The 54434-nt window shown below is 72.0% G+C and carries 46 protein-coding genes (1 of these 46 only partly in view); 12 read left to right on the top strand and 34 right to left on the bottom strand.

What is annotated here, in order from left to right; translation table 11 throughout:
* The 3 genes from ABZS69_RS52855 to ABZS69_RS52845 all read right to left on the bottom strand — a co-directional run.
* Positions 1–453: nitroreductase family protein (locus ABZS69_RS52855; RefSeq protein WP_355388478.1), on the bottom strand; the 453-nt coding region annotated here is incomplete at its 3' end.
* Positions 454–1050: 597 nt separating this feature from the next.
* Entirely contained in the window at positions 1051–1536 is a 486-nt protein-coding gene (locus ABZS69_RS52850; protein WP_355388476.1) for a MarR family winged helix-turn-helix transcriptional regulator, read from the bottom strand.
* A 128-nt stretch (positions 1537–1664) separates the two neighbouring features.
* Positions 1665–2168 (bottom strand): GNAT family N-acetyltransferase, encoded by a 504-nt coding sequence (locus ABZS69_RS52845; RefSeq protein ID WP_355388474.1) that lies wholly within the window; start codon positions 2166–2168, stop codon positions 1665–1667.
* A 274-nt stretch (positions 2169–2442) separates the two neighbouring features.
* Here ABZS69_RS52845 and ABZS69_RS52840 point away from each other — a divergent pair, with 274 nt between their 5' ends.
* Positions 2443–3201 (top strand): NAD(P)H-binding protein, encoded by a 759-nt coding sequence (locus tag ABZS69_RS52840; protein WP_355388471.1) that lies wholly within the window; start codon positions 2443–2445, stop codon positions 3199–3201.
* Positions 3202–3375: 174 nt separating this feature from the next.
* On the top strand, positions 3376–4278 hold the full coding sequence (locus tag ABZS69_RS52835) for a TauD/TfdA family dioxygenase (protein ID WP_355388468.1): 903 nt from the start codon (positions 3376–3378) through the stop codon (positions 4276–4278).
* A gap of 213 nt (positions 4279–4491) precedes the next feature.
* Here ABZS69_RS52835 and ABZS69_RS52830 read toward each other — a convergent pair whose 3' ends face one another.
* The 15 genes from ABZS69_RS52830 to ABZS69_RS52760 form a co-directional block, all read right to left on the bottom strand.
* Positions 4492–5043, bottom strand: a complete 552-nt coding sequence (locus ABZS69_RS52830; RefSeq protein ID WP_355388465.1) for a flavin reductase family protein — start codon at positions 5041–5043, stop codon at positions 4492–4494.
* A 116-nt stretch (positions 5044–5159) separates the two neighbouring features.
* Positions 5160–5684, bottom strand: a complete 525-nt coding sequence (locus ABZS69_RS52825; protein WP_355388462.1) for an NAD(P)H-dependent oxidoreductase — start codon at positions 5682–5684, stop codon at positions 5160–5162.
* The gene (locus tag ABZS69_RS52820; RefSeq protein ID WP_355388459.1) at positions 5681–7015 is read right to left on the bottom strand and encodes an LLM class flavin-dependent oxidoreductase; all 1335 of its coding nucleotides are present in this window, start codon (positions 7013–7015) and stop codon (positions 5681–5683) included. Before ABZS69_RS52820 ends, ABZS69_RS52825 begins: the two co-directional genes overlap by 4 nt.
* Complete coding sequence (locus ABZS69_RS52815) at positions 7012–7908, bottom strand: ABC transporter permease (protein ID WP_355388456.1); 897 nt, start codon at positions 7906–7908, stop codon at positions 7012–7014. The genes ABZS69_RS52820 and ABZS69_RS52815 overlap by 4 nt, the downstream gene beginning before the upstream one ends.
* Positions 7901–8707 (bottom strand): ABC transporter ATP-binding protein, encoded by an 807-nt coding sequence (locus ABZS69_RS52810; RefSeq protein WP_355388453.1) that lies wholly within the window; start codon positions 8705–8707, stop codon positions 7901–7903. The genes ABZS69_RS52815 and ABZS69_RS52810 overlap by 8 nt, the downstream gene beginning before the upstream one ends.
* Positions 8704–9714 (bottom strand): ABC transporter substrate-binding protein, encoded by a 1011-nt coding sequence (locus ABZS69_RS52805; RefSeq protein WP_355388450.1) that lies wholly within the window; start codon positions 9712–9714, stop codon positions 8704–8706. Before ABZS69_RS52805 ends, ABZS69_RS52810 begins: the two co-directional genes overlap by 4 nt.
* A 173-nt stretch (positions 9715–9887) precedes the next feature.
* Positions 9888–11009, bottom strand: a complete 1122-nt coding sequence (locus ABZS69_RS52800; protein WP_355388447.1) for an LLM class flavin-dependent oxidoreductase — start codon at positions 11007–11009, stop codon at positions 9888–9890.
* Positions 11006–12031 carry an LLM class flavin-dependent oxidoreductase gene (locus ABZS69_RS52795; RefSeq protein WP_355388480.1) on the bottom strand — a complete coding sequence of 342 codons (1026 nt, stop codon included), beginning with the start codon at positions 12029–12031 and terminating at the stop codon, positions 11006–11008. Before ABZS69_RS52795 ends, ABZS69_RS52800 begins: the two co-directional genes overlap by 4 nt.
* A gap of 5 nt (positions 12032–12036) precedes the next feature.
* Complete coding sequence (locus ABZS69_RS52790) at positions 12037–13251, bottom strand: LLM class flavin-dependent oxidoreductase (protein ID WP_355388444.1); 1215 nt, start codon at positions 13249–13251, stop codon at positions 12037–12039.
* Entirely contained in the window at positions 13248–14570 is a 1323-nt protein-coding gene (locus ABZS69_RS52785) for an NtaA/DmoA family FMN-dependent monooxygenase (protein ID WP_355388441.1), read from the bottom strand. The genes ABZS69_RS52790 and ABZS69_RS52785 overlap by 4 nt, the downstream gene beginning before the upstream one ends.
* A 92-nt stretch (positions 14571–14662) precedes the next feature.
* On the bottom strand, positions 14663–15991 hold the full coding sequence (locus tag ABZS69_RS52780) for a lanthionine synthetase LanC family protein (RefSeq protein WP_355388438.1): 1329 nt from the start codon (positions 15989–15991) through the stop codon (positions 14663–14665).
* Positions 15992–16023: 32 nt separating this feature from the next.
* Complete coding sequence (locus ABZS69_RS52775) at positions 16024–17631, bottom strand: ABC transporter ATP-binding protein (protein WP_355388435.1); 1608 nt, start codon at positions 17629–17631, stop codon at positions 16024–16026.
* The gene (locus tag ABZS69_RS52770) at positions 17628–18428 is read right to left on the bottom strand and encodes an ABC transporter permease (protein WP_355388432.1); all 801 of its coding nucleotides are present in this window, start codon (positions 18426–18428) and stop codon (positions 17628–17630) included. The genes ABZS69_RS52775 and ABZS69_RS52770 overlap by 4 nt, the downstream gene beginning before the upstream one ends.
* Positions 18425–19357, bottom strand: a complete 933-nt coding sequence (locus ABZS69_RS52765) for an ABC transporter permease (RefSeq protein WP_355388430.1) — start codon at positions 19355–19357, stop codon at positions 18425–18427. Before ABZS69_RS52765 ends, ABZS69_RS52770 begins: the two co-directional genes overlap by 4 nt.
* A complete protein-coding gene (locus tag ABZS69_RS52760) occupies positions 19354–20964 on the bottom strand; it encodes an ABC transporter substrate-binding protein (protein WP_355388427.1) in 1611 nt (536 codons plus the stop codon). Before ABZS69_RS52760 ends, ABZS69_RS52765 begins: the two co-directional genes overlap by 4 nt.
* A 98-nt stretch (positions 20965–21062) precedes the next feature.
* On the opposite strand from ABZS69_RS52760, the gene ABZS69_RS52755 reads away from it, so the two are divergent.
* Entirely contained in the window at positions 21063–21395 is a 333-nt protein-coding gene (locus tag ABZS69_RS52755; protein WP_355388424.1) for a putative quinol monooxygenase, read from the top strand.
* On the opposite strand, the gene ABZS69_RS52750 is transcribed toward ABZS69_RS52755, so the two are convergent.
* Positions 21392–24220: a beta-galactosidase gene (locus ABZS69_RS52750; RefSeq protein ID WP_355388421.1), complete on the bottom strand. Its 2829-nt coding sequence runs from the start codon at positions 24218–24220 to the stop codon at positions 21392–21394. The genes ABZS69_RS52755 and ABZS69_RS52750 overlap by 4 nt on opposite strands.
* 206 nt (positions 24221–24426) lie before the next feature.
* On the opposite strand from ABZS69_RS52750, the gene ABZS69_RS52745 reads away from it, so the two are divergent.
* Positions 24427–26412 (top strand): glycosyl hydrolase family 28-related protein, encoded by a 1986-nt coding sequence (locus tag ABZS69_RS52745; protein ID WP_355388418.1) that lies wholly within the window; start codon positions 24427–24429, stop codon positions 26410–26412.
* Positions 26413–26452: 40 nt separating this feature from the next.
* Here ABZS69_RS52745 and ABZS69_RS52740 read toward each other — a convergent pair whose 3' ends face one another.
* The 3 genes from ABZS69_RS52740 to ABZS69_RS52730 all read right to left on the bottom strand — a co-directional run bounded on the left by ABZS69_RS52740 (position 26453) and on the right by ABZS69_RS52730 (position 29367).
* Positions 26453–27328, bottom strand: a complete 876-nt coding sequence (locus ABZS69_RS52740; RefSeq protein WP_355388415.1) for a fumarylacetoacetate hydrolase family protein — start codon at positions 27326–27328, stop codon at positions 26453–26455.
* A 72-nt stretch (positions 27329–27400) separates the two neighbouring features.
* Positions 27401–28900: a multicopper oxidase domain-containing protein gene (locus ABZS69_RS52735; protein WP_355388412.1), complete on the bottom strand. Its 1500-nt coding sequence runs from the start codon at positions 28898–28900 to the stop codon at positions 27401–27403.
* A complete protein-coding gene (locus tag ABZS69_RS52730; protein WP_355388409.1) occupies positions 28897–29367 on the bottom strand; it encodes a hypothetical protein in 471 nt (156 codons plus the stop codon). Before ABZS69_RS52730 ends, ABZS69_RS52735 begins: the two co-directional genes overlap by 4 nt.
* Before the next feature lie 198 nt (positions 29368–29565).
* On the opposite strand from ABZS69_RS52730, the gene ABZS69_RS52725 reads away from it, so the two are divergent.
* The gene (locus ABZS69_RS52725) at positions 29566–30684 is read left to right on the top strand and encodes a sensor histidine kinase (protein ID WP_355388406.1); all 1119 of its coding nucleotides are present in this window, start codon (positions 29566–29568) and stop codon (positions 30682–30684) included.
* Positions 30681–31346 carry a response regulator transcription factor gene (locus tag ABZS69_RS52720; protein WP_355388403.1) on the top strand — a complete coding sequence of 222 codons (666 nt, stop codon included), beginning with the start codon at positions 30681–30683 and terminating at the stop codon, positions 31344–31346. Before ABZS69_RS52725 ends, ABZS69_RS52720 begins: the two co-directional genes overlap by 4 nt.
* A 232-nt stretch (positions 31347–31578) precedes the next feature.
* On the opposite strand, the gene ABZS69_RS52715 is transcribed toward ABZS69_RS52720, so the two are convergent.
* Entirely contained in the window at positions 31579–32769 is a 1191-nt protein-coding gene (locus ABZS69_RS52715; RefSeq protein WP_355388400.1) for an Ig-like domain-containing protein, read from the bottom strand.
* A gap of 390 nt (positions 32770–33159) precedes the next feature.
* Here ABZS69_RS52715 and ABZS69_RS52710 point away from each other — a divergent pair, with 390 nt between their 5' ends.
* The gene (locus ABZS69_RS52710; RefSeq protein WP_355388397.1) at positions 33160–33780 is read left to right on the top strand and encodes a hypothetical protein; all 621 of its coding nucleotides are present in this window, start codon (positions 33160–33162) and stop codon (positions 33778–33780) included.
* Positions 33781–33848: 68 nt separating this feature from the next.
* Positions 33849–35363 (top strand): ubiquinol-cytochrome c reductase cytochrome b subunit, encoded by a 1515-nt coding sequence (locus ABZS69_RS52705; RefSeq protein WP_355388394.1) that lies wholly within the window; start codon positions 33849–33851, stop codon positions 35361–35363.
* A gap of 242 nt (positions 35364–35605) precedes the next feature.
* On the opposite strand, the gene ABZS69_RS52700 is transcribed toward ABZS69_RS52705, so the two are convergent.
* Positions 35606–37222 (bottom strand): IS200/IS605 family accessory protein TnpB-related protein, encoded by a 1617-nt coding sequence (locus ABZS69_RS52700; RefSeq protein ID WP_355388391.1) that lies wholly within the window; start codon positions 37220–37222, stop codon positions 35606–35608.
* Between the two features lie 416 nt (positions 37223–37638).
* On the opposite strand from ABZS69_RS52700, the gene ABZS69_RS52695 reads away from it, so the two are divergent.
* Complete coding sequence (locus ABZS69_RS52695) at positions 37639–38583, top strand: polysaccharide deacetylase family protein (RefSeq protein WP_355388388.1); 945 nt, start codon at positions 37639–37641, stop codon at positions 38581–38583.
* 173 nt (positions 38584–38756) lie between these two features.
* Here the strand turns inward: ABZS69_RS52695 and ABZS69_RS52690 are convergent, their stop codons facing one another.
* The 9 genes from ABZS69_RS52690 to ABZS69_RS52650 all read right to left on the bottom strand — a co-directional run bounded on the left by ABZS69_RS52690 (position 38757) and on the right by ABZS69_RS52650 (position 51685).
* Positions 38757–40697 (bottom strand): serine/threonine-protein kinase, encoded by a 1941-nt coding sequence (locus ABZS69_RS52690; RefSeq protein ID WP_355388385.1) that lies wholly within the window; start codon positions 40695–40697, stop codon positions 38757–38759.
* 193 nt (positions 40698–40890) lie between these two features.
* Positions 40891–43656, bottom strand: a complete 2766-nt coding sequence (locus ABZS69_RS52685; protein ID WP_355388382.1) for a DUF5682 family protein — start codon at positions 43654–43656, stop codon at positions 40891–40893.
* Complete coding sequence (locus ABZS69_RS52680; protein ID WP_355388379.1) at positions 43653–44768, bottom strand: AAA family ATPase; 1116 nt, start codon at positions 44766–44768, stop codon at positions 43653–43655. Before ABZS69_RS52680 ends, ABZS69_RS52685 begins: the two co-directional genes overlap by 4 nt.
* Before the next feature lie 12 nt (positions 44769–44780).
* The gene (locus ABZS69_RS52675; RefSeq protein ID WP_355388376.1) at positions 44781–46082 is read right to left on the bottom strand and encodes a VWA domain-containing protein; all 1302 of its coding nucleotides are present in this window, start codon (positions 46080–46082) and stop codon (positions 44781–44783) included.
* Complete coding sequence (locus tag ABZS69_RS52670) at positions 46079–47461, bottom strand: hypothetical protein (RefSeq protein WP_355388373.1); 1383 nt, start codon at positions 47459–47461, stop codon at positions 46079–46081. Before ABZS69_RS52670 ends, ABZS69_RS52675 begins: the two co-directional genes overlap by 4 nt.
* Positions 47461–47952, bottom strand: coding sequence for a hypothetical protein (locus ABZS69_RS52665; RefSeq protein WP_355388370.1), 492 nt, complete (start codon positions 47950–47952; stop codon positions 47461–47463). The genes ABZS69_RS52670 and ABZS69_RS52665 overlap by 1 nt, the downstream gene beginning before the upstream one ends.
* Before the next feature lie 136 nt (positions 47953–48088).
* A complete protein-coding gene (locus ABZS69_RS52660) occupies positions 48089–49624 on the bottom strand; it encodes a sugar ABC transporter ATP-binding protein (RefSeq protein WP_355388367.1) in 1536 nt (511 codons plus the stop codon).
* 15 nt (positions 49625–49639) lie between these two features.
* Positions 49640–50704, bottom strand: a complete 1065-nt coding sequence (locus ABZS69_RS52655) for a substrate-binding domain-containing protein (protein WP_355388364.1) — start codon at positions 50702–50704, stop codon at positions 49640–49642.
* A 24-nt stretch (positions 50705–50728) separates the two neighbouring features.
* Positions 50729–51685, bottom strand: a complete 957-nt coding sequence (locus ABZS69_RS52650) for an ABC transporter permease (RefSeq protein WP_355388361.1) — start codon at positions 51683–51685, stop codon at positions 50729–50731.
* Positions 51686–51748: 63 nt separating this feature from the next.
* On the opposite strand from ABZS69_RS52650, the gene ABZS69_RS52645 reads away from it, so the two are divergent.
* The gene (locus ABZS69_RS52645) at positions 51749–52387 is read left to right on the top strand and encodes a GntR family transcriptional regulator (protein ID WP_355388358.1); all 639 of its coding nucleotides are present in this window, start codon (positions 51749–51751) and stop codon (positions 52385–52387) included.
* A gap of 40 nt (positions 52388–52427) precedes the next feature.
* On the opposite strand, the gene ABZS69_RS52640 is transcribed toward ABZS69_RS52645, so the two are convergent.
* Positions 52428–53225, bottom strand: a complete 798-nt coding sequence (locus ABZS69_RS52640) for a DUF1932 domain-containing protein (RefSeq protein ID WP_355388355.1) — start codon at positions 53223–53225, stop codon at positions 52428–52430.
* Between the two features lie 113 nt (positions 53226–53338).
* On the opposite strand from ABZS69_RS52640, the gene ABZS69_RS52635 reads away from it, so the two are divergent.
* Both ABZS69_RS52635 and ABZS69_RS52630 read left to right on the top strand, forming a co-directional pair.
* Entirely contained in the window at positions 53339–54076 is a 738-nt protein-coding gene (locus ABZS69_RS52635; protein WP_355388352.1) for a PIG-L deacetylase family protein, read from the top strand.
* A protein-coding gene (locus ABZS69_RS52630; RefSeq protein ID WP_355388349.1) for a 4-carboxy-4-hydroxy-2-oxoadipate aldolase/oxaloacetate decarboxylase crosses the window boundary here: on the top strand, positions 54073–54434 show its 5' portion. 340 nt of this gene lie beyond the right edge of the window; only the first 362 of its 702 coding nucleotides appear in the window; it begins with the start codon at positions 54073–54075; its stop codon lies beyond the right edge, outside the window. The genes ABZS69_RS52635 and ABZS69_RS52630 overlap by 4 nt, the downstream gene beginning before the upstream one ends.

Genomic DNA, 54434 nt, shown 5'->3' with positions numbered 1-54434 from the left:
ATACATGCCGACATCGGCCCATTGGGGGCGGCCCAGGTCGCGGTCGATGTAGCAGAACAGCGCGGCGGGCGCGCCGAAGCACTGCCAGTTGTCGGAAGCGGCCCGCTGGCGCGCCTCCCAGTCATCGCGCGTGATGCCGAGTGCGCTGTAGCGCTCCTTGCCGAAGGCGGATCGGCGCTCGTGGTACGGAGACTGCAGCGCGGACGGGTACATCTCGTACTCCCGCTCGTCCCAAGCGCCGCATGCGGCCACCCGCTCGCCGGCGCGCTTCTTGAGCTCGACCAACGGCTCGCCGGTCAGCACGTAGGCGTGCCAGGGCTGCAGGTTCGATCCGGACGGCGCCCAGGCCGCGGCGGACAGCACACGCTCCAGCACCTCCCTCGGGACGGGCCGGTCGGTGAACCCGCGGACCGCCCGTCGGCTCGTCACCGCCTCATATACATCCAAGATCACCGACCTCCATCTGCTCCGCGCATCGAATCGTGTTACTTTCAATGAGTATCATACGCGACAGTATCATTCAATACCATTCGGTGCGCAGACGAACCCCGTGCATCGAGAGGAAAGGTGACTCGTGCAAGGACCGAGCACGAACGTCGCCGTCGTCCACTACCCCCGCCACGGGAACAAATCTTCACCTCGGCCGACGACGTACGCGCCGACGCCTCCAGGGTCGAGGTCCGCTGAGGCGCGTCCGGGTGGCCGCGCCCATACAAGCGATCACCCGCGACACACCTGGGTAGAGCACATCTCGACCGCCAGGCACATTCCCATGGGTCTACGGCGACTTCACGTCGACCGCCGCACGCCACGGCGGACGAGATCGACGGCGGCAACCTCGTCCCATGCGACAACACGGGCCACATGGCCAACAGCCCGGCAAACCATACTGCACCGGCGAGGACGACTCGATCCCCATCGGCAACGAAGCCCTGACCGCCGCCCGAAGGCTGAGCGGCGTGTAGCGATGATGATCGCAGCTCTCAAGGCCGGGCCCCGCCGCGAAAGCCGTAAGACGAAGCGCTCCCACACGGCAGGCGATCGGCGCGCTTACAACTCACGGCCTGCGGGATAGGCGAACCGGGTCAGCAGATCCCTCAGTTGCTCGGGCTCGCCTGGCCCCAATTCGGCAACCAGACGCTCAGCCAGCGGTTCCGCCGCCACATGGGCCGCGTCGAAAACCTCGACGCCCTGAGGCGTGATCTCCACCGCCCGCACGCGCCGGTCCCCCGGAACGGCCTTGCGTACGGCGAGCCCCTTACGCTCCAGGTCGTCCACGACCCGCATGATTCCCGCCTTGTCCGACCCCGTCGCGGCCCCCAGGTCCCGCTGCACCGTGGGCCCGCGGTTGACCAGCACGATCAGCACGGCAAAGTGCCGCAACTCGATGCCGAGCGGCCGAAGTGCCTCTGCCATCACCGTGGCCGCGCGCCAGTGTGCCTGGCGCAGCAGCAAGCCGAGAGCGAAAGGCGAGGCATCCCCGGGACGGTCGGTCGCACGCGAGGCGGTGCTCTCGTGAGGAACATCGGCGGTCATGAGAGCATATTACCCAATATATTTTCGTTTGATACGGTATCATGTGAAATAAAATCTGGCGTTGACGTACCCGCCAGATACTTCCGCCGAACGACCACACCCATCCCCCGGCGCTTCAAAAAGGGGCTTCACCTTCCTGGCATGCTCGCCGCCGGCGGCCGCACCATGAAGACGTCGACCGGGTCCTGGGTCTCCACGGTGAACCCGTGGCGTTCGTACAGTCGTCGCGCCGCGCTTCCCTGCAGGACGTTCAGCCGGACGGTCGCGCTTTCGGCATCCGTCTGCCCCAGCAGATCGCGCAGTACGGCCGAGCCGAGGCCGTGGCCCTGGAGTTCCTGGGCGAGGTAGAAGTGCTCCAGGCACCACCCGTCCTCAGCCGGGCGTAACGTCACGCAGCCCGCGAAGCCGCCGCCCGCCTCGATGATCGACGTGTGGTCCCGGGAGAAGGAGTCCCGGAAGCGCTGGCGGACCCGGTGCTCGTCGTAGCGGCCCAGCCGCAGCAGGTCCACGCGCAGGACCGTCGCGCGCAGCTCCGCGATCGGCTCGACGTCTTCCGGCTCCGCGCGACGCAGCGTCCACGTCGGCACAGGGTGGCCTGGTCCGATCCCGTGCTGCGCCCCGTCTGTACTCATGCGCGGGAGTATCCCAGAGGCCCGTCCGTGGGCCGGCGACCGGGGGTCGGAGGTCGGGGGTCGGGGGTTGGGGGTTGGGGGTCGGGGCGAGCCAGAGCTGGGCGAACCGGGGCTGGGGGTGCCGAGGTGGGGGCGCCGGGCTGGGGATGCCGAGACGGGGGCACCGGGATGGAAGTGCCGGGGTGGGGAGTGCTGCCCGTAAGGGAGGAGAAATGAGTGGCAGGCGACGGGCCGGGGGCGGTTGACTGAGCCGGTCTTCGTCGGAGGGAGTTCCATGATTGTGATTACCGGGGCGTCCGGGGCGCTCGGCCGGCTGATCGTCGACCGGTTGTCCGCTCGGCCCGATGTGGTGGCCGTGGTGCGCGATCCCGCGCGGGCCCCGCAGGGCGTTCGGGTACGGCGGGGCGACTACGACGAGCCGGCCGGCCTGCGCGAGGCGTTCGAGGGGGCCACGCGGCTCCTGCTCATCTCGTCGCCGGAGCTCGACCCGGCACGCAGGATCAAGCAGCACCTGGCCGCGGTCGAGGCGGCGGCCGACGTCGGGGTCGGCGCCATCGCCTACACGAGCCTGCTGGGAGCGGGCACTGTCGCCACCGGTGCCACCGAGGCCCATCACGCCACGGAACGGGCCATCCTCGACAGCGGCCTGCCGTACACGCTGCTGCGCCACCCCTTCTACGGCGACGCCTTCGTGCCGCAGGTCTCCGGCGGCGAGCTCACCAGCAGCACCGGCGGGCGCGGGCTGAACACCGCCTTCCGGTCCGACCTGGCCGACGCGGCCGTTCAGGTGCTGACCGGGGACGGGCATCTGGGGCGGGCGTACGACTTCACCGGCCCCTTGTGGACCTACCCGGAGGCGGCCGAGGCGTTGGGTGTGTCCTACCGGGAGGTGCCCGATGCCGGGCCGGGGCCGATGAGCTGGCTCAATGCGCAGGTACGGGCGGGCGCGCTGGAGTTCCAGAGCGCGGACCTGGCGAACGTACTGGGCAGGCCCGCCGAGTCGATGATCGATCGGCTGGTGGCCCAGCGATAAAACACTAATTACCTACCAATTGGATTGACTTTATGGCGTGGGGCGATCTACGTTTGGGAGCGTGACGATCACGGCTCTGACCATCCGGGGCCACGTGGACTTCTGCCGCGTGGCCAGCGCGCTCTGTCCTTCCTTCCGATCGACGGCAAACCCTCTTACGGAAGGAAAAATCCCATGTCATCCCTGTCCATCGTCCCCGTCGCCGGCCGGATAGGCGCCGAGATCTCCGGTGTGCGGCTCGGCGGCGAGCTGCCCGCCGACGTCGTCGCGGAGATCCGCCTGGCGCTGCTCCGCCACAAGGTGGTCTTCTTCCGCGGACAAGACCAGCTGGACGAGCGGAGCCAGGTGGCCTTCGCCCGGCTGCTCGGCGAACCGACCGCCGCACACCCGACCGTCCCCTCTCTCGACGGGAACGACCACGTCCTCGACCTCGACTACAGCAGCGGCCAGAAGGTGGATCGCTGGCACACGGACGTGACGTTCGTGGACCGGCCGCCGCTGGCGTCGGTGCTGCGGGCCGTCACCGTTCCGGAGGCCGGCGGCGACACGCTGTGGACCAACACCGTGGCCGCGTACGAGCACCTGCCCGCCGAGCTGCGGGATCTGCTCGACCGGCTGCGGGCCGTACACACCAACCAGCACGACTACGCCCGCATCGCCGCCTCCGACGATCCTGAGCGGGCGCGGAGGCAGGCCGACGTGTTCGCCTCCACGGTGTTCGAGACCGAGCATCCCGTGGTGCGGGTGCACCCGGAGACCGGCGAGCGCGCGATCCTGCTCGGGGACTTCGCCAAGCGGCTGGTGGGGCTGTCGGCGCACACGTCCGCCTCGCTCATCCGGCTGGTCCAGGAGCACGTCACCGAGGTGGAGAACACAGTGCGCTGGCGCTGGGCACCCGGCGACGTCGCAATCTGGGACAACCGGGCGACGCAGCACCGGGTGGTGCACGACTTCGGCAACCGTCCGAGGCGGCTGCATCGGGTGACGATCGCGGGGGACGTGCCGGTGGGCGTGGACGGCCGGCCCAGCGTCGTGCTGAAGGGTGACGCGGCCGAGTACTCCCCGATCGCCGCCTGACCTGCCTCTGTCCCTTCCCTTTTGTGTGTGGCCCTGGCCCCGATGACGTGGCCGGGGCCACACGCATGTCCGCACATGCGCATTCGACGTCCGTACGGTGTGGGCCGGTCGGCCACCACCTGTGGAACTGAAGCGGCCGCCCGGCGGTGTGCCGGGCGGCCATGTGGTCGGTGGTCTCGCCAGCCGGGTGGTTGCTCCAGCCGGGTGGTTGCTCTATGGGTGGGCGATGAAGCGGCCGAAGCGGCCCTGGTGGTAGATGAGGGGACGGCCTGCGCTGTGCACCCTGGCCTCGGTCACCAGGCCGACCACCAGGATGTGGTCGCCGACGTCCACCGTCTCGTGCGGGAGGCAGATGAGATGGGCGGAGACGTCCTGGAGCAGGGGCGCGCCCAGGGTGCCCGGACGCCAGCGGGTGGGCTCGGCGAACCGGTCGATGTCCTTGCGCGCGAACCTGGCTGCCAGGTCTGCCTGGTCGCTGGCCAGGACGTTGACCGCGAAGTGGTCCGCGGAGCGCAGCCAGGGCCAGGTGGTGGAGGACTGGTCGACGTAGAAGGACACCAGCGGCGGGTCCAGGCTTACGGAGGAGAAGGATGTCGCCGTGAGCCCGACGGGGATGCCGTCGGTCTGGGCCGTGATGATGACGACCCCGGCGGCGTGTACGGCGAGCGCCTGGCGGAACCCGGCGGCGTCGACCGCACCGCCCGCCGGCTCCTCCTCGCCCGACCGCGCTTCCGGGGCCGGGAGCGCCGCAGGCCCCGCAGGCACCGCAGAGGACGTCAGGTGAGTCTCGTGTCCATTACGGGAGCCGGGCACAGGACGCGCGTCGCGGGCCTGGCGGGCCTCTCTGGCTCGTCTGGCCTCTCGCGCGGCCACCGTCTCCGTCACGAAAGCGCCCCTTCCTTGAGCACAGCGGCCACCTGCGTCACCACACGATCGGCCCACCCCGCCACCACCTCTCCCAGCTCTGGAATCTGCGACTCCAGCACCGCCAGCCCCGGCGTCGGCACGAAGGCCCCCAGTTCCACCAGCAGCGGGCGCAGGTGCACCTCCACCGCCAGCGAATGCTTGGGGTCCCCCATGACCAGGAGCGGCAGCGCCGCCGTGCCCGCCAGCGCGTCCGGTGGCAGGCGGTCGAGGAACGACTTCAGCAGCCCCGTATAGGTGCCCTTGTAGGTGGGGCTCGCCACCACGAGGACGCTCGCCCCGATCACCAGTTCCAGCGCCACGCCCACGTCGGGGTGTTTGTCGGGCGAGAGCAGGTGGGGCGCGAGCCCGGACAGGTCCACCACCTCGTACGCCCCCGAGGCGGCCCCGAGGCGGTCGCCGACGGCCCGGGTGGCGGAGTCGGCCACCGCGAGCGTGCGGGAGCCGGGCCGGGGGTTGCCCACGAGTGTCACGATGCTCATCGCGCCACCGCAACTTCCCGCAGCTCGGCGGTGTACCGGGACGGGGGTCTGGACAGGCCGTAGTTCTCGCGGAGCGTACGCCCCTCGTACTCGTGCCGGAACAGGCCCCTGATCCGCAGCTCCGGCACCACGTGGTCGACGAAGTCGCTCAGGCCGCCGGGCAGGATCGGCGGCATGATGTTGAACCCGTCGGCGGCGCCGGCCTGGAACCATTCCTGGATCTGGTCGGCGATCTGCTCGGGCGTCCCCGCGACCACGCGGTGGCCCCGGCCGCCCGCCAGGCGGTTGAGGAGCTGCCTGACCGTGAGGTTCTCGCGCCTGGCCAGGTCCACGACGAGCTTGCGGCGGCTCTGCGCGCCCTCCGTCTCCACGGGTAGGTCGGGCAGGGGCCGGTCCAGCGCGTCCTCGGTGAGTTCGATGCCGGTCATGTTGGAGAGCTGCGCCAGCCCGTACGCGGGAATGATGAGGTCCTCCAGCTCCTTCTCCAGCCGCAGCGCCTCGCGCTCGGTCGAGCCGATGATCGGCGAGATGCCGGGCAGGACGAGCAGGTCCTCGTGCCGCCGCCCGTAGGCGGCCAGCCGCCGCTTCAGGTCGGCGTAGAACTCCTGCCCCTCCCGCAGGGTCTGCTGGGCGGTGAAGACGGCCTCCGCGTAGCGGGCGGCGAACTCCTTGCCGTCCTCCGAGGACCCGGCCTGGACCAGGAGCGGGTGCCCTTGGGGCGAGCGGGAGGCGTTCAGGGGGCCGCTGACCGAGAAGTGCTCGCCCGCGTGCTCGATCGGGTGGATCTTGCCGGTGTCGGCGTAGTGGCCGACGGCGCGGTCGCTCAGGACCGCGTCGTCCTCCCAGCTGTCCCACAGCTTCCGTACGACCTCCAGGAACTCGCCGGCCCTGGCGTAGCGGTCAGCGTGCGAGGGGCGGACGATGCCGAAGTTGCGGGCCTCGGCCTCGCCGGCGGAGGTGACGATGTTCCAGCCGGCCCGGCCGCCGCTGATGTGGTCGAGCGAGGCGAACTTGCGGGCCACGTGGAAGGGCTCGTTGTACGTCGTCGACACGGTGGCGATGAGGCCGATGTGGTCGGTGACGGCGGCCAGGGCCGACAGCAGGGTCAGGGGTTCGAGGCCGCCGAGCGCGTTGTGCCGGACGTTGCCGTGCAGCGCCAGGCCGTCGGCGAGGAAGACGGAGTCGAGCTTGCCGCGTTCGGCGATCCTGGCGAGCTCCTGGTAGTGGCGGACGTCGGTGAGGCGGGCGGGCTCGGTTCGGGGATGTCTCCAGGCCGCCTCGTGGTGGCCGACGCCCATGAGGAAGGCGTTCAGGTGGAGCTTTCTCGTCACGTGGTCCTCCAGGTGGAGAAGCGGCGCTCGACGCCGACCAGGAGCAGGTTGAACAGAAGGCCGAGTACGGAGATCGTGATGATTCCCGCGTACATGTCGGGGATGCGGAAGCTGGACTGGGTGTCGAGGATGAGATACCCCAGCCCGGCCTTGGCGCCGACCATCTCGGCGAAGAGCAGGACGAGGATCGAGTACGCGCCCGCCAGCCGCACCCCGGTGAAGATGGTGGGCACGGCGGCGGGCAGGATCACCTTCTGGAACAGGCGGACCGGCCCGAGGCCCATCGACCTGGCCGACTTGATGAGCAGCGGCTCCACGGTCTTCACGCCGCTGATGGTGTTGAGCAGGATCGGCCACGCGCACGCGTACAGCACGAACGTGACCTTCGTCGTCTCCCCGATGCCCAGGATCAGCGTGAACACCGGCAGCAGGGCCACCGCCGAGGTGTTGCGGAACAGTTCGAGCAGCGGGGTGAGGAAGTCGGCGACCGGCTTGTACCAGCCGATCAGCAGGCCGAGCGGGATCGCCAGCACGATGGCCAGGCCGAAACCGGACAGGGAGCGGGCCAGCGACGCCTCCAGGTGCTCGGGGAGCCGGCCGCCGGCGACGAGGTCGTACCAGGCGGCCAGGTCCTCCGAGAGCGGCGGGACGAAGACGGGGTCGAGCACGCCGAGCCTGGGCAGCACCTCCCAGGCGGCGAGGAGGAGCAGGATGGCAGTGGAGTTCGTGACCGCCCGCCGCAACCGCCCGGCGAGCCACCGCCGACGGCGCGACGCCCCCACCGAAGCCGAAGCCGAAACAGGGGCCGGGGCCAAGACCGGAGCCGGGGTGGCCGCGTCGGCAGGGAGGTCGTATCGGTGGACGTCGCCGGGGAGCAGTTTCTGTTCAGCCACGGACGGTCGCCACCTTCCGCTCCTGCACCTGCGCCGCCGCGACCTCTTCCCGCAGCAGCCCCCACACGCGATGGCGGTACTCCCCGAACACCGGGTCCGCCCGCAGATCGCCCTCCCGGGAGTCGAAGCGCACGTCGACGACCTCCTTGATCCGGCCAGGCCGGGACGTCATCACGGCGACCCGCTGCCCGAGGTAGACGGCCTCGTCGATGCCGTGCGTGATGAACACGACCGTCTTGCCCGTCTGCTCCCAGACGTGCACGAGCTCCTCCTGCAGGGACTCACGGGTCTGCGCGTCCAGGGCGGCGAACGGCTCGTCCATCAGCAGCACGTCAGGGTCGAACGCGAGGCTGCGCGCGATGGCCACCCGCTGGCGCATGCCGCCGGACAGCTCGTGCGGGTAACGCTCCTCGAACCCGGCCAGCCCCACGAGCGCGAGGTGCTCGCGGGCCCGCCGCGCCCGCTCCTTCCTGGGCACGCCCTTGGCCTCCAGCCCGAACTCCACGTTGGACCGGGCCGTGCGCCAGGGGAACAGCGCGTACTGCTGGAAGACGATGCCCCGGTCGAGCCCGGGCCCGGAGACCCGCGCGCCGTCGATGAGGATCTCCCCGGACGTCGGCGCGGTCAGCCCGGCGATGAGGTCGAGCAGGGTGGACTTGCCGCAGCCGCTGGGGCCGACGAGCGTGAGGAACTCGCCCTCGCGCACGTCGAGGTCGATGCCGGAGAGCGCGGTGAACGGCCGGTCGGCGTCCCTGACCTGGAAGGTCTTGGTCACGTTCCGGATGCTGATCTTGGTCATGCCCCGCTCCCGCCGCCGTAGGGATTGAACTGGTTGGTGTAGAGGTCGGAGACCTTGACCTGGCCGGGCTTGATCTCGCCCTCGCGCTCCAGCCAGTCGATCCAGGTCTTGAACTCCTGGTCGGCGATGACCCCGCCCTTGGCGGCGATGCCGGTGCTCTTCCAGAACCGCACGGTGTCGGTGCTCTCGTTGCGGCCGCGCTTGGCGATGATCTGCTGGAACCTGGCGACGACCTCCTCGCGCGGGTGGGTCTGCGCCCACTCGACGGCCTTCGCGAATCCGGTCACGAACGTCTTGACGGTGTGGGGGTTGCGGGCGATGAAGTCCTCGCGGAGCACGACGGACCCAGCAGTGAACGGCCCGAACAGGTCCACGTCCTTGAACAGGGGGCGCAGGCCGCCACGTTCGAGCGCCTTGTCCCTGAGCACGCCGCCGAGGGTGCCGACGTCGAGCTGCCCCTGGCGCAGGGCCTGCTCGGTGTTGACCGGCGGGATCACCACGAGCTGGACCTGCTTGACCTCCTCGGGCGTCAGCCCCGCGCGCTTGAGGTACTCCTTGATGACGGCCTCATGGTGCGCGCCGAGGGTGTTGACGCCGATCTTCTTGCCGATGAGGTCGCGGGCGGACCTGATCGGACTGTCCTCCTTGACGTAGTAGCCGTTGTAGGTGTCCTGGTCGGAGCCGTAGTAGCCGATCACCGCCTTGATCGGCGCCTTGGCGGCCTTGAGCTTGACGATGGCGCCGTTGAACGCGCCGCCGAAGTCGGTCTGCCCGGTCGCGGCCGACTGGATGTCCTGGGGGCCGGAGGTGGTGTTGCCGACCCACTTCAGCTTGACGTCGCCGAGATAGCCGAGCTCCTCGGCCAGCTCGGGGAAGGTGACGTTGCCGGCGCTGCCCTGGTAGCGCAGCACCTTCACCTCTTGTTGGGGGTTCGCCTGGGCCGTGCCGCAGGCCGCCAGGACGGCGGACACCAAAGCGGCCAGGAGGGCATGTCTGGTCTTGATCACGATTTTCCTCTGGGGGAATGAGAGGGGGTTGTGGCGGAACGTGATCAGCGACACTGCGCGCTGGCGACGTGGCCGAAGTCCACGTGCGGGCGCCGGGTCAGGTAAAGGCCCATGTCTAAGAAGCTACGGTCCCCCGTCCCTAAAGTCAACTTTTCCTACCAGACATACATGAATTACCGCCAGGCGTCCGCGAGCAGCTCATACGAGCGGACGCGGTCGGCGTGGCCGTGCGTGATGGTGGTGATCAGCAGCTCGTCGGCCCCCGTGACCCGCTGGAGCACCCGCAGCCCGTCCGCCACCGCCTTCGGGCCGCCGACGAACTGGGTGTCGAGGCGGTCGGCCACCAGCTTCCTGTCCTCCTCGGTCCACACGTGGGCGTCGGCCTCCTCCTGGGTGGGGTACGGCATCGCGCCCTGCGCGGTGCGGATGCTGCGTACCCACAGGCCGTAGGGCTTGGCCAGCTCCCGCGCCCCGCCCTCGTCCTCCGCCACGACGACGTCCGCGGACACGATCACGTACGGCTCCTGCAGGACGTCGGACGGCTTGAACGCCTCCCGGTACGCCTCCACCGCCTCCAGGACACTGGCCGGGCTGACGTGGTAGTTGGCGGCGAACGGCAGGCCCCGCTCCCCCGCCACCCGCGCGCTCTGGCCGCCGCTGCTGCCCAGGATCCACACCTCCACGTCCGCGCCCTCGCCCGGGATCGCATGGGCGGTCCGGCCGTCGGAGGAGGTGAAGGTGCCGGCCAGGAACGCCTGGACGTCGTCGACCTGGTCGGCGAAGTCCGGCGTCTCGGCGCCGGGCTGCTGCAGGAGCGACGCCTGGACGGCGAGGTGCGGCGCCGCCTTGATCAGCGCGGAGAAGTCGAACGGCGGCGGGATGAGCAGCCCGTCGACCACCCGCGACTGCGCGGGCGGAGCCGGGGGGCGCTCCGAGTGGCGGGCCAGCTCGGCGCGGCGCTGGCCGGAGCGGCCGAGGCCCAGGTCGATGCGGCCCGGGTGGGCCGCGTCGAGCAGGCCGAACTGCTCCACCACCGCCAGTGGCGTCTGGTGCCCGAGCTGCACGGCTCCGGAGCCGACCCGGATCCGGCCGGTCGCCGCGGCCACCAGCCCGATGAGCACGGCGGGCGCCGAGCTGGCCACCCCCGCCGCGAAGTGGTGCTCGGCCAGCCAGTACCGGTGGTAGCCGAAGGACTCGGCCTGCCGCGCCAGGTCGACGGTGTTGCGGATCGCGTCCCTGGCGGTCCCGCCGGAGGGGATCGGCGCCAGGTCGAGGATGGACAGGGGAACGGTCATGAGGAACCTCCGGGGAACGGCCTGCTGGGGATCTCCTTGCGCAGCACCGGAGCGATGTCCGACTGGAACAGCTCCAGCGCCGAGCGGTGCTGCGCGTCCGTCAGCCCGTCGGCGTCCGCGTGGAGGTGCATCACCTCGTGCCCGAACCGGTCGTGGTAGCGGTGCACCTTGTCGATGATCTGCTGGGGGCTCCCGACCAGGATGGAGCTGCGCTCGATGGCGTCCTCCAGCGAGTGGAAGACGGGCGGCGCCCCGTACCGCCTGAAGGTCTCCTGGCGGGCCTCGAAGATCGGCCGGTACGTCTCGACGGCCTCCTGCGAGGTCTTCGCGGCGTAGTAGCCCGCGGTGCCGGCGCCGATCAGGGCCTCGGCCGGGTCGTGGCCGTAGTGCGCCCAGCGCTCCCGGTAGTGGTCGATCAGCTCGGCGTAGGGCTCGATGGGGTTGGTGACGTTCGCGGAGAAGAGCGGGTCGCCGAAGCGCGCGGCCAGGTCGACCGACTCCTTGCTGGTGGCGCTGCCGTGCCAGACGCGCACCGGCCGCTGGAGCGGGCGCGGCCAGGTCTCGGCCTCGGTCAGCGACGGCCTGAACCGCCCTTCCCAGGTGACCTTGTCCTCCCGCCACAGCCTGCGGAACAGCTCGTACGACTCCTGGTTGCGCTCCCACTGGTCCTCGGCGGTGACGTGGAAGAGCTGGGCCTGGGCGGCGCCGTTCCCCTTGCCGATGATCAGTTCGAGCCGCCCGCCGGACAGGTGGTCGAGGGTGGCGTAGTCCTCGTACGCCCGGACCGGGTCCAGCAGGCTGAGCGTGGTGACCGCGGTGAACAGCCGGATGTGGGAGGTCCTGGCGGCGATGTGGCTGAGCACCACGGGCGGCGAGGAGGAGATGAACGGCCGCTCGTGCCGCTCCCCCACCCCGAACCCGTCGAACCCGAGCTCCTCGGCCAGGACCGCGTTGGAGACGACCTCGCGGAAGCGCTCGGTGGTGGACTTACGGCCGTCATGAACAATCAACGTGATGGCCAGAAATTTCACGCAATGTCAGCTTTCTGGGAGGCGTAACGGTTGATCGCTGGCGGCAGCCCGAGGTGCCCGCGCAGGGTGGCGGCCTCGTACCGGCTTCTGAAGGCGCCGCGCCGCTGCAGCTCGGGGACCAACTGGCGGGTGATCGCCGACAGGTCGCGCGGCACGGCGGCGGGCCGCAGCCGGTACCCCTCGATCCCGGACTCGCGCCAGTCCAGCAGCAGGTCGGCCAGCTCGGCGGCGGTGCCGGTGAAGGTGTGGGCGTCGGATTCTGGCGGCGGAGCGAGCTCGTCGAGCCGGGCCCTGTGGCCGGCCGCGTCGTCGCCGACGTGGACGAGCAGGTCGGCCAGGATCTTGAGCGGCTGCCCGTCCCTGGGCAGGCTCCTGACCTGCTCGACGATGTCCCGCGCGTGGTCGCGGCCGTGCGGGGTGACGATGACGACGTCGGCGGAGCGGGCGGGCAGCTCGTACGGCACCGGCGACCCGCCGTGGTCGAGCACGACCACGACCGGCTGCCCCTGCGGCGGCCTGGGCGTGATCGACGGCCCCTTGACGGAGAACCCGGACCCGGCGAAGTCGATGTAGTGGAGCTTGTCGCGGTCGATGAACCGGCCGGTGGCCACGTCGCGGATCTCGGCGTCGTCCTCCCAGCTGTCCCACAGCCGCCTGGCCACCTCCACGGCGTCGGCCGCCTCCGCGAAGAGGTCCGCGATGAGCCGCCGGGCCCGCTCGTCGGGCTCCCACCGGCCCGCCGTGTCCCGTTTGGGGATGAGCGCCGGGATCTCCCTGCGGCCGAAGTGGGCGGCCTCCCAGGCGCGGGCCGACACCTGGACCCGCCAGCCCGCGCGCCCCAGGCTGACGTGGTCCAGGCTCGCGATGCCGGTGGCCACGTGGAACGGCTCCGTGTGCGTCGTCGTGGCCGTGGGCACCAGCCCGATGCGCGTGGTGAGCGGCGCGAGCGCCGCCGCGAGCAGCACCGCGTCGAACCGGCCGCGCACCTGGTCGGTACGGTCGTCGGGCCCGTCGAGGCGCGAGGTCTGCAGGCCCAGGGCGTCCTCGATGGTGACGAAGTCGAGCAGCCCGCGCTCGGCCTCGGCGACGAGCCCGGCCCAGTGGCGGGCGGTGAACAGCTCCCGCGCGTCGACGGCCGGGTCCCGCCAGGCGGCCGGATGCCATCCGGCGCCGTCGAGCGCGACGGCCAGGTGCAGGGGTGCCCGCGTCATGCCGCGTCTCCCAGCCCGAGGTGGTCGCGGAGCGTGGCGCCCGCGTAGTCGGTACGGAAGACGCCGCGCTCCTGCAGCAGCGGCACCACCCTGTCCACGAAGTCGTCCAGCCCGCCCGGCGTGAGGTGCGGGACCAGGATGAACCCGTCGGCGGCGTCCGTGCGCACGAACTCCTCGATCTGCGCGGCCACGGTCGCGGGCGAGCCTACGAACGACTGCCGCCCGGTCATGTGGATCACCAGTTCGCGGATGCTCAGCTCCTTCTCCTCGGCCACGGCCCGCCACCGCCGGGCCACGTCGACCCGGTCGGCCACCTGCACCCGGCCCTGGGAGACGCCCTGCTCGACGGCGGGCTCCACGTCGGGCAGCGGCCCTTCGGGGTCGTACGCGGACAGGTCCCGGCCCCAGATCTGCTCCAGGAAGGCGAGCGCGGTCTGCGGCCCCACCTGCTGACGGCGGATCTCGGCGGCGCGCTCGGCCGCCTCGGCGTCGGTGTCGCCGAGCGCGAACGTCGCCGCGGGCATGATCTTGAGCTGGTGCGGCTGCCGCCCGTATGCGGCCAGGCGGCGTTTGACGTCGGCGTAGAAGGCCCGGCCCTCCTCCAGCGTGCCGTGGCGGCTGAAGATGACGTCGGCGTTGGCCGCGGCGAACTCCCTGCCCTCGTCGGAGTCCCCCGCCTGGATGATCACGGGGTGCCCCTGCGGGCCGCGCGGGACGTTGAAGCGCCCCTCGACGGTGAAGTGGCGGCCCTGGTGGCTGACCGCCGAGACGGACCCGGGCCGCAGGAACTGCCCGCTCTCCCGGTCGGCGAGCACGGCGTCGGGCCGCCAGGAGTCCCACAGCTCGCGCGAGAGCCGGACGAACTCCTCGGCCCTCGTGTATCGCTCGGAACGGTCCAGGTAGCCGCCGCGGCGGAAGTTCTCGCCGGTGAAGGCGTCGGAGGTGGTGACCACGTTCCAGGCGGCCCGGCCCGCGCTGAGGTGGTCGAGCGTGGCCAGCCGCCTGGCCAGCTCGTACGGCTCGTTGAAGGTCGCGTTGACGGTGGCGGCCAGCCCGAGCCGCTCGGTGACGGCCGCGAGCGCGGCCAGCACGGTGAGCGACTCGGGGCGGCCGACCACGTCCAGGTCGTGGATGCGGCCCTTCAGCTCGCGCAGCCGCAGGCCCTCCGCCAGGAAGAAGAAGTCGAACCTGCCGCGCTCCGCGGTGCGGGCCAGCTGCGCGAACGACGTGAAGTCGATCTGGCTGCGGGAGCGGGGGTCGGCCCAGACGGTGGTGTTGTTGACGCCGGGGAAGTGCGCCGCCAGGTGGACCTGCTTCATGCGGCCCGCCCCGTCGGTCGTCCTGTGGAACCGGTCATAACGTGCTCCTTGGTCAATACCCAGTTAAACAGTAGGAAAACTGGGTATCGCTGTCAACGGAGCGCGGAAGCCGGCAGCGGGATCGCGGGGAACGGGTTGTCGGGCAGCAGGATGACGCGGCGCGGGTGGTCGGCCTGACCTGCGGCGTCGAGGTGGAGGAGGGCGGCGCCGATGCCGGCCGCGCCCACCATGTAGCCGGTGTCGGCCGTCACCTCTCCCGGCCGCAGCCGCCGGTACGCCTGATACCAGCGGTAGCCGCGCCCGTCGTGGTCGGTGGCCCGGCCGATCAGGTCGGTGGCGAGCCCGCGGGCGTACTCCAGATGGGACTCCTCCCCCGTCGCCGCCCACAGCCCCACGAAGAACTCGATGAGGCCGGCCGTGCCGCAGCACTGGCAGGCCACGTTCCAGTAGCCCTCGGTACGGCGGCGCGGCACGCCGCTCTTGACGATGCCGCGGGCCAGTCGCTCCACCCACTCCAGGTCGCCGGGGTCGCCCCCCACCCGGTACAGCTCGTAGAACATCCTGGCCACGCCCGCGGAGCCGGAGCAGAAGCCCAGGTAGTGCAGCTCCCTGGCGTGCGGCACGTGGTGCGGCACGACCGCGCAGCCGCCGGTCACGTCGCTGATCTCGCGGACGAAGGCCGCTCCGCTGCGTGCGGCGAAGAGGAAGCGCTCGTCGCCCGTCACCCCGTACAGGCGGGCCAGCAGGAACGCCGTCCCGGCCGTGCCGGCGAGGAAGCCGGGTGTGACGGCGTCCACGGGCAGGTCGGCGCAGTCGCCGAAGCGGTGCCCGGGGACGGGCAGCCGGGCGATCCGCAGGCCCGCCTCGACGGCCGCCTCCTCGTACGCGGGCACGCCGAGGTGGGCGGCGGCGCGCAGCAGCCCGAGGATGATGCCGCCCTCGCCGCGCTGCGCGGGATCCCGCGACCATCCGACGCCCTCCACCGACTCCCGGCCCCGGCGGACGATCAGGTCGGCGATGGCGGCGGCCTCGGCCTCGAACGCGCCCTCACCGAGCGCCCAGCCCGCCTCCATGAGCGCGACCATCGTGCCGGTCAGCCCGTGGTAGAGGGAGAGGTCGTCCTGTTCGCGCCAGGTGGCGGCGAGCCTGCGGGCCCCCTGCCGGGCGTCCTCCAGGTACGCCTCATGACCGGTGGCCGCGGCCAGCTCCAGGAAGAACAGCACGACCCCGGCGGCCCCCGAATAGAGGGACCAGGGCTCGGAGGTGACCGCCGATCCGCCGTGCGGATCGGGATTGGCCAGCCAGCGCCTCCCGCGCTCGTCGTCGGCCGCGGCCGATCTGATCCACCTTCCCGTCAGGATGGCGGCGGTCAGCGGGGAATCGGCACGGGCGCTCGACGCGCGGATCCTGTCCAGACTCACCTGTCCAGTATCCCACACATTTGGTAGGAAATTCAGGAAAGCCGTGGAACCGCCGCGACGAGTTCCCGTGTGTACGGGTGCCGGGGCCGGGTGAACACCTCTGTCACCTCGCCCTCCTCGACCACCCGGCCGTCCTTCATGACCAGGACCCGGTCGCTGACGTGGTGCACCACGCCGAGGTCATGGCTGATGAACAGCATGGCGGTACCGTACTCGGCCTGGATGTCGGCGAGCAGGTCCAGCACCTGGGCCTGGATCGAGACGTCGAGCGCGGACACCGGCTCGTCGCAGACCAGCACGTCGGGGCGGGGGCCGAGGGCTCTGGCGATGGCGACGCGCTGGCGCTGGCCGCCCGACAGCTCCCGCGGGTGGCGGCCGGCGACGCCGGGCGGCAGGCCGACGCGTTCGAGCAGGTCGAGCACCCGCGCCCGGCGTTCGGCCCCGGGCAGGTCGAGCGGCTCGGCGACCAGGCGGCCGACGGTGTGGCGGGGGTCGAAGGAGTCGAGCGGGTTCTGGGAGATGAGCTGGATCCTGCGGCGGAGCGGGCGGCGTCTGCGCTCGGGCACGCGGCTCCACTCGCGGCCGTGCAGGGTGACCCGGCCCGCGTCGGGTTCGAGCAGGCCGAGGGCGATCCGGGCCAGGGTCGTCTTGCCCGAGCCCGACTCGCCGACGACGCCGAGCGTCTCTCCCTCGCACAGGGTGAACGAGACGTCGTCGACCACCCGGCGCGGCCCGTACGACCTGGACAGCCCGGTGCCGGCGAGCACGCGCGCCGACGGGTTCGGCGTGCGCCGCGGCGCCGGCGAGCCCGGTCGCGCGGCCGAGAGGCGGGTGCCGCGGGAGGCGGCCGACGGGACGGCGGCCAGCAGCGAGCGGGTGTAGTCGTGCGAAGGCGCCGACAGCACGCTCGCGGTGGGGCCCTCCTCGACGACGCGGCCCTCCTTCATGACGAGGACGCGGTCGGCGATCGAGGCGACGACCGCCAGGTCGTGGCTGATCAGCAGCAGGGCGCAGCCGGCGGCCCGGCGTTCGGCCAGCAGGCGCAGGATCTGGGCCTGCACGGTGACGTCGAGCGCGGTGGTCGGCTCGTCGGCGATGATCAGCTCGGGCCCGGCCGCGACGGCCGAGGCGATCAGCACCCGCTGCCGCAGCCCGCCGGAGAGCTGGTGCGGGTGCTGCCCGACGCGCAGCGGCGGATCGGGCACGCCGACCGCGCCGAGCAGTTCGAGCGTCCTGTCGCGGCGCCGCGATCTCGGGACGACGTCGTGCACGGCCAGCACCTCGCCGATCTCGGCTCCGACGGTCCGCAGCGGGTCGAGGGAGACCAGCGCGTCCTGCAGCACCAGCCCGGCGAACCGGCCGCGCAACCGGCGCCACTGGGCCGGCCCGAAGCCGAGCGCGTCCCGGCCGCCGACGCTGAACGCGGACGCCCGCACGGTGGCGCCCGGCCCGGCCAGGCCGAGCAGCGTGCGGGCCGTGACGCTCTTGCCCGATCCGGACTCGCCGACGACGGCCACGCACTCGCCCGGGGCGAGGGACAAGGAGACGCCGCGTACGACCTCGGTGCCGCCGAAGCTCACGCGCAGGTCCTCCACGGCGACGAGGGTGGCGGTCGTGGGCGGGGAGGCGTAGGTCGTCATGGGGTTCTCCCCTCGAAGCGGCGCTGGAGACGGCGGCCGACGACGGTGAGGCTGACCACGGTCAGCGTGATGGCGACGCCCGGGAACAGCGCCTCCCACCAGGCGACCCGCAGGTAGTTGCGGGCCTCGGAGAGCATCGCGCCCCATTCGGCGGCCGGGGGCTGCGGGCCCATGCCGAGGAAACTGAGCCCGGAGGCGGCGATGACGGCCTGGCCGAGCCCGATGGTGGCCAGGACGGGGATCGGCCCGAGCACGTTCGGCAGCACGTGCCCGGCCGTGATCGCGGCCCTGGACCGGCCGAACGTGACGGCCTGCTCCACGTATCCGGCGTGGCGCACCACGAAGGTCTGGGCGCGGACGACGCGGGCGTAGTTGGGGACCTGGGCGACCGCGATGGCGAAGATGACGTTGCCCGTGCCGGGCCCGGTGATCGCGATGACGAGCAGCGCGAGCAGCAGCTCAGGAAGGGTGGACAGCACGTCGAACGACCTGGCCAGCGCCTCGTCCAGCCACTTCGGCGACAGCCCGGCGGCCAGGCCGAGCAGCACCCCGGCGGTCACCGCCAGGGCGGTCGCGGTGACCCCGATGCCGATCGAGTGGCGGGCCCCGTACACCACCCTGGACAGCACGTCGCGGCCGAGGTGGTCGCTGCCGAACCAGTGCGTGCCGCCGGGCGGCGCGAGCGCGCTCACCGGGTCGGCCGCCAGCGGGTCCACGCCGGTCAGCAGCCAGGGGGCGGCCACCGCCAGCGCCAGCAGGACGAGGAACGCCGCGGGCGCGAGCCGCGGAAAGCTCACGGCCGGCCTCCGATCCGGGGGTCGATGGCGCGGTAGGCCAGGTCGAGGAGCGTGCTGACGGTCACGTACACGATGGCCGACAGCAGGACGACGGCCATCACCACCGGCATGTCCCGGCCCGTGACGGCCTGCATCGCCACCTGCCCGAGCCCCGGCCGGCCGAAGAGCACCTCGGTGATGACGGTCCCGCCGAGCAGCGTGCCGGTGAACCAGCCGGCCAGCGTCACGGCGGGGATCAGCGCGTGCCGGAGCGCGTGCCTGGCCACCAGCCGCGATTCGCTCAGCCCGCGGGCCCTGGCCGTGACGGCGAACGGCTGCTCCAGCGCCCGCTCCAGGCCGCCGCGCAGCACCTGCCCGAGCACGCCCGCGATCGGCAGGCCCAGCGCGAGCGCGGGCAGCACGAGCGCCTGCGGCCCGGACGCCCCCGACACGGGGAACCACCCGAGCGTGAACGAGAACACCGCCAGCAGCACCAGCCCGATCAGAAACGGCGGCACCGACACCGAGACCAGCTCGGCCGCCGAGGCCGCGCCGCGCAGCCACCGGCCCCGCCCCGCGGTCACGACGGCGATCACCCCGGCGAGCGACACCCCGATCCCGGCGGCCGCCAGCGTGAGTTGCAGGGTCGAGCCCACCTGGGTGGACAGGATGTCGCCGACGCCGAGCTGAAGCTGGTACGAGCGGCCGAGGTCGCCGTGGAGCAGCCGCCACAGGTAGGACAGGTACTGGACGATCTCCGGCCGGTCGAGCCCCCATTCGGCGACGATCCGCGCCCGGATCTCGGGGGTGTCGGCGCCGTCGCCGACCAGGATGTCGATGGTGTCGCCCGGTGCGAGCAGCAGCGCGGCGTACGAGGCGGTGGCCGCCGCCCACAGCACCGCGAGCGCGGTGAGCAGGCGGCCTGCGACGTTCCTCGCCCAGGTGGTCACGTGCCGATCCGGACGTCGTACGCGCCGCGCGGCGTGCCGGAGCCGGCCTCGAAGCCCAGGCCCTGCACGCTCTTCTGGGCCGCGATCTGGTCGGCGGGCACGTAGATCGGGAACACGATCGCCTTGTCCTTCACCACGGCCTGCTGCACCTTGGCGTACAGCTCCTTGCGCTCGTCCAGGGAGGCGGAGGCCGCGGCCGCGCCCAGCCACTTCTCCACGTCGGGGGCCGAGAAGCCGGTGCGGTTGATCGGCCCCTTGCGCGGCAGGATCAGGTTGAGCGCGGCGCCCGCGTCGGCGTCGCCGCGGGAGTTCTCGAAGATCTCGTACTGCCCCTCGGTGTAGGCCTGCTGCGCCGTGCCCTGGTCCACGATCCTGACCTGGAAGTCGATCCCGGCGCTCTGCTTGACCTGCGCCTGGATGGCCTGGGCGAGGATGTCGCGGCGGTCGCGGACGAACGGCGCGGCGGCGACGGAGCGCACGGTGAGCCGCTTGCCGTCCTTGACCCGGTAGCCCTGGGCGTCGCGCTGCTTCCAGCCGGCGGCGTCGAGCAGGGCGTTGGCCTTGGCCGGGTTCCCGCCGAAGGTGCCCTCCAGCGAGGCGTCGTAGAACGGCCCGCCCTTGGTGACGACGCTCCACGCCCTGGTGGCGGTGCCCTGGTAGACGGACTTCAGCACCGCGTCCACGTCCACGGCCTCCCGGAACGCCTCCCGTACGCGCTGGTCGTCGAAGGGGGCGTGGGTGGTGTTGAAGTAGTAGGAGAAGGAGGTGCCCGAGTTGAGCGCGGTCTGGTACGTCAGACCCGGGTCCTGCTTGATCATGGCGGCGTCGGTGGCCGGGACGCCCTCGATGACCTGCACCTGCCCCGAGGTGAGCGCGCCGACGCGCACGGCCGCCTCCGGCAGGAACCGGTACGTGATCCGCGAGAGGTAGGCCGGCCCCTGGTGCCCGGCCCCGGCGGGCGGCCACTTGTAGTCCGGGTTGCGCCGGTAGCGGATCTCCTGGCCCCGCACGTACGACTCCAGGATGAACGGCCCGGTGCCGACCAGGTCGGGCCCGCCGAACTTGAGGTCCTTGGCCGCCTTCAGCGACTTCGGCGAGACCTGCCCCGCGAGGGGCGAGGCGAGGAAGTCGAGGAAGAGCGCGTCCGGCTCCTTCAGCGTGATCTCGATGGTGGTCGGCGACCTCACCTCGGCCCTGGCGAAGGACTTGAGCTGGATGGTGGCGATGGCGGGGTTGTAGCCGGGCACCAGGAACTGCTCCAGGTTCGCCTTGACCGCCGCCGCGTCGAATTTCGTGCCGTCGTGGAACGTCACGTCGTCGCGCAGTTCCAGGGTGTAGGTCAGACCGTCGTCCGACACCTTCCACGACCTGGCCAGCCACGGCTGGAACGTGCCGTCCCGCTGTCGCGACAGCAGCGCGTCGAACTGGTTGAACACGAGCAGCCTGACCTTGTTCTGGCCCCATTGCTGGGGGTTCAAGGTGAGTGGCTGGGTCTCGATGGCCCAGGTCAGGGAGGTCTCCTGAGCTTGACCGCCGGGCTGCTGCGAGCCGCAGGCGGTCAGGGAGACGACGAGGACGAGGGGGGCGATGCCCTTGAGCCGCTTCACACACGCTCCTTTCCTAGCCAAACGGTAGGTAATACATGAATGCCTGTCAACGCCCTCTCGATAGGGTTGATCCACCCGCAGCCGAAGGAGCCAGCCCGATGATCTTCATTACCGCGAAGTTCCGCATCCTGCCCGAGCACGCCGACCGCTGGCCGGAGATCGCCGCCGAGTTCACCGAGGCGACCAGGGCCGAGCCGGGCTGCCTGTGGTTCGACTGGTCGCGCAGCATCGCCGACCCGGCCGAGTACGTCCTGGTGGAGGCGTTCCGCGACGGCGAGGCCGGGGCGGCGCACGTCCAGTCGGCCCACTTCAAGCAGGCCCAGCAGACGCTGCCGCCCTACCTCGCCGAGACGCCGCGCATCGTGAACGCCACCGTCCCGCAGGACGACTGGTCCCTGCTCGGCGAGCTGGCCGTGCCGGAGCGCGACTAGCGGGCGGTGCGGACGTTCCCGTAGGCGAACAGGCTGATCGGGCCGGGGCCCGTCGCCGCCTGCTCGGCGGTGACGGCCAGGGCGATCGTGTTGGTCCCGTGCTCGGCCAGGAGCCCGGCGGGGAGCACGAAGTCGCGCTGCGGGCCGATGTCGCCGCCGTACTGGCCGACGTTCCAGCCGTTGAGGAAGATCTGCACGCGGTAGGCGGGCGACGGGTCGCCGCCGAAGCGGAGCCCGAGCGGCACGTCCTGGCCCTCGGGGAGGTCGAGGCGGAACGCGGTCCTGAGCCAGGTGACGCCGGGGGTCAGCTCAGCCGTCGCCGTGTTCCAGGATTTATCGGGAAAAGTCGGCAGGTGCCAGCCGGTGCGCTCCCCGTACAGGCCGCCGTTGTTGAGCGGGCCGCGCAGCGGGTCCGCGCCCGGTGAGCCCTGGATGCGCCACGAGATCGGGGTGCCGCCGCCCACAGCTGCGGCCACCAGGCCGCGTGGCTGCTTGAAGCGCAGGTCGTCGGCGATCCAGTCGTCGTTGTGGCCCATGTTGGCGACGAGGACGGAGATCACGTTGTCCGCGCCCGGCTTGAGCACGCCCGCCGGGATGCCGAAGTGGCCGGGGCCCGGGTCGGGGTTGGGCGGCGTCGACTGGTCGCCGGAGTCCGCCTCCACGCCTCCGGCGGCCGAGCCGAGGTAGCGGCCGTTCAGCCAGACCAGGTAGTTGCCGCGCAGGCCGGTGACGGCGTTCAGGTCGATCCCGGTCTCGGATCCGGCGGCGGTGAAGTGGCCCCGGTACCAGACGTTGCCGTAGTGGTAGCCGTAGTCGTCGGCGTACAGGACGGGCAGGGTCTTCGGCGGGTGCGGGCTGACGGTCGTGGTGTGGTCGGCGGCGGTCCAGCGGGAGTCGTCGAAGCCGGGCGCCGCCTCCGGGGCCTCGGCGCGGGAGCGCCACGCGGTCAGCTCGGGCAGGCGGACCGCGTCGGGGGCGCGGGTGGCGCCCAGGAGCGAGCCGCTCGGGGTGCGGGTGACGCGTACGTCCTCCGCGCCGATCCGCAGCCGCCGCGCCGCGGGCGGCGCGAACACCTCGACCGGCCCGCCCGCGGTGTCCGCCGCCAGCCGCACGGTGTCGCCGCTCGCCGAGGCCGAGCGGACCAGCTCGGTGCCGCGGACGAGCACCGGCCCCGAGCCCGTCTCCGCCCGCCAGAATCCGGCCACCGCCTCGTCCGTGCCGAGCAGGAGCAGCAGCGGCCGCCGCCCGCCGCCCGTGACCAGCACCCGGGCGAGCCCGTCGTGGGTGTAGTCGAGGCGCAGGTCGCCCCCGGTGTACGCGGCCCGCACGTCCCCTTCCAGGACCTTGACCACCGGGCGCGAGCCGTAGCGCAGGATCGTGGCGCCGGGCGAGCCCGCCGTGCCGTACAGGACGGCGACGTCACGGCCGCCGACGAGGGCGTGGGTCATGATCTCGGACGTGGACAGGACCAGGCGCTGGCCGCCCAGGTCGTACCCGGCGACCAGGACGTGCGCGTCGCGCCCCTTGACCCGCACGGGCACCCGGTGGCGGCCGTCGGGGGCGGCCCAGTCGAGGGTGGCGTCGTCCGTGCCGGTGGCGGCCCTGTCGGCATGTCTCACCAGGACGAACTGGGTGCCGGTGTCCGGGTTCGCGCGGGCCGTCGTGGTGAGGGCGGGGTTGTCCGACGCGGCCGGGGAGGTCGCGGGGTCGGTCTTGGCCAGCGGCGTGACGGACTCCAGGAAGTAGCCCTGGCGCTTGAACTCGTCGTACTTGGGGGTGAGCCGCCGGGCCTCGGTGATGGCGGCGCCGTAGTCGTAGGAGGTGTAGACGTCGTTGGGCTGGGCCAGCCAGCCCCAGTTCGTGCCGCCGTAGCCCATGTAGTACGAGAACATCGTCGCCCCGGCCGTGACCAGGTTGTTCTTGTAGAAGTACTTCATGAAGGCCGGGCCCGTCAGGTCGCGGCACTTGTCATACCCGGCGTTGCCCAGGTCGATCGCGCCCGCCTGGTACTCGGCGGCGAACACCGGGATGTCGTCGCGCAGCCGCTCGGTCAGCCCTTCGCCCCAGGGCCCCCAGACGTCGGGGCTGCCGCACTCGAACGACTGCGGGTAGTCGTCCACCCCCGGGATCTGCACCGCCCCGGGGCCGGTCGCCCACGTCGAGCTCCAGCTCCCGGCGTCGCAGCAGTCGTTGGTGGTGATCGGCACGTCGATGCCGTCCGCCCGCGCCTGGTCCTGGATGTCCTGCATGTACGCGGCGTCGGTGTTGACCTGGTACTCGTTCTCGGCGTTGTAGAGGATGACCGGGCCGCCGTCGGTGACCTGGTGCCGGGCGATGATCGGATTGATCCGGTGCAGCCACTCGCGGTAGGCGGCCTGGTAGCCGGGCGCGCTGCTGCGGGCCCGGCCCGGCACGGTCTTCACCCAGGCGGGCAGGCCGCCGCCGGTGCTCTCGGCGTTGATGTACGGCCCGGGGCGGGCGATCACGTACAGTCCGGCCTGCCGGGCGGTCCGCAGGAGGCGGTCCACGTCGCGCACGCCGGTGAAGTCGTACACGCCGGGCTTCGGCGAGTGGTACGCCCACGAGAAGTAGATCGAGACCGCGTTGAACCCGGCCGCCTTGAACTTCTCCAGCACGTCCCGCCACAGCCCTGGGCTCGGCAGGCGGAAGTAGTGGAACTCGGCCGCCTGGAGGATGAGCCGCTCGCCGTCCACCTTCAGCGAGTACCTGTCGTAGGTGACCTCGCGCGGGGCCGCGCCGGCGCCCGCGGGCGCTCCCAGCAGGACGCAGAGCAGGACCAGGAACACCGCGATCGAGCGCCTCATGGTCGCCTTCCCGAGGTCGGCTGCGGACCTCTTTAATTTGGCGACCATCCAAACAAAAGTCAACAGATCCGGCCTGCGGGGCTCCCGCAATGGAACGCAAGTTCACGCAAGAAATCAGCAGACTGACGAAACTACTTAACAACATCTTGTGGATCGGTGACCTGGGGCCTACTGTCGCCTCACCCCCCGAGAGAAACGAGCACCGGATGCCACGCACAGTCCTGGCTGTCTTATGCGCGGCCGCGATGGCCCTCGGCATCGCCCCGGCCCATGCCTCCTCCCCCCAGGCTCCCGTCGTGACGCGGGCGGCCCTCGACCCGGCGCTCGTCGCGGGCCGGGGCGCCGCCGTGGACTTCCTGGAGCAGGAGGCGGAGAACGCCGTCACGAACGGCACGGTCATCGGCCCCGACCGGAGCGCGTACACGCTGCCCGCGGAGGCGTCGGGGCGGAAGGCGGTGCGGCTGGAGCCGGGGCAGCACGTGGAGTTCACGCTGCCGGGCGCGGCCAACGCGATCACCGTCCGCTACAGCATCCCCGACGCGCCCGGCGGGGGCGGCATCACCGCGCCGCTCGACGTCACGGTCAACGGCAAGGGCCGCCGGACCATGACGCTGACGTCCCAGTACGCGTGGCTGTACAACCAGTACCCGTTCTCCAACGACCCCGGCGCCGGCCTGCTGCACCCCGACTGGTGGATCACCGAGTGCTCGTGCGTGCCCAGCGCCACGACGCCGCCCCCGTCGATCGCGAAGCCGTTCCGCCCGAACCACTTCTACGACGAGCAGCGACTGCTGCTCGGCCGCACGTACCGCGCGGGCGATCGGATACGTCTGACTGTCCCCGCGGGGAGCGCGGCCGCGTGGACGGTCATCGACCTGCTGGACTCCCAGCTCGTGGGGCCGCCGCGGGTGAGGTTCGCGGCGGCCGACGTGCTGGTGTTCGGAGCGGACCCGTCCGGGCGGCGCGAGTCGTCGGACGCGTTCGACCGGGCCATCGCCTTCGCCAAGCGCAAGCGGCTGGAGGTGTACGTCCCGCCGGGCACGTACCAGGTGAACCGGCACATCATCGTGGACGACGTGACGATCACGGGCGCGGGGAGCTGGTACACGATCATCAAGGGCCACGAGGTCGCGCTCGCGAGCCCGGCGCCGGACGGCTCGGTGCACACCGGTGTCGGCTTCTACGGCAAGCCGGGCGGCAGCAGGAACGTGCACCTGTCGGGGTTCGCCATCGAGGGGGACGTGCGGGAGCGCGTCGACACCGACCAGGTGAACGGGATCGGCGGTGCGATGAGCGACTCCACCATCGACGGCCTGCACCTCCGGCACACCAAGGTCGGCATGTGGTTCGACGGGCCGATGACGAACCTGCGGATCACGAACAGCGTGGTCGTCGACCAGATCGCCGACGCCGTGAACTTCCACACCGGCGTCACCGGGTCTGTCGTGTCGAACACCTTCATCCGCAACACCGGCGACGACGCGCTGGCGATGTGGTCGGAGAAGAGCGCCGACAGCGGCAACACGTTCGACCGCAACACCGTCCAGACGCCCGTGCTCGCGAACGGCATCGCCGTCTACGGCGGCAGGGACAACACGATCTCGAACAACCTCGTGGCCGACCCGGTCAGGGAGGGCAGCGCCATCCAGGTCGGCTCCCGCTTCGGCGCCGAGCCGTTCACCGGCCGGCTGCTGATCAACGGCAACACCACGGTCAGGTCCGGGACGTACGAGCTGAACTGGAACATCGGGCTCGGGGCCATCTGGTTCTACGCGCTGGAGAGAGACATCTCCGCGGACGTCCAGGTGGTCGGCAACCATTTCCTGGACAACACGTACAACGCGATCATGCTGGTGAGCGAGTGGTCGGTGAAGGACCTGTACTCGATCACGAACGTGCACTTCAAGGACATCCGGGTCGACGGGACCGGGACGTCGGTGGTGAGCGCGCGGGCGAAGGGGGCGGCGACGTTCGAGAACGTGGACGCGCGGAACGTGGGCGCGGTGGGGGTGAACAACTGCGGCTCGTTCGGCTTCCCGCCCACGGGCTCGGAGTTCTCCCTGACCGATCTCGGCGGGAACGACGGCGGCGGCGCGGCGGGGCCCTGGCTGGCACCGTGGCTCCTGCCGAACACCATCACCTGCGACGACCGTCCGCCGGTCGTGGCGCCCGCGCCCCCGTCCCCCTGGTGACCGGCCCGGCCGGGCGGGGGCGCCCCGCCCGGCCGCGGGCTCACGCGGGGCTGCGCATGGGCTCCAGGCCCCTGACCACGGTGGTCGTCAGGATGCCGACCTCGGCGATGCCGATCGTCACCACGTCGCCGTCCTGCAGCGTGAACGGCAGGTCGGGCACCAGGCTGGTGCCGGTGGCCAGGACGGCGCCGTCGGGGAAGGAGTCGGCGCGGAACAGGTAGCCCGCCAGCTCGTCGAGGCGCCGGTGCAGGCCCGACGTGGACGCCTTGCCGTCCCACACCGTCTCGCCGCCCCGGCCGATCGTGAGCGTGATGTCCAGCGCGTACGGGTCGGACACCTCCCACACCGGCCTGATCGCCGGGCCCACCGCGCACGCGCCCAGGTAGATCTTGGCCTGTGGCAGGTACAGCGGGTTGACGCCCTCGATGGTGCGCGAGCTCACGTCGTCGACCACCGTGTAACCGGCGATCTCACCGGCCGCGTTCAGCACCAGGCCGAGCTCCGGCTCCGGCACGTCGATCTCCGAGTCCGACCGCACCGAGATACGCCCGCCGTCGCCCGAGACCTTCCAGGCCACCGACTTGAAGAACAGCTCGGGGCGCTCGGCGTCGTAGACCAGCTCGTACACGTCGGCGGCGCGCTCGCTCTCCAGCACCCGCGCCTCGCGCGAGCGCCGGTACGTCACGCCCGCCGCCCAGACCTCCATCAGCCCGTCCACCGGCGCCAGCCGCCGCACGGACGCGGACGGGTGCCCTGGCCCGTCGGCACCCGCCAGCCGCTCGCGCAGCCCCTCGACCGGGAGCCGCAGCAACTCGGCCACGGTGGTGACACCGGCCAGTTCCACCACCTGCTCGCCATCGTCGACGCCGACCGCGGGCGCGTCGGTCAGGGGGCTGACGAACCGTACGATGTGCATGCCTGCTCCTCATTCTCATCAGACGAGTCTCATGAGAGTCTTCCCTACCCGGCCGGGCCGATTTCTGGCGGGTCAGATCACCTCGAAGTCGGCCATCATCGCCATGTCCTCGTGCTCCAGGTTGTGGCAGTGGAGCATGTACCGGCCGCGGTAGCCCTCGAAGCGGGCGAGCACGTCCACCACCTCGTACGGTCGCACGTCCACGGTGTCCTTCCATCCCGCGTCCGCGGTGGCGGGGGCCCGGCCGTTCCTGGCCAGCACCAGGAAGTGGGCCAGGTGGACGTGCACGGGGTGGTGGAAGTCGCTGGACAGCCGCCAGACCTCGGCCGTGCCGAGCCGGGGGCGGGCCAGCGGGACGCCGGGCCGGTAGGGGTGGCCGTTGATCGTCCAGGCCCGCTCCGATCTGCGGAAGTCGAACCTGCGGGTGGTCACGGGCGCCACGCGTCCGGGCGGGCGGGACAGGACGGCCGGTACGGAGCTGTCGTCGGCGGCCCGGCGGGCGACGACGAACCGCATGACGTTCCCGGCGGGCCCGCCGGCGAGGGTGTTGACGAGGGTGACCGTGCTGCCGACGGGGTAGGCGGAGAAGTCCACCACCACGTCGTGGCGCTCACCCGGCGCCATCGGGAGCTCGTCGTGCGCGACGGGCGCGGCCAGCAGGCCGGAGTCGCTCCCGATCTGCGTGAACCGGCCGCCCGGCGCGAGCCGGAGCCGGTAGCGGCGCGCGTTCGAGGCGTTCAGCAGCCGCAGCCGGTAGCGGGTGGCCGTCACCTCGGCCACCGGCCAGGGCGCCCCGTTGACGAGGATCACGTCTCCCTCGACGCCCTCCATGTAGTCGCCGTCGACCGCGGCGGGCATGTGGCCGCCCATGCCCATACGGTCGCCGCCGACCGCGGCGGGCGCGTGGCCGCCCATGCCCATGTGCCCGCCGGCGGGCGGGCTCGGGTAGCGGAAGGAGCCGTCCTCGTCGAACGCCCGGTCGCAGATCATCAGCGGCAGCTCCCGCTCCCCCTTCGGCAGCGGCAGCGCGTCCTCCTCCTCGTCGCGCACCAGCACCATCCCGGCCAGCCCCCGCCACACCTGCGGCCCCGTGAAGTCCATCCGGTGGTCGTGGTACCAGAGCGTGGCGGCCCGCTGCTCCAGCGGGTAGTCGTAGTCCTTCGCCCCGCCGCCGGGCGCCACGAGGTCGGTCGGGTAGCCGTCGGAGCCGGGCGGGGTGACGCCGCCGTGCAGGTGGGTGGAGGTGGGCACGCCCAGCTCGTTGCGCACGCCGACCGTGACGCGGCTGCCGCGCCGCAGGTCGAATGTGGGCCCCGGGAAGGTCCCGCCGTAGCCCCAGACCTCGGTGGTCGTGCCGGGGACGATCTCGATCCTGGCGGCCCGCTGCGTCACCTCGTAGCGGCCTGGGCGTACCGGGCGGGCGACCTCGGGGATCGGCAGCGGCACGGTGAACGGCCGGGGCAGCGTCAGCCGGCTGCGCAGCAGCTCGCCCGAGATCTCGGCGCACCCGGCGGCGGCCAGCCCGGCCCCGCCCAGCACCCCGAGGAAGCCCCGCCTGGTCAGGGCGCTCATGCGGCGCTCGGGCGGTTCGCGTGGGCGTCGCGTGAGAGCTTGGCGCCGGCGCCGCGTGAGAGCTTCGTGCCGGCGCCGCGGCGGCGGAACGCGCGCCAGGTCCAGGCGGTGAAGACGGCCGACAGTCCGAAGATCGCCATGCCGATCGGGAAGTGCAGCGCCAGCACCCGCGACTGCCCCAGCGCCACCTGGGCCGTCTCCAGCGCCACCAGCCCCAGACTGGCCAGCGCGGGCCCGCCCGGCCCCCGTCCCGGCCGCCACAGCAGGACGGCGGCGACGAGCTGCAGGTAGAGCAGGACGTGCGTGAACCCGGCGTTGTTCTGGTGCCAGGCCAGCAGGTCGACGTCGCCGGTGACGAACAGCCCGGCCAGCGCGGCCTGCCCGAGCACCCCGGCCAGGTGCGCGGTGGCGAGCACCCGCAGCGACCAGACGATCCAGCCGGGCGGGGCGGAGGGTGATGCGGTCATGCAGGGAATGCTCCAGGCAGGCCCCCCGGCGCCGCGTCCCACGTGGGAGGGCTTCCCCGCGTACGCCCCGCGGAGTACGCCGCCCGTCCCGGACCGGAAACGTACGACTGTGGGATGACATCGGGCCTGCACCGGGCCCTCGAAAAGTACAACCGGAGGCCGACGACCGGCCCCGGCCGGGTCGCCTACCTTGTCAGCATGGACACCCGGACAACGGACGCGCTCGTCGCGGCGGGCACGATGGCCGCGATCACCGGAGGCACGTACGCGAACCTCTCGTGGACCGGCCCGTTGGAGCGCCCCCTCGACCCGGCGGGCCTGACGCTGATCGTGGTCGCGTCGCTGACGCTGGCCTTCCGGCGCACCACGCCGCTGGCCGCGGGCCTGGTCGCGGCGGCTTCCGGGGTCGTCTACTACGCGCTGCACTATCCGGGGGTGTTCGCCTCGGCGCCCGCGCTGGCCTCGATCTACACGCTGGCCGCGCTCGGCCGCCGCAGGGCGGCGATCTGGCTGTCGCTGGCACTGGCCGTGGGGGTGTACGGGCTCATGGCGATCGCCGAGGAGGATCCGCCCACGGGAGACTGGATGGGGCTGCTGAGCGGGTGGCTCGTGGCCATGGTGGTGATCGGCGAGCTGACCGCGCATCGCCGCGCCTACCTGCTGGCCGTGGAGCAGCGGGCGGAGGAGGCCGAGCGCACCCGCGAGGAGGCGGCGCTGCGCCGGGCCGGTGAGGAGCGGCTGTGGATCGCGCAGGAGCTGCACGACTCGCTCACCCACAGCATCTCCGTGGTCAACGTCCAGGTGGCGGTGGCCATGCAACTGCTGGAGCGCGACCCGGCGCGGGTCAGGGACGCGCTGGCCGCGATCAAGGAGTCGGGGCACGAGGCGATGAGCGAGCTGCGGGCCACGCTGGGCGTGCTGCGCCAGAGCGAGCCGGAGGAGGCGGGGCTGTCCAGGCTGCCGCGCCTGGTGTCCAGGGCCGAGGGCGCGGGGCTGCGGGTGGCGCACACCGTGGCCGGCACGCCGTACGCCCTGCCGCCCGAGGTGGACCGGGCCGCGTACCGCATCGCCCAGGAGGCGCTGACCAACGTGCTGCGCCACGCGGGCGCCGCCGCGGTCACGCTCGCGGTCGAATACGATCCGTCGAAGATCGTGCTGCGGGTGGAGAACGACGGCGAGGCGGGCACCGCCGGGCCGGGGATGGGGTTGATCGGGATGCGCGAGCGCGCGGTCGCCATCGGCGGCTCGCTCACCGCGGGCCCCCGCGAGGGCGGCTTCGCGGTCCGCGCCGAGCTGCCCGTCCGGGTGCCGGCGTGATCAGGGTTCTGCTGGCGGACGACCAGCCGCTGATCCGCGCGGGTTTCCGGGCGCTGCTGGAGCTCACCGACGACATCACCGTGGTCGGCGAGGCGGCTGACGGCGCGCAGGCCGTGGAGCTGGCCCGGCGCCTGCTCCCGGACGTGGCGCTGCTCGACGTGCGCATGCCGCTGCTCGACGGCATCCAGGCCACCCGCAGGATCGGCGCCGCCCCCGACCTCGACGGCGTCCGCGTGGTGATCCTCACGAACTACGCGCTAGACGAGTACGTCTTCGCCGCGCTCCGGGCCGGCGCCAGCGGCTTCCTGCTCAAGGACATCGAGCCCGGCGACCTGCTGCAGTCGGTGCGGGTGGCCGCCCGCGGCGACGCGCTCCTGTCGCCCTCGGTGACCCGCCGCCTGATCGAGGAGTACGTCAGCACCCCGCCCCGCCCCACTCCCGCGCCCGGCCTCGAACGGCTGACCGACCGCGAGCGCGAGATCGTGACACTGGTCGCCAGGGGCATGTCCAACGAGGAGATCGCCGGGCACCTGGTGATCAGCGGCGCCACCGCCAAGACCCACGTGAGCAGGTCGATGACCAAGCTCGGCGTGCGCGACAGAGCTCAGCTGGTCGTCGTCGCGTACGAGTCCGGCCTGGTGGTCCCCGGGACGGGCGCCTAGATCGTCAGCAGAAACTCGTAGACGTTGAGCAGCCATACCAGCAGCCACAGGGCCACGGCGGGAAGCCGGGCCATCCCCCGTCCGATTCCGTCATTTGGCACGCAGTATCACGACGTCCTTCCGTCGACGGCGATGACATCCCCAGTCTGCGTCCCCGGGGGGTGAGCGCGCAGTTCGACGGAGACCATGCCCGGCCTGGATGGTGCCATAACCGGGTGAACCCGGGCGATGTCTAGCCGTTGACCGACTTGCCCAGGGCGCTGCCCGCCAGCCAGTCGTCCCACGACTTCACCCACGGCGTCGGACCGTTGCCGAACCGCAGCTTCCGCGAGGTCCCCGTGACCTCGATGATGTCCCCGCGCTGGGTGAACCGGTAGAACCACTTGGCGTTGGCCGGGCTGGCGTTCACGCAGCCGTGGCTGACGTTGCGGCTGCCCTGATCACCGGTCGACCAGGGCGCGGAGTGGAAGAACGTGCCGCTGTAGGTCATCCGGACGTTCCAGTGGGTGGTGGTGCGATATTCGCCCGGCTTGCCGATGGTGGCCGAGTCCATGAGGGTCGACGCGGCCTTCTCCTGGGCGATCATGGTGCCGGACCAGCTGTCGTCCCCGGGCTTGCCCAGGCTGACCGGGATGGTCTTGACGACCTGGCCGTTCTTCCGCACGACCGCCTCGTGGGTCTTGTTGCTGATCTCGGTGATGTGCTCGTCGCCGACGGTGAACGTCAGGCTGCGGTCCTTGGTGCCCCACACGTCCTGCCCCGCCCGCAGGCCGGCCAGGTGCGCGACCACCGTGACCTTCTCCCCGGTCGGCCAGTACTCGCGCGGCCTGAACTGGACCTCCCGGTCGCTCACCCAGCTCCACGCGCCCTCGACCGGCTTGGACATCCGCACCTCGAGCGACTTCTCGACCGCGGCCCGGTCCTGCTGGGTGGTCACCGGCCGCGACAGCAGGAGCTGGACGGGCATGCCGACGCCGACCTTCTCGCCGTCCAGCGGCGCCATGCCGCTCTCCAGCGTCCGCTTCGGCTTGATCGTGGTGAACGTGGCCCGTGCCGTGACGGGCTTGCCGTCCGTGCCGGTCGCCTGCGCGCTGACCGTGTACGCCGTCGAGGGCCGCAACGGCCACTTGGGGTGCCACGTGCCGTCCGCGCCCAGGGTCCCGCTGACCTCATGCCCCTTGGCGTCGGCGACGGTCAGCTTGGTGAGCTTGCCGTCGGTGGCCTTGGCGCTGACCCCGGCGTCCGGGGCCACCTTCTTCGTGCCGTTCGCCGGGGTGATCGCCAGCTTGGCCACCGGGCCCGGCTCCTGCGACTTGCCGGGCGCACCCGGACCGCCGCCCGAGCCGCCGCCCGAGCTGCAGCCGGCGGCCATGAGCACGGCCACCGTGAAGGTGCCGACGAGTACGGTCCGGCCATTCCGCATTACTGACGCCTCCCACCCGGACAAATCAGGACATTTCACACTAGACGGCTTTTCAATGATCCGGTGCACTTATGCCCTGAACGTCCCGGGGCATGCGACACCCGGTCGCGCATTGACCGGTCCTGTGAGATCGGATTAACATCCGCCTCGCTGCGCCCGAAATTTCCCACTAACTGCGAAAATTTCAGTCGGCCTCGCCCCCGCCGTCGGCTCGTGATCTGCGCAGGACGTCGGACGGCGTGGACCGCGCCGCGACAGCCGCCCGGCGGCGGCAGCCCGCGGGCGGATCATGCTGGACACCGGCGGTGTGCTGCCCCGCTGTCCGGGCCCGTCGGCGAGCCGCCGCGTGTGAGATTGCCGCGCCGTCCGCCCCGGACAATCATGGGGCGGATGGACTACTACCTGATCTCCGGCCCCGGCGGAATCCTGGTGGAGGAGTTCGTCCTCCAGGACGACCACACCGCCACGGGCATCGACAGCGCCGTGTGGAGCCCGGAGCACGGCAGGTGGTCCGCGGCCCCCGAGCTGAGCCGCGCGCTGCGCTCCGACGCCGGGCTCCGCGCGCTGGTGAGCCCGGTGGACCGGCGCTCGGCGGCGGAGGCGTACGCGCGGCTCGGCGGGGGCGAGCTGCCCGGGGAGGAGCGGCTGCGCGGGCTCTTCCGGGAGCGCCAGCCCCTGCCCGCGGCGGCGCCGCTCGACCTGGGCTCGTCCCCGGACGCGCGCCGCTACCGCATCCTGTTCGCCGGCGACCTCGACGCGGACGGGCTGGCGGGCGCCCGCGCGGCCCTGCGCCTGGAGCCCGCCGACGACCCGCGCGTGGCGGGCCGGGCGTCCGGCGAGGGGATCACATGGGAGCTGCGCAGGATCGGCGCGGGCATCGCGTGGTGCGTGGACGTGACCGTACGGCTCGGGAGCGACCCGGCCGGCGTGCTCGGCGCGCTGCTGGACCACCACCGGCAGGCCGTCCGCGAGCAGGGCCTGATTCCGGTCACCGTCGAACGATTCGCCTGATTGTCACATTTTCCAGCTCTATTCCGTCTTGTCTGTGACGTACCCATCCAGTCATAGACGGGGTGACTATGAAGGTCAGCTCACTGGCCCAGGCTCTCGACGAACGGCTCGGCGGTGCCGGTTTCCTGAAGAAGGCGATGCGGAAGGTCTTTCCCGATCACTGGACCTTCCTGCTGGGCGAGATCGCGCTGTACGCGTTCGTGGTCATCCTGATCACGGGCGTCTTCCTCACGTTCTTCTTCAAACCGACCATGGAGGAAGTGGTCTACGACGGCGTCTACGTGCCGCTGCACGGGGTCGAGATGAGCCAGGCGTACGCCTCCACGCTGGACATCAGCTTCGAGGTGCGCGGCGGCCTGCTGATGCGGCAGATGCACCACTGGGCCACACTCGTCTTCCTCGGCGCCATCGTCATCCATCTGCTGCGCAACTTCTTCACCGGCGCCTTCCGCAAGCCGCGCGACCTGAACTGGCTGATCGGCGTGGCCCTGTTCGGGCTGGTGATGCTCAACGGATTGTTCGGATATTCGCTCCCCGACGACCTGCTGTCCGGCGCAGGGCTGCGCATCCTGCACGGGGTCACGGTCTCGGTGCCACTGGTGGGCACGTACCTGGCGATGTTCCTGTTCGGCGGCGAGTTCCCCGGCGAGGACATCATCTCCCGGCTGTTCAGCCTCCACGTGCTGCTGATCCCCGGGCTGCTGCTCGTGCTGCTGCCGCTGCACGCGGTGGTGCTCACGTGGCGGCAGACGCACACCCAGTTCAGGGCCAAGGGGCTGAACGACCGGGTGGTCCGGGGCGCGCCGTTCTTCCCGGCGTTCCTGGCCAAGACGACGGTGTTCTTCCTGTGGGTGTTCGCGGTGGTGGCGGCGCTGGCCACGGTGTTCCAGATCAACCCCATCTGGCTGTACGGCCCGTACGCGCCCAGCACGGTCAGCGCGGGCTCTCAGCCCGACTGGTACATGGGCTTCCTCGAAGGCGCGCTGCGGATCATGCCGCCGTGGGAGTTCGCGGTCTTCGGGCACACGGTGACCATGAGCGTGCTGATCCCGGCCCTGGGGGCGCCCGGGCTGCTGTTCACCGTGCTGGCCCTGTACCCGTTCCTGGAGCGGTGGGTCACCCGGGACCACGCGATCCACCATCTGCTGGACCGGCCGCGCGAGGCGCCGACGCGGGTGGGGCTCGGGGTCGCGGGGATCGTCTACTACGGCGTGCTCTGGCTGGCCGGCGGCAACGACCTGCTCTCCTCGACCTTCCACATCTCGCTGTACGCGACCACGTGGATCTTCCGGGTCCTGGTGGTGGCCGGGCCGGTGCTGGGGTTCGTGATCGCCCGGCGGATCTGCCTCGGGCTGCTGTCGCGTGACCGGCACACGGTGGCGCACGGCGTGGAGACCGGCGTGATCGTGCGCGGCGCGGACGGCGCGTTCACCGAGATCGAGCGGCCGGTGACGGACGAGGAGTCCGCGGTGCTCGTACCGGCCGCGCGGCCCGCCCTCCCGGTGGCGGCGGCGAACGGCGACGTACCTCCGCCGGCCCGCCGCCGGGTCCGCGACGCCGTCGAGCGCTCCTGGTCCCGCTGACTCGTCACGCCTGCCCGCCGTCACGGGACCGTGACGGCGGGGACCGCGACCGGGCCGAGGAGCGGGTCGAGCACGTCCGCCTGGGACCGGCCCGCCGGTGACGGTTGTCGCGTCCGTGATCACCTGGAACCTGCGCAGGTCGGAACGTCCAGCCGCACGTTCAGCCGGTGCCCGGCGGGCTAGAACCGGATGCGTGCCACCACGGCGTCGCGGTCGGGATCAGGCTCCCCTTCAGACCGTTCCTACGGACTGAGCATTAGTTGCACGTGCTCAGCCGAACGCTCCGAACGGTGTTGAGCGTTCTGGTCGCCCGCATTCGCGCCGCGTCCGGGCGGCACGGATCGTGTCCGTGGTCCGGGGATGCGGGGGCGGGGTCCCTCACGCCCGAGGGGTTCCGTTCCGGCCTGGACGGTCCGATGCCCCTGCCCATCACTCCGGTGAGCAGGGGGCGGTGCCGTCCGACGCCGGATCGGATGCCCTTGGGCACGTCTGCCGATCGCCACGGCGGCTGCGTCGTGGCGAGTGGTGGTGCGGGTCTTGCTGGTCAGCGGGGCCTGCCAGTGCTGGGCGCCCCACCGGGAGGTGTAGGCCGGGTCGACAGCGATGATCGCTATCCCGCTCTGGTCGGCCATCGAGACCAACCGGGCCCGCAGCCTGCCCGTGGGCATGCCGGAAATGAGCTGGCGGAAGCGTTTGCGGCGGCCGTGCTTCTCCCTGGTCTTCTCGGTCTGAAAGTCGAGGTCTTCGATGGCGATGGCGTGCACAGCACAGGTGCGTGCCCAGTGCAGCAGCCGGGTCAGCGCGTGGCGGATCTGGGCGTCGCGGTGCTCGGCGTTGCCGGACAGGTCATAGGTGAAGCGGCGAGGGTTGCCGATGGGGTTGCCGTGGGTGTCCAGGCGCCAGGCGGCCAGGTGGTCGGCGTTGGTGTCCACGCCGATCACTCCTGCGGCGAGTGCAGCCGACAGGGGCACGGCCGGGGCTGCAGGAATCTGCCAGGAGGCGGTGATGTACCAGCGTCCGCGTTGCGTGTCCAGGTGGATGCGGTAGGCCACGGCCCGGTTGGCCTCAACCCGATCGGCCCATTCGCTGCGCCGGTGGGCGAAGGCCACCCGGCAGGCCAGTACGTAGCGGCCGTGCGGCGCGTTCGCATGGTGCGCCAGCGGCGCGGGCAGCCGGATCGACACCTGACCGTCGGGGGTGATGCGGATGGTCTCGTTGCCGTAGCGTTTGCCGGACTCGCCGTCGGCGGTCAGAAACCACCGCTCAGCCTCCCACCTCTGCCGCCACTCGGCCTCGGTGAGTCCGGCGGCCTCCAGATGGTGCCGGGCACGGGCGAGCCGTTTGCCGCCCCGCACCACACGCACCCGCCCGGCCTGCTGGTCGGCCTTCCTGCGGGCGAGCCGGTCGGTCAGCACGCCCAGACGGCGGGCCTTGGCGAACCACTCCCGTGCCGAGCGGTAGCCGCCCGGAGCCTTGCGAGTGCCCTTCTTCCCCACGGGCAGCGACAGCCGACGGGTGATCGCACTGACGGCGGCTTCAAGATCGCGGATGTGATCAGCCTGGCCGCGGCGGGCCAGCGCCCACTGATCATGGGACGCTTTGGTGATGGCCCCGGCCCAGCGCGACGACGACTGCACGGTCCACTCGCGCTTGCGTGCCCCCCAGGCGCCAGCGCAGTGCCCCAGCCCGTCGGCGCACCTGGTTTTCAGATCGGCCGAGGCCAGCGCGCCCAGATGCGCGCCAACCAGTCGCAACAGCTCATCGTCTACAGGGGTGAGGCGCTTGAGCCGGTCACGGACCGCGACACCAGACGGGCCGGGCGCGACGAAGGCGGGGGCGATCGCGCGTAGCTCAGCCATGCTGGAAGGCCTGCAGTGTGATGACAGCACGGTCGGTGACCGACGGGCGGGTGGGGGCACGCCGCACTGCCGATGCCGTTGGACAGCGGTCGAGCGGGCACGCTCGCATGATGGGCACTCTCCCCTCTCACAGCTTTGACGTTACGTGACCATTAGGATACCAAGAGTTGACCCGGCTGGATAGAACACGCGTGCGATAAGCGCCAGGGGATACCATCGCGCAATGTAGCCACCCAGCCCCGCGCGGCTGTCAAGCACAGCTGGTCGGGTCGGCCGGGCCAGGGGTTCGTCATCTGGAAAGCGGTCTCCGGCGAACCAGGTGCGGGCGACGGTTGTCGTACTCAGTGGAATGATCCCCGGCGCGGGATCGCCACCCATGGGGAGACGCGCCGGGGGCGGTGCACGAGGGGGGATCGATGGACATCGGCACGAGGCCGCGCCTGCCCTTCCTGGGCGGGGCGAGGCGGGGGACGGCCGGGACGGTCGCCACGGCGGCGCTGGTGGCGATGACCTGCGGCGCGAGCACGCTCGTCGCGCCCTCGCACGCCGCCCACGCGGCCCCACCTGCGGGCGCGGCGTTGGACACGGCTTCGAGCGCGGTTTCGGGCGCGGTTTCTGGCGCGGCTTCTGGCGCGGCGTTGAGCACGGCTTCGGGCGCGGCTCTGGACACGGCGGCGGCCGGGGCGTTGGGTGCGGCGGCGTTCGCCGCACCCGGTGACACGGGCGGGGCCACCCGGGCCCGGCCCCGCGTCGACTGCCGCCACGTCAAGTGCGTGGCGCTCACGTTCGACGACGGCCCCGGCCCCTACACGGACACGCTGCTCGCCTACCTGGCCGCGTACCGCGCCCGCGCCACGTTCTTCGTCGTGGGCAGCAACGTCGTGACCTACCCCCGCGTGCTGCGCCGCACCGTCGCGGCCGGGCACGAGATCGGCAACCACACCTGGTCCCACCCCGACCTGAGGCGGCTGTCGCCCGCCAGGGTGCGTTCCCAGCTGGTCCGCACCGACCAGGCGATCCAGGCGGCCACGGGCGTCGTGCCCAGGCTCGTCCGCCCGCCGTACGGGGCGTTCAACCGCACCGTGCGCCGCCAGACCGCCCGCCCGCTGGTGCTGTGGAGCGTGGACACCGTCGACTGGCGCTACCGCAACAGCGCCACGGTGGCCCGCCGGGCGCTCAGGTGGGTGCGGCCCGGCAGCGTCATCCTGTTCCACGACATCCACCCCACGACGGTGCGGGCCATCCCGCGCGTGCTGCGGACCCTGGCCAAGCGCGGCTACCGGTTCGTCACCGTCAGCGAGCTGTTCGGCGGCCACCCGCCGCGCGTCGTCTTCAGCGCCGCCCCGCCTGAGCTGCCCTGATCAAATTTCCGGCCAAGTGTGAACTCCTCTCGCGTCCGCCGCGTATCTCCAGGTGTGAGCGGTGATCGCGCTCGACCGCCGAGAGAAAGGACGCGTCACCGGCAGCAGGGACACCGCGCGGGCCGGCCGGGCTGCCGGCCCGCGTGGGCTGCGGGCCGCGCCGAGTAGACGGGTCAGCGGCCCTGGGCGAGGTTCCAGGCGCGGGCGGTCTGGTCACGGCTGCCGCTGACGGCGATCGGCCGCCCGTCGAGCAGGCCCGCCGCCACCGACCAGACGCAGTCGGAATGACCGGTGAACGGCGTGCCGAGTAGTTTCCTGGTGTTCAGGTCCCACACGCGTACCGTTCTGTCCTCGCTGCCCGTGACCACCACGGGCGTGCCGTCGAGGTTGCTGATCGCCACCGACCAGACGACGCCGGTGTGGCCGATGAGCGGGGCGCCGACCTGCTTCATGGTGATCAGGTCCCAGACCCGCGCGGTCATGTCCTCGCCGCCGGTGACCACCACGGGCGCGCCGTTCAGGAAGCCCATCGCCGCCGACCGCACCCAGCCGGAGTGGCCGGCCATCGGCGCGCCGAGCTGTTTCCTGGTAGGGAGGTCCCAGACGCGCACGGTCCCGTCGTCGCCGGTGGTGACGGCCACGGACGCGCCGCCGGCCTGGCCGATGGTCACCGCCCACACCCCGCCCTCGTGACCGGCCAGCGGATCGCCGTACTCCTTGGCCGTCTGCAGGTCCCAGACGCGGGCGGTGCCGTCGGTGGAGGCGGTGACGGCGACGTGCCGGCCGCCGATCCGGCCGGTCGCCACGCACTTGACGTCGCCCTTGTGCCCGGCCAGGACGCGGGAACCGCCGGCGGGCAGGCCCCAGACGCGGGCGGTGTCGTCGTCGCTCGCGGTGACGGCGATCGGCGCGCCGTCGAGCTCGTCGAGGACGACCGATCTGACCCATTCGGTGTGGCCGGTGAGCGGCTGGCCGATCTGCCGGTAGGTGCGCAGGTTCCACAGGCGGGCGGTCTCGTCGTCCGAGCCGGTCAGCATGACGGGGACGCCGTCGAGGCTGCCGAGGGCCACCGCCCGCACGTCGTTGGTGTGGCCGGTCAGCGGTTTCCCGAGCTCGGCGCCGAACTGGAGGACCGGGGCGGCCGGACGTACCGGGTCCCGCTCGCGCGGCCACATCGCCACGGCCACGGCCGCCGCGGCGGCGGCCACCCCGACGGCCAGCACCGCGCGGCGCGGCACCCGGCGGGGCGGCGCGGTCTCGGGGAGGACGTCGGGCGGCGCGACGTCGGGCCCCATCGGGTCGGGCAGGGTCAGGGTGTCGTCGCCGGTCAGGGCGCGGACCAGGTCGTCCGCCGTGAGCCGCCGGGCGGGGTTCTTGTCCAGGCACGTGGTCACCAGCGGCCGCAGCGACTCGGGCATCCCGGACAGGTCGGGCGGGTCGTACAGGAGCGCGTGCAGCACCGCGGCCACGGAGTCCCCGGCGAACGCCCGGTGCCCCGTCGCCGCGTACACCATCGTGGCCGCCCAGCTGAACACGTCCGCCGCCGGCCCCACCTCCCCGCCGCTCACCTGCTCGGGCGCCATGTACCCGGGCGTGCCGAACGCCCCGGACTGCGTGACGGCGTGGTCGAGCGCCCGCGAGATGCCGAAGTCGATCACCACGGGGCCCTCGGGCCCGAGGATGACGTTGCCGGGCTTCAGGTCGCGGTGGACGACCCCGGCCCGGTGGATGGCCGCCAGCGCCGTCGCCGTCGCCACCGCGAGCCGCTCCAGCCCGCCGCCGGTGCGGGGCCCGTCCTTCCTGACGGCGCGTTCGAGGGACTCGCCGCGTACGTATTCGCTCACGATGTACGGCCGGTCGGCCTGCATCCCCATGTCCAGCACCCGCGCGGTGCAGAAGGGGGCGACCCGGCGGGCGAGGTCCACCTGCCGGAAGAACCTGCGCCGGGCCTCGGGATCGTCCGAGAGCCGGGCGTGCAACACCTTGACCGCGACCTCGTCGCCCGACGGGCTCAAGCCCACGTAGACCACGCCCTGCCCGCCCTCGCCGAGGAACCGGACGAGGCGGTAGGCGGCGATCTGACCGAGGTGATCCCCCGATTGCGGACGCGACACTGCTTCCCTCTTCGAATCGCGCAGGAGCTTCAGCACCGGATACTACGATTCGGAAAGCCCTCGTGGATGACCCCGGAGGGCAACATAAATGGACATATTTGCCCTGGTCAGAGAAACGTCATGCGCTGTTTCCCGGTGATTCATCTCCCGGAGAGCGCGGGCGGCCCCGTACCGAACGGGACCGCCCGCGGCTTCAGGCGAGCAGGCCCGCCAGGGCCAGCGCGGGCTCCGGGTGGCCGGCCAGGAGCGCGGCCACCTCCCCTGGGCCCGGCGCCGGCGCCTGCCAGGAGCCCTCGCAGCCGAGCAGCCCCGCCACCGCGTCACAGGCGGCCGGATGCCCCAGCAGCAGCTCGGCCACCGGCCCCGACGCCACCGGCGCGGCACCCGCCGGCGCGGCGGCGGGACGCGCCGACCGCGCCGTCCACGGCGGCACCCAGCCGTCCACGGCCGCCAGCGTGCCGGGGAACGTGCGCCCGGCCTCGCGGACGAGCGCCGGCATCAGCTCCCCCGCCTGGTCCCGCAGCGAGGTGATCAGCTTCGGCAGCCACGGCAGCAGCACCCGGTCGGGCAACTGCCCGAACGCCTTCGAGATCACCTCCACCACGAAGCCCGACAGGGCGGGGACGGGCTCCATGGCCTGGACGAACCCCAGGATGTAGAGCGGGAACGACGGGACCACCAGCGGGTTGGCCAGCAGCTCGTCGCACCGCGCCCGCAGCTGCGCCAGCGGCAGCAGCCCGAGCTGGGAGCGCGCCGCCCACAGCAGCGCCACCTTGTCCGGCGCCTCCGGATGCGACTGCTGCACGGCCAGCTCCAGCTGGGCCCGGTCGCAGCCCAGTGAGAGCGCCAGGCCCTCCATCGAGAACAGGAACCCCAGCATGGCCGCGACCTGCCGCGCCCCCGTGTCGTCGTCCACGAACGCCGTCGGCAGGAGGGTGCAGTAATGCGCGTAGCCGGAGGTCGCGAACTCCTCGCACCAGGCCGGCAGCTCCGGCTCGTGGGCCCGGTAGTAGGACATCAGCCGCCGGATCCTGCGCAGCACCTCGGGCGCGTCGTCCACGCTGCGCTCGGACGAGAGCAGCTCCACGGCCCGCTGCCCCAGCTCGTCGGCGAAGCGGCGGCCGCCGAGGAAGAGCACCGCGTCCTCGACGGCCGCCAGCGCGACGGCCGCCGTGGCCTTGGGGTCCCACACGGAACGGCGCAGCCGCTGCTCCAGCACCTGCTCGATGGTGACGCCCTCGTAGCCCAGCTCGATGATCGAGCGCTGGTGCTTGCCGAACGCCAGGTCCCAGCTCTCCTGGATCGAGCGCTCCCCCAGCCGGCGCTCGCCCATGATGGGGCGGACGGCGTCGCGCGGCAGCAGGTAGCGCAGCATCCACAGCAGGTCGGAGCAGGGCACCAGCTCGGGATCGGCGTTGAGGTCGAGCAGCGCCCGCTGGATCGTGCGCTTCTCCAGGTCGAGCCCGAGCGGCGCGAGCCGGTCGTACACGTCGCGGGCCAGCGGCGGCAGGGCGTCGTAGCCGACCTCGCCGACGCGGTCGCCGCCGAGCATGATCTCGCACAGCCGCCGCACGTCGCGGCGGCCCGGCACGACGTCCTTCTCGATGCAGGTGACCGCCGCGTCCTGGAAGTCGTACGGGGTCGGCCTGGCCCGGTTGCGCATGCCGGCGAGCAGGATCGAGGTCTCGAACACGGCGATGGCGTCGGCGGTGCTGGCCAGGTAGCCGTTGCGGCGGGCCAGCCGGACGATGTCGACGCTCCAGCCGAGCAGCTCGGCCTCGTCCAGCTCGTCGAGCGCGGGCGGCTGCGACAGGAACCCGGTCAGCCGGTCGGCCACCTCGCCCTGGGGGACGGGCGCGGGCAGCTTGGCCACACGCTTGCGCGCGCCCCGCTGCCCGGCCAGCTGGAACGGCGTCAGTTTGCCACGGGTCAGCGCCTTGTCCCAGGTCGCCGCCGCGATCGACACCGAGCCGGAGGCCAGCCCGAACTGGGCCTCGATGGCCGAGTGGCTGGACGGGATGAGCCCGTAGAGCCATTTCGTGCCGGTTCGCGGGGTGATCTCGAAGGCCGCCGTGGACTTCAGCCCGAACTGCTCGACGTGGCTGGCGGCGTGGAAGGCGCCGCACACGTAGAGGCAGTCGGCCGGGTCGGCGCCGGAAGCGGCCAGGTGCTCGCGCATCCTGGTCCACATGTAGCGCTCGCGGTCCTCGTCCACGCTGCGCCGGCCGCCGTCGCGGTCGAGGCGGCGGAACAGGCTGCCGATCAGCACCATGACCTGGCGGTAGGTGTCGTAGTCGGCCCCGGACAGCGGCTGCTCGACGTACTGGTCCCACCACTCCGACCAGTGGCGCACCTTGCCGTGGTGGAGCAGGTGCTCCTCCAGCTCGGCGAAGCGCGGGCGCAGGTCGCCGAGCTCGATGCCCACCGCGTCGCCGTGCAGGCCGGCCTCTTCTGCGTGCTCCTTCTTGCCGGGCTCCTCGTGGGGCGCCCACTGGAAGACGTGGTCCGTCGACCGGTCGACCAGCACCAGCTCGACGCCCGGGGTCTCCAGCGCGTACGAGATGGCCTGGTATTCGGCGGACGCCTCGGTGATGGGCGCCACCACGCTGAGCGGCGCCCACGACAGGGGGAAGCCGTCGAGCTCGGTCGCGAACGCCTGCACCGCCACCGGCAGCCGGCAGTTGCGCAGCTCGCTCAGCAGCGGCCGCAGGTCCTCGCAGAGCTCCAGGTAGATGACCTTCGGCTGCTTCTCCCGCAGCCTGCGCACCATCGCCAGCGCCGAGGCCGGCGAGTGGTGGCAGACCGGGAAGATCTCCAGCTCCTCGCGCAGCGCCCGGTCCACGTCGTCGACCAGGCCGGACAGGATGTCCGACACGGTCACCGGGCTGTCGGCGAACGCGGCGGCGGCGTCGAGGAGCTGCTCACGGAGCGCGCCGAACGGGCTCGTCTGGCCGGTCATGAGAGCGTGGCGATGGCCTCGCGGCCGCCCTCGAGGAACTCCGGCCACTCCCCGCCGTCCTTCTTGCTGCGGGGCTCGACGACGCCGTGCCAGTACTTGTTGAGGATCGCGAGGTCCTCGGGGCTGCGCCGGGCCAGCGAGCCGACCAGCGAGCCGGCGAGGGTCTGGGCGCGCAGCACGCGGTCGCCGAAGAAGTGGCTGTGCAGGATGGCGTCCTCCAGCACGCCGATCTGCTCGGCCGTGGACAGCGCCGACTCCAGCTTCTCGTCGTCGCTGGTGGCCGACGCGGCGGCCGTGCGCAGGTCGGCGAAGCTCTGCAGCAGGATGTCCAGCAGCGTGGGCGGCAGGTCCAGCTCGATCCGGTGCCGGCGCAGCAGCTCCTCGGTGCGGAAGCGGACGATCTCCGCCTCGCTCTTCTTGTTCGTCACGACGGGGATGCGGACGAAGTTGAAGCGGCGCTTGAGGGCCGACGACAGGTCGTTGACTCCCCGGTCGCGGCTGTTGGCGGTGGCGATGATGGAGAAGCCGGGCTGGGCGAAGACGATGTTGTCGTCGTCGAGCTCGGGGATGGAGACGTACTTCTCCGACAGGATCGAGATCAGCGCGTCCTGCACGTCGCTGGTCGAGCGGGTCAGCTCCTCGAAGCGGCCGATCACGCCCTTCTCCATCGCCGTCATGATCGGCGAGGGGATCATCGAGTGGCGGGACTGGCCCTTGGCGATGACCATGGAGACGTTCCACGAGTATTTGATGTGGTCCTCGGTCGTGCCCGCGGTGCCCTGGACCACCAGCGTGGAGTTGCGGCAGATCGCCGCGGACAGCAGCTCGGCCAGCCAGCTCTTGCCGGTGCCCGGGTCGCCGATGAGCAGCAGGCCCCGGTCGGAGGCCAGGGTCACGATGCTGCGCTCGACGAAGCTGCGGTCACCGAACCACTTCTGCGAGATCTCCCGGTCGAGCCCGTCGGAGCGCTCGGAGCCGAGGATGAACAGCCTGATCATGCGGGGGCTCAGCCGCCACGAGAACGGCTTGGGGCCGTCGTCGACCGACTCCAGCCAGTCGAGCTCCTCCGCGTACTTCACCTCTGCGGGGGCGCGCAGCATATCGTCACTCATGGGTGAGGTCTCCTAAGCGAGGAAGTTCTTGAGCTCGAGGACGAGCTTGCGGATATGACCCGAGATCACGGGGGTGCCCAGGTCCTTGAGTTTCTGGCGGTACCACGGGTCGACGCTCGCGTTTCCGGAGCTGTTGACCGAGCCGACGGGGATGAACTTGACCCCCGAGCGGTGGATCGCCTCGAAGTCGGTGATCAGCGATCGGTTGTCGTAGAAGTCGGAGATCCACACCATCACGGTGTTGCGCGGATCGGTGATCTTCGGCCGGCCCAGGGCCATCGCGACCGTGCCGTCGGTGCCCCCGCCGAGCGTGGTGCGCAGCAGCACCTCGAACGGGTCGTGCACCCACGGGGTCAGGTCGAGCGCCCGGGTGTCGTACGCGATGAGATGCACGTCGACCTTGGGCAGCCCGGCGAAGATCGACGCCAGGATGGTGCAGTTGACCATCGCGTCCACCATCGAGCCCGACTGGTCGACGACCACGATCAGGCGGGCCGGGGTGGTGCGGCGGGCGGTCTGCTTGTAGTAGAGCCGGTCGACGTAGAGCCGCTGGTCCTCCGGGCTCCAGTTGGTGAGGTTCTTCCAGATGGTGCGCTCGATGTCGAGGTTGCGGAAGACCCGCTTCGGCGGCACCGACCGGTCGATGACGCCCACGCTGGTCTTCTCCACCTGGGTGCGCAGCACCTCGGCGACCTCGTCCACGAACCTGCGGATCAGCGCCTTGGCGTTGGCCAGCGCGACGCCCGACAGGTTGGACTTGTCGCGCAGCAACTGCTCGATGAGCGACATGCTGGGCGTGAGCTGCCTGGACAGCGCCGGGTCGGCCAGCACCTCGCGCAGGTGCATGCGCTTGACCAGGTCGCCTTCGATGCCCGCCAGGACCGCGGCCACCTCTTCGTCGCCGGGGCTGTGCCGCAGCCCGCCGGGCTCGCTGCCCATGCCGCGCTCGAACCAGCCCGCGTCGTTCTTCCAGCTCTCCAGCCGGCTCGCGGTGACGTTGCCGGTGCCCGTGGAGAACACGTTGAGCAGCAGCTTGGAGACCAGGGCCGCCCGGCGGACCTCGTCGCCGTCCTCGTGCTCCTTCTCGGCCATGAGATCTTGGAACTCGTCGGCCAGGCCGGGGAAGCGCTGCACGAGGTTGTCGATCGAGACGCCGGGGTCGAGCAGGGCGGGCGGGAGGCCGAGGTCGTCGACGATGGCCACGCTCGACCGCTCCAGGGTGGGCTGCTCGTCGGCGCCGAAGACGCGGGACAGCAGGCGCCAGTAGAGCACCTGGCGCCGGGTCTCGTCCGATGGGGTGGGGGAATCGGTCATTTCCTCAGCAACCGCCCCGCTCGCTCGCGCAGCACGGCGACCACGTCACCGGCCTTGGCCTCGGCCTTGACGACCTTGGGGTCGGTGGGGCCCATGGCCCAGTCGCCGTTGTGCGCGGTGACGCCCTTCTTCTTGACCGTGGCCTGCACGGCGAGCGGCTGCAGGAGCCACTGCCCGCCGTCCCAGCGCATGAGGCCGATGCAGGCGGAGGAGGCCGACACCAGCTCGGGGGTGAGCGGCCCGCCGGCCGGCAGCCGGTCGAGGGTCACCGGGAGCGAGTTTCCGCCCAGGTCGAGCGTCTCGTCCTTGATCGTGTAGCCCTCCAGGAAGACGGGCTCAGCGATGCGTACGGGATGGCGGTCGAGCGGCGGGGTCGCCGGCGCCACGGCCTCGGCGAGCTGGACCCGGGCGGTCGCGAACGGGTCGGCCGCCTCGCCGGCGCTCGCCCTGCCGTCGTGCCACACCAGGTCGCCGCCCGGCAGCAGCGGCATGTCGGCGAGCTCCAGGCTGAGGTGGCCGGCCAGCGCGCCCATGAGCACGGGGTGGTCGCCCATCAGCCGCCACACGGACGGACCGGAGATCGTGTCCACCTTCGCGGCCGCCACGCTCGTGCGCACCAGCCGGGACGGGGCGTCGCCCGCGGGCTCGAGGATGCCGTGGACCTGCACCCGCACCACTGTGGCGTGCTCGTGCAGGTCGGCGCCGAGGATCAGCAGCCGCCCCGAGACCGGCTCGGCGGCGCCGTGCCACGTGCCCTTCTGGGACAGCAGCAGGGCACGCGTCCACAGGTCGGCCCACCTGCGGGCGGGCAGCAGGTCCATCGTGCCCACCGGGCAGGACGCCCGCAGCTCCGCCGCCAGCCCGTCGAGCAGCACCGCCAGCCCGCGCAGCTCGGGCACGGCCAGCAGCGCCTCGATGGCCTGGTCGGCACTGGAGACGACGTCGTGGTCGACGCCGCGCCAGCCGGTGATCGCCAGCTCGCGCAGCCAGCCCCGGCACGCGGCCAGCACACCCGCCGGCTCGCCCGCGCCTTCGGCGGGCTCCCAGGTCTCGCGGGTGCGGCCCAGCGCCGTGTCGAGCCGGGCGAGCAGGGCGTCGTGCACCGCGCCGAGCAGCGCGGCCCGCCCGCCGGCCAGCGCCGCCAGGTGCTCGTCGCCGACCGACCCGGCGGTCACCTTCTCCGCCGCCTCGGCCAGCCGGTCGCCGAGCGGGCTGCCGGCCAGCGCGCCCGCCAGGGCGACCAGCGCCGCGGACGCCTCCTCACCCAGCCGGGCGAACCCGTGGGTGAGCGCGTCATCGAACCCCGTCACCAGGTCGAGCGCCTCGCCTGCCCCGGCCGGGGCGTCGCCGACCAGCTCTCCGAGCTGTACGTCGAGCATCACCGCACCGCCCTCGTCGCCGGGAACCAGTGCAGCTCGGCCAGCGGCTCCGTGCTGTCGGGCACCTCCAGGTAGGCCAGGTGGCGCAGGAACCTGCTGAACACCACGGCGGCGGGCGTGCGCTCGACCGGCCCCTTGACGGAGGACATCAGGGACTGGCCCTCGGGCACCTCAACCCCCAGGTAACGGGCCACCCGGTCGAGCCCGTACTGCAGGACCGCCTCGTCGGCCAGCTGGTGGATGTGCTTGCAGGCGTAGCCGTGCAGCGCGCCGCACGGCCGGTTGTTGTTGGTGCTGCAGCTCAACGCGTGGGTGCCGGCGGTGATGGACGAGACGTAGACCCGTTCGATGTCGGATCCGCTCGACACGACCCCCTGCAACCGCCCGTCGGCCAGCTCGACGAAGGGCACCTTCGCCAGCTTCCGCGGCTCGACAGGCGGCACCACCCGCACCACGCTGCGCCGCTCCCACGCGGCTCTGTCCGCGTCCACGACCTTGAACCCTCCCGCCCCGGCCGGATCACGGGCGCGCGCGGGAATGCCCGCGCCTTCGCGACCGGCTGATCAATGATCCGGGAACTTACCGGAGGCCACTGACAGATCGGGTCTAAACGATCAAAGCGCGAGTTCACGGCTCGCTGTCGCCGTTCACCGCCTCCAGAACGGCGTGCGCGGTCAGGCCCGCGCCTTCCAGCACGGCGGAGACGCGGCCCTTCCTGATCACCACGACGCGGTGGCAGACCTCGGCCAGCTCCTTGGGGTCGCTGGAGGCCAGCAGCTGCACCGCGCCCGCCTGGGCCAGCTCGGACATGAGCGCGTAGATCTCGGCCCGGGCGCCGATGTCGATGCCCCGGGTCGGGTCGTCCATGAGCAGCACGGACGGGCGGGCGGCGAGCCATTTGGCGAACACGACCTTCTGCTGGTTGCCGCCGGAGAGCTGGTCCACCGCCTGCTCGATCGAGGACATCCGTACGCCGACCCGCTCCGTGAACGCCCGGGCCGTCTCCCGCAGCGCCCTGGCCGTCAGCCATCCGCCGTGCCTGGCCAGGCCGACGGCGTCCACCTGGACGACGTTCTCCCAGACGGGCTTGTCCGCGGTGATCCCGACGCCGCGCCGGTCCCCGGAGATGAGCCCCACCCCGGCTTTCACGGCCGCGCGGACGCCGGGGGCCGGGCGCGTGCCGTCGGGCAGTTCCACGTGGCCCGGCGCGGGGGTCAGGGCGCCCGCGACGACACGCAGCACGTCGGTGTGCCCGGATCCGACGAGCCCCGCGATGCCCAGGATCTCGCCGGGCGCGGCCTCCAGGCTCACCTCACGCAGCCGCCCTGGCACGGTCACCGACACCAGCCGAAGCGGCCCCGCACCCGCCATGCCCACACCCGCCATGCCTGCTCCCGCTGCGCCCGCCGGGCGCGGGGTGGCGGGCCCGCCCTTGGGGGCACGGCCGCCCAGCATGGCCGTGACCAGCGTCGCGAGGTCGAGGCCCGCCGCGTCGGCCCCGCCCAGCACCACGGCGCCGTCCCTGAGCACGGTCACCTCGTCGCAGATCGCCAGCACGTCCTCCAGCACGTGCGACACGTAGACGACGGCGGTGCCCCGGTCCCGCAACCCGCCGACGATCTCGTGCAGCCGGGCCACCTCGGCGGGCTGCAGCGCCGAGGTGGGCTCGTCCAGGATGAGCACCCGGGGCCGCTCCACCAGCGCCCGCGCGATCTCCACGAGCTGCCGCTCGCCCAGCGGCAGCGACTCCACGAGCGCGTCGGGCGGCGCCCGCAGCCCCAGCTCCGCCAGCACCGGCGCGGCCAGCGCGCGCATCGCCGCCCGGTCCACCAGCGGCCCCCTGCGCGGCAGCCGGTGCGCGAACACGTTCGCGAGGACGTCCTGGTCGGGGAAGAGGTTCAGCTCCTGGGAGACGATCGCGACGCGCTGCCCGGCCGCCTGCGCCGTGCTGCCGAAGCGCACGGGCCGCCCGCCGAGCAGCAGCTCGCCGCGGTCGGGGGGCACCGCGCCCGCGAGGATCCGCACCAGCGTGGACTTGCCCGCGCCGTTCTCGCCCACCAGGGCGTGCACCGTGCCCTCGCGGAAGGCGACGTCCACCCCGGCCAGCGCGCGCACGCCGCCGTACGACTTCGCGAGGTCGCGGCCCGCGAGCACCACCGTCATTCCCGCACGCTCCGATCAGGACAGGGGCTTCATCCGGCCCTCGACGTTCGCGAACTGCTCGGTGATGAGCTTCTTGTACCAGGCGGCCCTGGCCTGGGGGCTCTGCTGGCGGGCGATGATCTCGTCCACGTTGTCCTTGGTGACCATGGCTGCGCCGCTGTCCCAGAAGCCCTTGGGCAGCTCGCGCTTGCCGAGGGCGCGTTCGATGAGCAGGCGGGTGGTCACGTACCCCTTGAGCCAGTGCTGCGGGTCCACCACGCCGACGGACTGGCCGCTCTTGATGGCGGCCAAGCCGGCGTCGTTGAGGTCGAAGGCGGCGCACAGCCAGTCGCCGTTCGTCTCCTGGCGGATCTTGGGCAGGTTGAACGCCGCCGGGTCTCCCGCGTCCATGAACGCGAGCGCGTCCGAGTGGGCCCTGACCAGGCCGCTCCACGCCTTGTAGCTCTCGTCGGGCTGCTGCTTGGAGTCGAACGGGCCGAGCACCTGGAGGTTCGGGTTCTTGGCGGTGAGCTCGTCCTTCATGCCCTTGGCCCGGTGTTCGAGCACGGGGATGCCGGGCGTGGGGACGCCGAGCACGACGGTGCCCTTCTCGCCGGCCGGGAGCCGGGCGAGCACGGCGTCCGCCAGCATCGCGCCGGCCGCCGGGTTGTCGTTGCTGACCAGGGTCGCGACGCCGGACAGCGGCACGTCGGCGGCCACGACGGGGACGCCCTTGGCGATGGCGTCGGCGGCGGGGCGGGTGAAGAGCTCGGGGTTGAGCGTCATGACGCCGACGCCGTCCTTCGCGGTGGCGACCACCTGCTGGAACAGCCCGACCTCCGCCTGCCCGTCGGGCCCGGGAGGCGCGACGACCTGCACGTCCGCGCCCAGCTCCGTGCCCGCGTACTTGGCGCCCTCCATCATCTCCTGCGAGAAGTTGAGGTTGGCCGCGGCGGCCACGAAGGCCACGTGGACGTCCCCGGCCGCGCGCCCGCTCGCCGCGGGCTTGGCGACCGGTGCGCCGTCCCCGGTGCTGCAGGCGACGGCGGTCAGCGTGGCGAGGGCGAGAGCGGCGGCGACGCGCCGGCGGCGACTGCTCATGGAAGCTCCCTTTCAGGCATGCCTTCAGTTCGGGGGACGGGCTTGGGAACGCCTGCGCAGCAGGCTCGCGAACCCGACGGCGAGGAGGATCACCGCGCCGGTGGTGAAGTCGTTCCAGTTGATGTCGACGCGGAAGTACGCCAGGGCGGTCCTGACCACCTCCAGCAGCACGGCCCCGAGCGCCGCCCCGGTGACGCTGGCCCGGCCGCCGTGCAGCGGGGTGCCGCCGATCACGGCGGCGGCGATGGCCTGCAGCTCGTAGCCGGCGCCCGCGTTGGGGTCGGCGACCCCGAAGTATCCGAGCGTGAGCGCCCCCGCGACGCCTCCCATGACGCCCGCCAGCACGAACACCTGCAGCCGCACCCGCCGGATCGGGATGCCGCTGAACCTCGCCGCCTCCGGATTGCTGCCGATCGACCGGATCCGGTAGCCGAACGGCGTGTTGCGCAGGGTCACGACCAGCGCGGCCGCGCAGATGGCCAGGGCCCAGAAGTTCATGCCGAGGCCGATCAGCTTCCAGCCGAAGAACTTGGAGAACGGGTCGCTCAGCGGCGCGCCGAGCACTTGCCGGCCCTCGCTCAACCGGTGCGTGAGCCCCCGGTACGTGGACAGCGTGGCCAGCGTGGCGACGATCGAGGGCAGGCGGAGCAGGTCGACCAGGACGCCGTTCACCAGGCCGAGCAGCCCGCCCGCCACGACGCACAGCACCGCCGCGAGCCACGGGTGCAGGCCCGCGCGGATCAGCAGCGCCCCGCACAGGGCCGACAGGCCGAGCACCGACCCGACGGACAGGTCGAGCTCGCGCATGGCCAGCAGGTACGCCATCGCGCACGCCAGCACCCCCACCACGGCCGCCTGGTTGAGCACCTGGGCCAGCTGCCCGACCTGCAGGAACGTCGCGTCCCGCACCCCGACGACCAGCACCAGCACGACGGTCGCGACGAGCACCCCGGTGAAGTCCTGCCGCAGCGCGCCCCTCATGCGGCGGCTCCCGGGATAATTGTCGATAATATTGTCAACGAAGCTCTACATCGGGAGGATTCCGTGACCCCTGAGTCCCCGCTGGAGGAGACGCTGACCGACCGGCTCAGAGCGGCCGTGCTCAGCGGGGACTTCGTGCCCAACCAGCGGCTGGTCGAGGCCGACGTGTGCGAGCAGTTCGGGGCCACCCGCGCGGCCGTGCGCGAGACGTTCAGAGAGCTGAGCTCGGAGGGCCTGGTCGAGATCCTACGCAACAAGGGCGCCCGGGTCCGGGCGATCTCCAAGGCGGAGGCCATCGAGATCACGGAGGTGCGGATGGTGCTGGAGGGCCTGTCCGCCGCCAAGGCCGCCGAGCGCGTCACGCCCGAGCAGGCCGAGCTGCTGCGGGAGGTCGTCGCCGAGATGCGCGCCGCCGTGGAGCGCAACGACCTCGACCGATATTCGGAGCTGAACGCGGCGCTGCACGCCAAGGTCCGCGAGATCGCCGCCCACCAGACGTCGGCGTCGATCATCGAGCGGCTGGGGGCGCAGGTGATCCGGCACAAGTTCCGTCTGGCCCGGCAGCCGGGGCGGGCCGCGCTGTCGTTGCCGCAGCACGAGCTGATCGTGGCCGCCATCGTCGCCCGCGACCCCGAGGCGGCGCAGACGGCCATGCAGCAGCACCTGCGCAGCGTCGCCAAGGCCCTGGAGGCCACCGACTGACGGGCCACCAACCGACGGGCCGCCGACTGACGGGCCGCCATCACGACCTGCCCGGGACGGGTGGGACGCCGGTGCGGGTCACCTCTTCCAGGGTGGCCGCGGTGGCGGCGGTCATCGCGCCGGGCACTCCGAGCGAGTCCAGCATCCGGGCGGCGGCCCGCATCTCGTGCACGCGCCGCAGGCTGTGCTGCCCCGCCCCCTCCAGCAGCCGCACCACGAACCGCTCGTCGGCCGCGGACACCGTCTCCAGCAGGTGCTCCCAGAACCACTCCCCCAGCCCCGCGGCCTCGGCGGCGCGCCGGGACTCGATGACGAGCGCGCTCAGCCCCTTCACCAGCACGCTCCGCAGCAGCTTGCGGGCCGCCGCGTCACCGGGCGCGCCGCCGATCGGCGTCACGTCCATGCCGTGGCGGCCGGCGAAGTCGGCGAACCGGGCGGCGTCGTCCCCGCTGGCCAGGATCGGGGTCGCCAGGCCCCGCAGCGGGATGGGCGCCATGATCGCCCCGTCCACGGCCGACGCGCCGGCCGAGGCCACCAGCTCGGCGATGCGCCGCTTGTCGCCCGGCGCGCTCGTGGACAGGTCGGCGTAGAGCACGCCGGACCCGAGGTGGGGCCGGGACTCCTCGCAGGCGGCCAGGCTGTCGGCGCCGGTGGTCACGGCGATCACGACGTCGGCGCCGCGTACGGCCTCGGCGTTGCCCACGACCAGCGGCGGCCCGCCGGACGGCGGGTGGACGGGGTCGTAGACGCGTAGGGACACCCGCGGCGCGAGGCCGTGGGCGAGGACCTGGCCGACCTCGCCGTAGCCGAGCATCGCCACCTGCATGAGAGTAGCCATATCGTTGACAATATTGTCGAAGCACACCGTCGGCTAGGCCCGAAATTGGCATCGAGCCCAGATTGCCGATGAAACTGTTGACAATCTGATCGATCGGCTCGTAGCGTCAGCGAGTGACCTCGGCAAAGACCCCCACACTTCTGGTGATCAGCGCCCACGCGGGCGACTTCGTCTGGCGCGCGGGCGGGGCCATCGCGCTCGCGGCCGGCCGCGGTGAGCGGGCCAAGGTGGTCTGTCTCAGCTTCGGCGAGCGCGGCGAGTCCGCGAAGGCGTGGCGAGCCGGCCGCACGCTCGACGAGATCAAGGCGATCCGCCGCGAGGAGGCGCAGAACGCCGCCGCGGCCCTGGGCGCCGAGATCGAGTTCCTCGACGCGGGCGACTATCCCCTGATGGAGACCCCGGAGCTGGTCGACCGGCTGGTGCGGATCTACCGGGAGGCGGAGCCCGACGTGGTGCTGACGCATCCGCTGGCCGACCCGTACAACGGCGACCACCCCGCGGCGGCGCGCATGGCGCTGCAGGCGCGCGTGCTGGCGCAGGCCGCGGGCTACGACGCGCCGGGCGAGCCGCTCGGCGCGCCGCCCGTGTTCTTCTTCGAGCCGCACCAGCCCGAGCAGTGCGACTTCAAGCCCGACGTGCTGCTCGACATCACCCCGGTGTTCGACAGGAAGCGCAAGGCGATGGAGTGCCTGCCGGCCCAGCAGCACATGTGGGACTACTACACCGACCTGGCCAAGCGCCGCGGCGTGCAGCTGCGCCGCAACGCCGGCCCCAACCTGGGCCTGCCGCACGACACCCTGGGCGAGGCCTACATGCGGCTCTACCCGCAGGTCACGGACGTGCTGGCATGAGGCACGTGGTCGTCACGGACACGCCGCGGGCGAGCCTCGACCGGATCGACGCCCTGGCCGCGTACGGCGTCGCGACCGTGCACGAGGCGCTCGGCCGCACCGGCTACCTGGGGCCGGGGCTGCGCCCCGCGTGGCCCGGGTGCCAGGCGGGGGGCAACGCGGTCACGGTGCTGTGCTGGCCGGGCGACAACCTGATGATCCACGTCGCGGTCGAGCAGTGCCGGGAGGGCGACGTCCTGGTCGTGACCACGACCTCGCCGTCGACCGACGGGATGTTCGGCGAGCTGCTGGCCACCTCGCTGCGCTCCCGGGGCGTGCGCGGGCTGGTGATCGACGCGGGCGTGCGCGACGTCGCCGG

Source organism: Nonomuraea sp. NPDC005650, assembly GCF_040605375.1.
Taxonomy (GTDB): Bacteria; Actinomycetota; Actinomycetes; order Streptosporangiales; family Streptosporangiaceae; genus Nonomuraea.
The sequence above is the reverse complement of the archived record's forward strand: the minus strand, read 5'-3'. Positions and strand labels throughout refer to the sequence as shown.

Excerpts from the sequence above, each read along its gene's own strand:
- ABZS69_RS52850 (WP_355388476.1), bottom strand. The coding sequence starts at position 1,536 with ATGACCGCCGATGTTCCTCACGAGAGCACCGCCTCGCGTGCGACCGAC.
- ABZS69_RS52845 (WP_355388474.1), bottom strand. The coding sequence starts at position 2,168 with ATGAGTACAGACGGGGCGCAGCACGGGATCGGACCAGGCCACCCTGTG.
- ABZS69_RS52840 (WP_355388471.1), top strand. The coding sequence starts at position 2,443 with ATGATTGTGATTACCGGGGCGTCCGGGGCGCTCGGCCGGCTGATCGTC.
- ABZS69_RS52835 (WP_355388468.1), top strand. The coding sequence starts at position 3,376 with ATGTCATCCCTGTCCATCGTCCCCGTCGCCGGCCGGATAGGCGCCGAG.
- ABZS69_RS52825 (WP_355388462.1), bottom strand. The coding sequence starts at position 5,684 with ATGAGCATCGTGACACTCGTGGGCAACCCCCGGCCCGGCTCCCGCACG.
- ABZS69_RS52810 (WP_355388453.1), bottom strand. The coding sequence starts at position 8,707 with ATGACCAAGATCAGCATCCGGAACGTGACCAAGACCTTCCAGGTCAGG.
- ABZS69_RS52800 (WP_355388447.1), bottom strand. The coding sequence starts at position 11,009 with ATGACCGTTCCCCTGTCCATCCTCGACCTGGCGCCGATCCCCTCCGGC.
- ABZS69_RS52790 (WP_355388444.1), bottom strand. The coding sequence starts at position 13,251 with ATGACGCGGGCACCCCTGCACCTGGCCGTCGCGCTCGACGGCGCCGGA.
- ABZS69_RS52785 (WP_355388441.1), bottom strand. The coding sequence starts at position 14,570 with ATGAAGCAGGTCCACCTGGCGGCGCACTTCCCCGGCGTCAACAACACC.
- ABZS69_RS52775 (WP_355388435.1), bottom strand. The coding sequence starts at position 17,631 with ATGACGACCTACGCCTCCCCGCCCACGACCGCCACCCTCGTCGCCGTG.
- ABZS69_RS52755 (WP_355388424.1), top strand. The coding sequence starts at position 21,063 with ATGATCTTCATTACCGCGAAGTTCCGCATCCTGCCCGAGCACGCCGAC.
- ABZS69_RS52750 (WP_355388421.1), bottom strand. The coding sequence starts at position 24,220 with ATGAGGCGCTCGATCGCGGTGTTCCTGGTCCTGCTCTGCGTCCTGCTG.
- ABZS69_RS52745 (WP_355388418.1), top strand. The coding sequence starts at position 24,427 with ATGCCACGCACAGTCCTGGCTGTCTTATGCGCGGCCGCGATGGCCCTC.
- ABZS69_RS52740 (WP_355388415.1), bottom strand. The coding sequence starts at position 27,328 with ATGCACATCGTACGGTTCGTCAGCCCCCTGACCGACGCGCCCGCGGTC.
- ABZS69_RS52735 (WP_355388412.1), bottom strand. The coding sequence starts at position 28,900 with ATGAGCGCCCTGACCAGGCGGGGCTTCCTCGGGGTGCTGGGCGGGGCC.
- ABZS69_RS52730 (WP_355388409.1), bottom strand. The coding sequence starts at position 29,367 with ATGACCGCATCACCCTCCGCCCCGCCCGGCTGGATCGTCTGGTCGCTG.
- ABZS69_RS52725 (WP_355388406.1), top strand. The coding sequence starts at position 29,566 with ATGGACACCCGGACAACGGACGCGCTCGTCGCGGCGGGCACGATGGCC.
- ABZS69_RS52715 (WP_355388400.1), bottom strand. The coding sequence starts at position 32,769 with ATGCGGAATGGCCGGACCGTACTCGTCGGCACCTTCACGGTGGCCGTG.
- ABZS69_RS52710 (WP_355388397.1), top strand. The coding sequence starts at position 33,160 with ATGGACTACTACCTGATCTCCGGCCCCGGCGGAATCCTGGTGGAGGAG.
- ABZS69_RS52705 (WP_355388394.1), top strand. The coding sequence starts at position 33,849 with ATGAAGGTCAGCTCACTGGCCCAGGCTCTCGACGAACGGCTCGGCGGT.
- ABZS69_RS52700 (WP_355388391.1), bottom strand. The coding sequence starts at position 37,222 with ATGGCTGAGCTACGCGCGATCGCCCCCGCCTTCGTCGCGCCCGGCCCG.
- ABZS69_RS52695 (WP_355388388.1), top strand. The coding sequence starts at position 37,639 with ATGGACATCGGCACGAGGCCGCGCCTGCCCTTCCTGGGCGGGGCGAGG.
- ABZS69_RS52685 (WP_355388382.1), bottom strand. The coding sequence starts at position 43,656 with ATGACCGGCCAGACGAGCCCGTTCGGCGCGCTCCGTGAGCAGCTCCTC.
- ABZS69_RS52680 (WP_355388379.1), bottom strand. The coding sequence starts at position 44,768 with ATGAGTGACGATATGCTGCGCGCCCCCGCAGAGGTGAAGTACGCGGAG.
- ABZS69_RS52675 (WP_355388376.1), bottom strand. The coding sequence starts at position 46,082 with ATGACCGATTCCCCCACCCCATCGGACGAGACCCGGCGCCAGGTGCTC.
- ABZS69_RS52670 (WP_355388373.1), bottom strand. The coding sequence starts at position 47,461 with ATGCTCGACGTACAGCTCGGAGAGCTGGTCGGCGACGCCCCGGCCGGG.
- ABZS69_RS52660 (WP_355388367.1), bottom strand. The coding sequence starts at position 49,624 with ATGACGGTGGTGCTCGCGGGCCGCGACCTCGCGAAGTCGTACGGCGGC.
- ABZS69_RS52655 (WP_355388364.1), bottom strand. The coding sequence starts at position 50,704 with ATGAGCAGTCGCCGCCGGCGCGTCGCCGCCGCTCTCGCCCTCGCCACG.
- ABZS69_RS52650 (WP_355388361.1), bottom strand. The coding sequence starts at position 51,685 with ATGAGGGGCGCGCTGCGGCAGGACTTCACCGGGGTGCTCGTCGCGACC.
- ABZS69_RS52640 (WP_355388355.1), bottom strand. The coding sequence starts at position 53,225 with ATGGCTACTCTCATGCAGGTGGCGATGCTCGGCTACGGCGAGGTCGGC.